This window comes from Luteibacter sp. NPDC104163, assembly GCF_055584245.1.
Genome location: NZ_JBVJMK010000001.1, coordinates 1 through 54,943, shown reverse-complemented (window position 1 = coordinate 54,943; position 54,943 = coordinate 1). Strand labels below are relative to the sequence as shown.

Annotated in this window: 52 protein-coding genes; 28 read left to right on the top strand and 24 right to left on the bottom strand. The window is 66.5% G+C overall.

What is annotated here, in order from left to right:
* Positions 1 to 202: 202 nt before the first annotated feature.
* Positions 203 to 3,655: a methylmalonyl-CoA mutase family protein gene (locus ACZ6YI_RS00260; protein WP_465776936.1), complete on the top strand. Its 3,453-nt coding sequence runs from the start codon at positions 203 to 205 to the stop codon at positions 3,653 to 3,655.
* A 267-nt stretch (positions 3,656 to 3,922) separates the two neighbouring features.
* On the opposite strand, the gene ACZ6YI_RS00255 is transcribed toward ACZ6YI_RS00260, so the two are convergent.
* On the bottom strand, positions 3,923 to 4,330 hold the full coding sequence (locus ACZ6YI_RS00255; RefSeq protein ID WP_465776935.1) for an ExbD/TolR family protein: 408 nt from the start codon (positions 4,328 to 4,330) through the stop codon (positions 3,923 to 3,925).
* A gap of 34 nt (positions 4,331 to 4,364) precedes the next feature.
* Here ACZ6YI_RS00255 and ACZ6YI_RS00250 point away from each other — a divergent pair, with 34 nt between their 5' ends.
* A complete protein-coding gene (locus ACZ6YI_RS00250; protein ID WP_465776934.1) occupies positions 4,365 to 5,663 on the top strand; it encodes a site-2 protease family protein in 1,299 nt (432 codons plus the stop codon).
* An 83-nt stretch (positions 5,664 to 5,746) separates the two neighbouring features.
* The gene (locus ACZ6YI_RS00245) at positions 5,747 to 6,568 is read left to right on the top strand and encodes a DUF3014 domain-containing protein (protein WP_465776933.1); all 822 of its coding nucleotides are present in this window, start codon (positions 5,747 to 5,749) and stop codon (positions 6,566 to 6,568) included.
* An 82-nt stretch (positions 6,569 to 6,650) separates the two neighbouring features.
* Here ACZ6YI_RS00245 and ACZ6YI_RS00240 read toward each other — a convergent pair whose 3' ends face one another.
* The gene (locus ACZ6YI_RS00240) at positions 6,651 to 7,568 is read right to left on the bottom strand and encodes a peptidylprolyl isomerase (protein WP_465776932.1); all 918 of its coding nucleotides are present in this window, start codon (positions 7,566 to 7,568) and stop codon (positions 6,651 to 6,653) included.
* Between the two features lie 150 nt (positions 7,569 to 7,718).
* Here ACZ6YI_RS00240 and ACZ6YI_RS00235 point away from each other — a divergent pair, with 150 nt between their 5' ends.
* Positions 7,719 to 8,915 carry an alpha/beta hydrolase gene (locus ACZ6YI_RS00235; RefSeq protein ID WP_465776931.1) on the top strand — a complete coding sequence of 399 codons (1,197 nt, stop codon included), beginning with the start codon at positions 7,719 to 7,721 and terminating at the stop codon, positions 8,913 to 8,915.
* A 1-nt stretch (position 8,916) separates the two neighbouring features.
* Here the strand turns inward: ACZ6YI_RS00235 and ACZ6YI_RS00230 are convergent, their stop codons facing one another.
* A complete protein-coding gene (locus ACZ6YI_RS00230; protein ID WP_465776930.1) occupies positions 8,917 to 10,338 on the bottom strand; it encodes an aldehyde dehydrogenase family protein in 1,422 nt (473 codons plus the stop codon).
* A 104-nt stretch (positions 10,339 to 10,442) separates the two neighbouring features.
* On the opposite strand from ACZ6YI_RS00230, the gene ACZ6YI_RS00225 reads away from it, so the two are divergent.
* From ACZ6YI_RS00225 to ACZ6YI_RS00215, 3 genes are all read left to right on the top strand, one after another.
* Positions 10,443 to 11,330: a LysR family transcriptional regulator gene (locus ACZ6YI_RS00225; protein WP_465776929.1), complete on the top strand. Its 888-nt coding sequence runs from the start codon at positions 10,443 to 10,445 to the stop codon at positions 11,328 to 11,330.
* 80 nt (positions 11,331 to 11,410) lie between these two features.
* Positions 11,411 to 13,639, top strand: a complete 2,229-nt coding sequence (locus ACZ6YI_RS00220; RefSeq protein WP_465776928.1) for a DUF5916 domain-containing protein — start codon at positions 11,411 to 11,413, stop codon at positions 13,637 to 13,639.
* Positions 13,640 to 13,709: 70 nt separating this feature from the next.
* On the top strand, positions 13,710 to 15,524 hold the full coding sequence (locus tag ACZ6YI_RS00215) for a glycoside hydrolase family 15 protein (RefSeq protein ID WP_465776927.1): 1,815 nt from the start codon (positions 13,710 to 13,712) through the stop codon (positions 15,522 to 15,524).
* Positions 15,525 to 15,601: 77 nt separating this feature from the next.
* Here ACZ6YI_RS00215 and ACZ6YI_RS00210 read toward each other — a convergent pair whose 3' ends face one another.
* The 3 genes from ACZ6YI_RS00210 to ACZ6YI_RS00200 form a co-directional block, all read right to left on the bottom strand.
* On the bottom strand, positions 15,602 to 16,792 hold the full coding sequence (locus tag ACZ6YI_RS00210) for a DUF1501 domain-containing protein (RefSeq protein WP_465776926.1): 1,191 nt from the start codon (positions 16,790 to 16,792) through the stop codon (positions 15,602 to 15,604).
* Between the two features lie 9 nt (positions 16,793 to 16,801).
* Entirely contained in the window at positions 16,802 to 18,325 is a 1,524-nt protein-coding gene (locus tag ACZ6YI_RS00205) for a DUF1800 domain-containing protein (RefSeq protein ID WP_465776925.1), read from the bottom strand.
* A gap of 150 nt (positions 18,326 to 18,475) precedes the next feature.
* Positions 18,476 to 18,775 (bottom strand): hypothetical protein, encoded by a 300-nt coding sequence (locus ACZ6YI_RS00200; RefSeq protein ID WP_440328472.1) that lies wholly within the window; start codon positions 18,773 to 18,775, stop codon positions 18,476 to 18,478.
* Between the two features lie 95 nt (positions 18,776 to 18,870).
* Between ACZ6YI_RS00200 and ACZ6YI_RS00195 the strand changes: the two genes are divergently transcribed.
* Entirely contained in the window at positions 18,871 to 19,467 is a 597-nt protein-coding gene (locus ACZ6YI_RS00195; protein WP_465776924.1) for a class I SAM-dependent DNA methyltransferase, read from the top strand.
* On the opposite strand, the gene ACZ6YI_RS00190 is transcribed toward ACZ6YI_RS00195, so the two are convergent.
* A complete protein-coding gene (locus ACZ6YI_RS00190) occupies positions 19,464 to 20,156 on the bottom strand; it encodes a lysostaphin resistance A-like protein (RefSeq protein ID WP_465776923.1) in 693 nt (230 codons plus the stop codon). The genes ACZ6YI_RS00195 and ACZ6YI_RS00190 overlap by 4 nt on opposite strands.
* Positions 20,157 to 20,359: 203 nt before the next feature.
* Here ACZ6YI_RS00190 and ACZ6YI_RS00185 point away from each other — a divergent pair, with 203 nt between their 5' ends.
* On the top strand, positions 20,360 to 21,931 hold the full coding sequence (locus ACZ6YI_RS00185; protein WP_465776922.1) for a hemolysin family protein: 1,572 nt from the start codon (positions 20,360 to 20,362) through the stop codon (positions 21,929 to 21,931).
* A gap of 89 nt (positions 21,932 to 22,020) precedes the next feature.
* Here ACZ6YI_RS00185 and ACZ6YI_RS00180 read toward each other — a convergent pair whose 3' ends face one another.
* Positions 22,021 to 22,452 (bottom strand): MAPEG family protein, encoded by a 432-nt coding sequence (locus tag ACZ6YI_RS00180; protein WP_440329976.1) that lies wholly within the window; start codon positions 22,450 to 22,452, stop codon positions 22,021 to 22,023.
* A gap of 107 nt (positions 22,453 to 22,559) precedes the next feature.
* On the opposite strand from ACZ6YI_RS00180, the gene ypfJ reads away from it, so the two are divergent.
* Positions 22,560 to 23,435, top strand: a complete 876-nt coding sequence (ypfJ, locus tag ACZ6YI_RS00175; RefSeq protein WP_465776921.1) for a KPN_02809 family neutral zinc metallopeptidase — start codon at positions 22,560 to 22,562, stop codon at positions 23,433 to 23,435.
* 3 nt (positions 23,436 to 23,438) lie between these two features.
* On the top strand, positions 23,439 to 23,783 hold the full coding sequence (locus ACZ6YI_RS00170; protein WP_465776920.1) for a YkgJ family cysteine cluster protein: 345 nt from the start codon (positions 23,439 to 23,441) through the stop codon (positions 23,781 to 23,783).
* 131 nt (positions 23,784 to 23,914) lie between these two features.
* Here ACZ6YI_RS00170 and ACZ6YI_RS00165 read toward each other — a convergent pair whose 3' ends face one another.
* The gene (locus tag ACZ6YI_RS00165) at positions 23,915 to 25,771 is read right to left on the bottom strand and encodes a DEAD/DEAH box helicase (RefSeq protein WP_440327458.1); all 1,857 of its coding nucleotides are present in this window, start codon (positions 25,769 to 25,771) and stop codon (positions 23,915 to 23,917) included.
* Positions 25,772 to 25,917: 146 nt separating this feature from the next.
* On the opposite strand from ACZ6YI_RS00165, the gene fghA reads away from it, so the two are divergent.
* Complete coding sequence (gene fghA / locus ACZ6YI_RS00160) at positions 25,918 to 26,766, top strand: S-formylglutathione hydrolase (protein WP_465776919.1); 849 nt, start codon at positions 25,918 to 25,920, stop codon at positions 26,764 to 26,766.
* A complete protein-coding gene (rimJ, locus tag ACZ6YI_RS00155; RefSeq protein ID WP_465776918.1) occupies positions 26,763 to 27,317 on the top strand; it encodes a ribosomal protein S5-alanine N-acetyltransferase in 555 nt (184 codons plus the stop codon). The genes fghA and rimJ overlap by 4 nt, the downstream gene beginning before the upstream one ends.
* Here rimJ and ACZ6YI_RS00150 read toward each other — a convergent pair.
* The 4 genes from ACZ6YI_RS00150 to ACZ6YI_RS00135 all read right to left on the bottom strand — a co-directional run bounded on the left by ACZ6YI_RS00150 (position 27,301) and on the right by ACZ6YI_RS00135 (position 30,614).
* A complete protein-coding gene (locus tag ACZ6YI_RS00150; RefSeq protein ID WP_465776917.1) occupies positions 27,301 to 27,741 on the bottom strand; it encodes a hypothetical protein in 441 nt (146 codons plus the stop codon). The two genes, rimJ and ACZ6YI_RS00150, sit on opposite strands and share 17 nt — an antisense overlap.
* 90 nt (positions 27,742 to 27,831) lie before the next feature.
* Positions 27,832 to 29,286: a DEAD/DEAH box helicase gene (locus tag ACZ6YI_RS00145; protein ID WP_465776916.1), complete on the bottom strand. Its 1,455-nt coding sequence runs from the start codon at positions 29,284 to 29,286 to the stop codon at positions 27,832 to 27,834.
* Between the two features lie 268 nt (positions 29,287 to 29,554).
* Positions 29,555 to 30,220: a class I SAM-dependent methyltransferase gene (locus ACZ6YI_RS00140; RefSeq protein ID WP_465776915.1), complete on the bottom strand. Its 666-nt coding sequence runs from the start codon at positions 30,218 to 30,220 to the stop codon at positions 29,555 to 29,557.
* A gap of 58 nt (positions 30,221 to 30,278) precedes the next feature.
* The gene (locus tag ACZ6YI_RS00135; RefSeq protein WP_465776914.1) at positions 30,279 to 30,614 is read right to left on the bottom strand and encodes an EF-hand domain-containing protein; all 336 of its coding nucleotides are present in this window, start codon (positions 30,612 to 30,614) and stop codon (positions 30,279 to 30,281) included.
* A 201-nt stretch (positions 30,615 to 30,815) separates the two neighbouring features.
* On the opposite strand from ACZ6YI_RS00135, the gene ACZ6YI_RS00130 reads away from it, so the two are divergent.
* The gene (locus tag ACZ6YI_RS00130; RefSeq protein WP_440326119.1) at positions 30,816 to 31,304 is read left to right on the top strand and encodes an FKBP-type peptidyl-prolyl cis-trans isomerase; all 489 of its coding nucleotides are present in this window, start codon (positions 30,816 to 30,818) and stop codon (positions 31,302 to 31,304) included.
* 98 nt (positions 31,305 to 31,402) lie between these two features.
* Here the strand turns inward: ACZ6YI_RS00130 and ACZ6YI_RS00125 are convergent, their stop codons facing one another.
* The 3 genes from ACZ6YI_RS00125 to ACZ6YI_RS00115 all read right to left on the bottom strand — a co-directional run bounded on the left by ACZ6YI_RS00125 (position 31,403) and on the right by ACZ6YI_RS00115 (position 33,338).
* Positions 31,403 to 32,077, bottom strand: coding sequence for a DUF4386 domain-containing protein (locus ACZ6YI_RS00125; RefSeq protein WP_465776913.1), 675 nt, complete (start codon positions 32,075 to 32,077; stop codon positions 31,403 to 31,405).
* A gap of 103 nt (positions 32,078 to 32,180) precedes the next feature.
* A complete protein-coding gene (locus ACZ6YI_RS00120) occupies positions 32,181 to 32,633 on the bottom strand; it encodes an organic hydroperoxide resistance protein (RefSeq protein ID WP_440326116.1) in 453 nt (150 codons plus the stop codon).
* 129 nt (positions 32,634 to 32,762) lie between these two features.
* Positions 32,763 to 33,338 (bottom strand): C40 family peptidase, encoded by a 576-nt coding sequence (locus tag ACZ6YI_RS00115; protein ID WP_465776912.1) that lies wholly within the window; start codon positions 33,336 to 33,338, stop codon positions 32,763 to 32,765.
* 133 nt (positions 33,339 to 33,471) lie between these two features.
* Here ACZ6YI_RS00115 and ACZ6YI_RS00110 point away from each other — a divergent pair, with 133 nt between their 5' ends.
* From ACZ6YI_RS00110 to hutG, 3 genes are all read left to right on the top strand, one after another.
* Entirely contained in the window at positions 33,472 to 34,731 is a 1,260-nt protein-coding gene (locus ACZ6YI_RS00110) for an NAD(P)/FAD-dependent oxidoreductase (protein ID WP_465776911.1), read from the top strand.
* An 82-nt stretch (positions 34,732 to 34,813) separates the two neighbouring features.
* A complete protein-coding gene (gorA, locus tag ACZ6YI_RS00105) occupies positions 34,814 to 36,175 on the top strand; it encodes a glutathione-disulfide reductase (protein WP_465776910.1) in 1,362 nt (453 codons plus the stop codon).
* A 16-nt stretch (positions 36,176 to 36,191) separates the two neighbouring features.
* Complete coding sequence (gene hutG / locus ACZ6YI_RS00100; protein WP_465776909.1) at positions 36,192 to 36,989, top strand: N-formylglutamate deformylase; 798 nt, start codon at positions 36,192 to 36,194, stop codon at positions 36,987 to 36,989.
* Between the two features lie 80 nt (positions 36,990 to 37,069).
* Here the strand turns inward: hutG and ACZ6YI_RS00095 are convergent, their stop codons facing one another.
* The 6 genes from ACZ6YI_RS00095 to asnS are packed head-to-tail and all read right to left on the bottom strand — an operon-like array spanning position 37,070 to position 42,328.
* A complete protein-coding gene (locus tag ACZ6YI_RS00095; RefSeq protein ID WP_465776908.1) occupies positions 37,070 to 37,513 on the bottom strand; it encodes a RidA family protein in 444 nt (147 codons plus the stop codon).
* Positions 37,488 to 38,939: an aldehyde dehydrogenase gene (locus tag ACZ6YI_RS00090; protein ID WP_465776907.1), complete on the bottom strand. Its 1,452-nt coding sequence runs from the start codon at positions 38,937 to 38,939 to the stop codon at positions 37,488 to 37,490. Before ACZ6YI_RS00090 ends, ACZ6YI_RS00095 begins: the two co-directional genes overlap by 26 nt.
* A gap of 11 nt (positions 38,940 to 38,950) precedes the next feature.
* A complete protein-coding gene (locus ACZ6YI_RS00085) occupies positions 38,951 to 39,739 on the bottom strand; it encodes an SDR family oxidoreductase (RefSeq protein WP_465776906.1) in 789 nt (262 codons plus the stop codon).
* A 28-nt stretch (positions 39,740 to 39,767) separates the two neighbouring features.
* Entirely contained in the window at positions 39,768 to 40,100 is a 333-nt protein-coding gene (locus ACZ6YI_RS00080; protein WP_440326101.1) for a hypothetical protein, read from the bottom strand.
* Positions 40,101 to 40,105: 5 nt separating this feature from the next.
* Entirely contained in the window at positions 40,106 to 40,909 is an 804-nt protein-coding gene (locus ACZ6YI_RS00075; protein ID WP_465776905.1) for a MalM family protein, read from the bottom strand.
* A 15-nt stretch (positions 40,910 to 40,924) separates the two neighbouring features.
* Positions 40,925 to 42,328 (bottom strand): asparagine--tRNA ligase, encoded by a 1,404-nt coding sequence (gene asnS, locus ACZ6YI_RS00070; RefSeq protein ID WP_465776904.1) that lies wholly within the window; start codon positions 42,326 to 42,328, stop codon positions 40,925 to 40,927.
* A gap of 124 nt (positions 42,329 to 42,452) precedes the next feature.
* Between asnS and ACZ6YI_RS00065 the strand changes: the two genes are divergently transcribed.
* The 7 genes from ACZ6YI_RS00065 (at position 42,453) to ACZ6YI_RS00035 (ending at position 48,590) form a co-directional block, all read left to right on the top strand.
* A complete protein-coding gene (locus ACZ6YI_RS00065) occupies positions 42,453 to 42,779 on the top strand; it encodes a HesB/IscA family protein (RefSeq protein ID WP_440326095.1) in 327 nt (108 codons plus the stop codon).
* A 121-nt stretch (positions 42,780 to 42,900) separates the two neighbouring features.
* The gene (gene rpsF / locus ACZ6YI_RS00060; protein ID WP_429243262.1) at positions 42,901 to 43,311 is read left to right on the top strand and encodes a 30S ribosomal protein S6; all 411 of its coding nucleotides are present in this window, start codon (positions 42,901 to 42,903) and stop codon (positions 43,309 to 43,311) included.
* Positions 43,312 to 43,326: 15 nt separating this feature from the next.
* Entirely contained in the window at positions 43,327 to 43,557 is a 231-nt protein-coding gene (gene rpsR, locus ACZ6YI_RS00055) for a 30S ribosomal protein S18 (RefSeq protein WP_045830959.1), read from the top strand.
* A 112-nt stretch (positions 43,558 to 43,669) separates the two neighbouring features.
* The gene (gene rplI, locus ACZ6YI_RS00050) at positions 43,670 to 44,116 is read left to right on the top strand and encodes a 50S ribosomal protein L9 (protein ID WP_440326093.1); all 447 of its coding nucleotides are present in this window, start codon (positions 43,670 to 43,672) and stop codon (positions 44,114 to 44,116) included.
* A gap of 212 nt (positions 44,117 to 44,328) precedes the next feature.
* On the top strand, positions 44,329 to 45,549 hold the full coding sequence (locus ACZ6YI_RS00045; protein WP_465776903.1) for an alginate export family protein: 1,221 nt from the start codon (positions 44,329 to 44,331) through the stop codon (positions 45,547 to 45,549).
* A gap of 127 nt (positions 45,550 to 45,676) precedes the next feature.
* Positions 45,677 to 47,107, top strand: coding sequence for a replicative DNA helicase (locus ACZ6YI_RS00040; RefSeq protein ID WP_247327988.1), 1,431 nt, complete (start codon positions 45,677 to 45,679; stop codon positions 47,105 to 47,107).
* A gap of 34 nt (positions 47,108 to 47,141) precedes the next feature.
* Positions 47,142 to 48,590 carry a flavin-containing monooxygenase gene (locus ACZ6YI_RS00035; protein WP_465776902.1) on the top strand — a complete coding sequence of 483 codons (1,449 nt, stop codon included), beginning with the start codon at positions 47,142 to 47,144 and terminating at the stop codon, positions 48,588 to 48,590.
* 54 nt (positions 48,591 to 48,644) lie between these two features.
* On the opposite strand, the gene ACZ6YI_RS00030 is transcribed toward ACZ6YI_RS00035, so the two are convergent.
* Positions 48,645 to 48,977, bottom strand: coding sequence for a low molecular weight protein tyrosine phosphatase family protein (locus ACZ6YI_RS00030; protein WP_465776901.1), 333 nt, complete (start codon positions 48,975 to 48,977; stop codon positions 48,645 to 48,647).
* A gap of 186 nt (positions 48,978 to 49,163) precedes the next feature.
* Here ACZ6YI_RS00030 and ACZ6YI_RS00025 point away from each other — a divergent pair, with 186 nt between their 5' ends.
* The 4 genes from ACZ6YI_RS00025 to radA all read left to right on the top strand — a co-directional run bounded on the left by ACZ6YI_RS00025 (position 49,164) and on the right by radA (position 53,807).
* A complete protein-coding gene (locus ACZ6YI_RS00025; protein ID WP_465776900.1) occupies positions 49,164 to 49,922 on the top strand; it encodes an SGNH/GDSL hydrolase family protein in 759 nt (252 codons plus the stop codon).
* Positions 49,923 to 50,102: 180 nt separating this feature from the next.
* On the top strand, positions 50,103 to 51,071 hold the full coding sequence (locus ACZ6YI_RS00020; RefSeq protein ID WP_465776899.1) for a CsgG/HfaB family protein: 969 nt from the start codon (positions 50,103 to 50,105) through the stop codon (positions 51,069 to 51,071).
* 186 nt (positions 51,072 to 51,257) lie between these two features.
* Entirely contained in the window at positions 51,258 to 52,346 is a 1,089-nt protein-coding gene (gene alr / locus ACZ6YI_RS00015; protein WP_465776898.1) for an alanine racemase, read from the top strand.
* Positions 52,347 to 52,415: 69 nt separating this feature from the next.
* Entirely contained in the window at positions 52,416 to 53,807 is a 1,392-nt protein-coding gene (gene radA, locus ACZ6YI_RS00010) for a DNA repair protein RadA (RefSeq protein WP_465776897.1), read from the top strand.
* 116 nt (positions 53,808 to 53,923) lie between these two features.
* On the opposite strand, the gene ACZ6YI_RS00005 is transcribed toward radA, so the two are convergent.
* A complete protein-coding gene (locus ACZ6YI_RS00005) occupies positions 53,924 to 54,736 on the bottom strand; it encodes a cytochrome C assembly family protein (protein WP_465776896.1) in 813 nt (270 codons plus the stop codon).
* Between the last annotated feature and the right edge of the window lie 207 nt (positions 54,737 to 54,943).

Below are 54,943 nucleotides of genomic sequence, written 5' to 3'. Positions count from 1 at the left end.
TTGGCTTCTTTTTTTATAAAAAACGCTTTGGGGGTGGGGGGGGGGGGGGGGTGGGTTCCCCCCCCCCCCCCCCCCCCCCCCCCCCCGCTCCCACAGGGGTGGGGTGGGTGGCGTTTACGCTGCACCGCGTCAGAGCCCCCGCCAGCCCCGGCGGTAGAATCGGCGGGTTCCCCACCCGCATTGGTTCTACCCCGGAGTTTCCATGAGCTCGCAGCCCAAGCACATCCCCGCCAGCAGCACCGACGCGGAGGCGACGCCGTTGCGCTTCGTCACGGCTGCGAGCCTGTTCGATGGCCATGATGCCGCGATCAACATCATGCGCCGCATCATCCAGAGCCAGGGCGCCGAGGTGATCCACCTGGGGCATAACCGCTCGGTGGAAGACGTCGTGCGCGCCGCGCTGCAGGAAGACGCCGATGCCATCGCGCTGTCGTCGTACCAGGGTGGCCACGTCGAATACTTCAAGTACATGGTCGACATGCTGCGCGAGCGCGGCGCGGGCCACGTGCGCGTGTTCGGTGGTGGTGGCGGCACGATCACGCCGGAAGAAATCCGCGAACTCCAGGCCTATGGCGTCGAGCGCATCTATCACCCCAACGATGGCATGAAACTCGGTCTCGTCGAGATGATCGAAGACGTGATGACCCGCACCCGCAGCGCACAGCAGGCGCGCGCGGAAGCGGTCCCGGAAGCCACCTCAATCGAAGACGAAATCTCGATCGGCGGCATGCTCTCGGCCATCGAGGAAGACAGCTTGCCGGCCGCCGAACTCGAGCGCCTGCGCAAGGAATGGAAGCTTGCCGGCGGCAAGACGCCGGTGCTCGGCCTCACCGGTACCGGCGGCGCAGGTAAGTCGTCGGTCGTGGATGAGCTGCTGCTGCGTTTCCTGCATGCGTTCCCGCAGATGCGCATCGCCGTGCTCGCCGTCGACCCGACCCGCCGCCGCAGCGGTGGCGCATTGCTGGGCGATCGCATCCGCATGAACTCGCTGCGCAGCCACCGCGTGTACATGCGCTCCATGGCCACGCGCCGCCAGCACGCCGCGACCTCGGTGGTGCTGCACGATTGCATCGATTTCCTGAAGGCCCAGGCGTACGACCTCGTCATCGTCGAGACCGCCGGTATCGGCCAGAGCGATTCGGAGATCGTCGATCTCGTCGATTTCCCGGTCTACGTGATGACCAGCGAGTACGGCGCCGCCAGCCAGCTCGAGAAGATCGACATGCTCGACTTCGCCGAGCTCGTGGTGCTGAACAAGTTCGACAAGCGCGGCGCCGAAGATGCGCTGCGCGACGTGCGCAAGCAGTGGAAGCGCAACCGCACCGCGTTCAACCTGGCCGACGACAAGGTGCCGGTCTATCCGACCATCGCCAGCCAGTTCAACGACCCGGGCGTCACCTGGATGTTCGACAACCTGTGCCGACTGCTGCGTGAGAAGCTCGCGCTGCCGGGCGAGGGCTGGACGCCGGACCTCGACACCAGCCTGCGCGAGCCGCGTGCCACCGTGCTGATCCCGGGCAGCCGCGTGCGCTATCTGGCTGAGATCGCGGAGCAGGGTCGTGGCGTCAATGCCTCGATCGCGAAGCAGGCCGAAGCGGCCGCCAAGGCCCAGCATTACTACGAATCGCTGAAGGACATCGGCGACGAGAAGCTGCCGCGCGCGTTCGATCTTTATGATCACGAGCAGCTCAGCGTGGAGGGCGATCGCTCGCTTGCCGTGCTTCGCCAGCGCTACAACACCGCCGTGAGCGAACTTTCGAGCGAGGCGATCAACCTGCTGCGCGAGTGGCCGGTGCGCTTCGCTTCCGTCACCGCGGAGTACAACGAGTACACCGTGCGCGACAAGGTGATCCGCGTCGAGAACTACCGCGAGTCGCTCAGCCACCAGAAGATCCCGAAGGTCTCGCCGCCAAAGACGAAGGACTGGGGCGAACAGCTCTCCTTCCTGATGCGTGAGAACCTGCCGGGCTACTACCCGTACACCGGTGGCGTGTTCCCATACCGTCGCGCTGGCGAGGACCCGACCCGCATGTTCGCGGGCGAGGGCACCCCGGAGCGCACCAATCGCCGCTTCCACTACCTGTCGCTGGGCGGCGCCGCCGCGCGCCTCTCCACCGCGTTCGATTCGGTCACGCTGTATGGCGAGGACCCGGCGCCGCGCCCGGATATCTACGGCAAGATCGGTAATTCCGGCGTATCCATCGCCACGCTCGACGACATGAAGAAGCTGTATTCCGGCTTCGACCTTTCCGCGCCGAGCACCTCGGTGTCGATGACGATCAATGGCCCGGCGCCGATCATCCTTGCGATGTTCATGAACACGGCGATCGACCAGAACATCGAGAAGTACCTGAACGAAGAGCCCTCGCGCTGGGAGGCGGTGAACGCCCGCATCGCGCAGCTCTACCCGGATGGCAACCGTCCGCGCTACCACGGCGAGCTGCCGGCCGGTAACGACGGCCTCGGCCTCGGTCTGCTTGGTGTGTCGGGCGAAGAAGTGGTCGATGATGCGACCTACGAGCGGATCAAGACCTACACGCTCGCCACCGTGCGCGGCACGGTGCAGGCCGACATCCTGAAGGAAGACCAGGCGCAGAACACCTGCATCTTCAGCACGGAGTTCGCCCTGCGCATGATGGGCGATATCCAGCAGTACTTCGTCGACCACAAGGTCCGCAATTTCTACTCGGTGTCGATCTCGGGTTACCACATCGCCGAAGCCGGCGCGAACCCGATCAGCCAGTTGGCCTTCACCCTGTCGAACGGCTTCACCATCGTCGAGTACTACCTCGCCCGTGGCATGAAGATCGACGACTTCGCGCCGAACCTGTCGTTCTTCTTCTCGAACGGCATGGACCCGGAGTACACGGTGATCGGCCGCGTTGCCCGCCGTATCTGGGCGCGCGCCATGCGCGAGCGTTACGGTGCCAGCGCGCGCAGCCAGATGCTGAAGTACCACATCCAGACCTCGGGCCGTTCGCTGCACGCGCAGGAAATCCAGTTCAACGACATCCGCACGACGCTGCAGGCGCTGTACGCGCTGTTCGACAACTGCAACAGCCTGCATACCAATGCCTACGACGAGGCGATCACCACGCCGACCGAGGAAAGCGTGCGTCGCGCGGTGGCGATCCAGCTGATCATCAATCGCGAGCTCGGCCTTAACTTCAACGAGAACCCGTGGCAGGGCAGCTTCATCGTCGATGAGCTGACCGACCTGGTCGAAGAAGCGGTGTACAAGGAGTTCGAGGCGATCAGCGAGCGCGGCGGCGTGCTCGGCGCCATGGACACCATGTACCAGCGCGGCAAGATCCAGGAAGAGTCGATGTACTACGAGCACAAGAAGCACGACGGCTCGCTTCCGCTCATCGGCGTCAATACCTTCCTGCCGAAGGACCACGGCGGCGAGATCGCCACCGAGATCGAGCTCATCCGCTCTACGCCGGAAGAGAAGGGCCAGCAGATCGACAACGTCCAGCGCTACGGCAACGCCCGCAACGGCCTTGCCCCCGACAGCCTGCGCACCCTGCAGAACACCGCTCGCGACCGCCGCAACGTCTTCGAACAGCTGATGGACGCCGTCAAGCACAACAGCCTCGGCCAGATCAGCCACGCGCTGTACGACGTGGGTGGCGAATACCGCCGCAACATGTAACCCCAAGGCCCGCCACCCGGCGGGCCTTTTTTTTGTCGTGGCCCTGTGACCCTGTGGGAGCGGGGGGGGGCGCGCGGGGGGGGGCCCCCCCCCCCCCCCCCCCCCCCCGCGCCCCCCCCCCCCCCCCCCGCGGGGCCCCAGTGACGCGCCCCCCCGCCCCCCCGATCACCGCCCCCCCCCCCGGGGGCCATTTTTTTGGGCGGGGCCCTGTCACCGGGGGGGCGCGCGCTGGCGCGCGATCGCGCGCAAGCGCGCTCCCACAGCCATTCAGTCTGACGCGAAGTCGATTCCCTTTACCCCGTGCGCCTTCACAAGGGCTAGCACGCGTGCCACGTCCTCGTACGAAGCTTCATCCCTTGCATGGAGTTCCACGTGCGGGATGCGCGAGGCGTCGTCCATGCCCTGGCTGGCGGCGATGTCGAGCTGCCTGGCGAGCGTGGCATCGCTGACCAGCGTACCGTTAAGGAAGACCATGCCACCGGGATCCACGGTGACCCGTAGAGGATCAGGTAGAAGGTCCGACGACGAATTCGCGGGCAGGTCTACCCGGTTCTTGTGCGCGACGACCGGCGCCGAAATCATGAAGATGATGAGCAGGACCAGCAGCACGTCGACGAGCGGGGTGACGTTGATGCCGGCGATCGGGGACGACTCGACCTTGGTAGAGAAAGCCATACTTCCTCCTGCGTCTGGATGTGGATGAGCCCTGATGCCAGGCGACAAGGGGGATGCCCGGCGACCCGACTATGCCGTGACCGAGGGGACTTCCCGCAAGGGCCCGGGCGGGTGCATGATCCCCGGATGGTCGCGCGATGCAGGCGCGCGCACTCAAGGGGACCATGGGATGGCTGGGAGTGATACGAACGTGCCCTCGGGCGCGAGCGCTGGGGTGGCGTGGCAGCCGCACCGCGTGGTGCTTTCCCTGGGCAAGGGGATCGTCAGGATCAACGCCTTTTGCCTTTCGGCCGTGGCCATGCTCATCCAGGTGGTCATCAGGCCCTGGTTCCCGACATGGTTCGCGACGCTCGGCGTTCTGGGGCTCGCCGTCATCGTTCACGAAGCAGGGCATTACATGGCCGCCAGGATGGGTGGCATGCGGGTTGTCCTGGTGCGGATCGGTCCGCTGCAGATCGCGCCGCGACGACGCGGTTGGAAAGTGCGGTGGAAGCGATCGCCCGGCGCCGCCGCGGGCTCGGTCACGGCCCTGCCGGATCCGGATCAGCCATGGCGCCCTGCGTTCGTGCGTTTCGCGGTGGGTGGCGTCGTCGCCAATCTGCTTCTCGCGGTGCCCTTACTAATCGGCGTTGTCGTGGCACCGTCGACCTACGGGCGCCTGTGGTTCGCCGCCTGCCTCTGCGGAGCGGCATTTCCACTGGTAAACATCGTCCCGTTCCATCGCGGCATGGATTCGGACGGGCTGCTGGCCTGGCGGTGGTGGCGACACCCGCCGACGACGACCCAGCTACTCGCCACGCGCGCGCTGTCGCGCATCATGTGGGGTACGCAGCTCGACGCGTTGGCGCCGGATGAAGCCGCGGCGCTGCGCCGGATGAGCCCGATGCACGCCGTTTGGTGCGATGTGATGGGCGACCTGCTGCGCGGCGACTGGCAGGCCGGTGCCGGCCGCCTCGACGCCTGGCGCGCGGCCATTCCCGACGACAAGCAAGTGCGTTCACTGTTCGCCGAATTCACGGCCCAGGTACGTCGCGAGATTGCCTTCGCAACGGCGATCCATGAGCGCGATGCATCGCTACTACCTGATAAGGCCTCGATGCGCGCCGCGCGTTGGACTACGCCGTCTTTGGCGTCGCGCTGCCGCGCCGTCGTCGCGTGGCTGGACGACGATTTCAACGCGGTGGCCGTGGCAACGATCGATGCCATGGCTCTCGCCGGTGACAGCGCGGACCTCTCGGCCCAGGAAAGCACGCGCCGCATCTGCGCCGCCCTGGCTGCCACGCCGCGAACCCGGACGGATGCGGGATTTGCTGGCCCGGCAGGGCACGGCTGATGAAGCGCACCTGACCCGCTCACCTTGAACCAACCGGCTGATTCGTAGTCCCATGGGGGCTGGATTCACCGGAGTGCCTTGTTTTGAGCAGTCAGTCGTCGGGTTCGAAGTGGTTGGCGGGCGTGTTGGTCGTCGCCATCGTGGGTTTGGGTGGCGTGTTCCTCTACCGCGAGAAACAGGCGCATGACGCCGCGCAGCCGCCCCAGCCGGTCGCGGCCGCGTCGTCGGCGTTGCCCTCGGCGTCCGTCCACGATGCGGCGCTCCCCCAGCATCCGATCAACCCCGCCAGTTCCTCCACGGCATCGTTACCGGCGCTCGACCAGAGCGATGACGAGATCATGGCCGGCCTGCTGGCGCTGACCAGCGATGGCGCGCTCAAGACCCTGCTGCGCCCGGACGCGATCGTGTCGCGCATGGTCTCGACCATCGATGCGCTGCCGAAGCAGACCATCGGCATGAACATCCTGCCCATGCGCACGCCGACCGGCCGTTTCCAGGTCCAGTCCGACGACGGCATATTCGTCGAGTCGAAGAAGAACCTGGAGCGCTACGACACCTACATGTACGTGGCCGACCATGTGAATCCCAAGGCCGCCGCGGCCTGGTACAAGCGCAACTATCCGCTGTTCCAGGCGGCCTACCGCGATCTCGGCACCAATGGCTACTTCAATGATCGGCTGATCGAGGTGATCGACCACCTGCTCGCCGCACCGGAGCCGAAGGGCTCGCTGCAGTTGCTCCCGGAGAAGGTCGGTTACGTGTACGCCAACCCCGCCTACGAGCAGCTCTCGGTGGGGCAGAAGTTCATGATCCGCGTGGGTGCGGACAACGAAGCGAAGCTCAAGGCGAAGCTGCGCGGGCTACGCGAGGCCATTGTTGCTGACGCGCCCCAGGGCGCTAAGTAACATCGTGTGGGAGCGCGCTTGCGCGCGATGGAGTGTGTCGCAACGCCCATCGCGCGCAAGCGCGCTCCCACGGTAGAAGGTCTTATTTCTTAGAAGGATCGCGCACCGGCACGCTGATATTGCACAGGTCGATCTTGCCCGCCGGGCGGGTGTAGAAATCATCCTTGCGGTTTCGCTTGGCATCGACCACCGCCGCGAAGGTCTTGCTATCGGTACGCAGCACCTGGATCGGGGTGCGCTCCGCTTCGGGCACATCGGCGGCGAGGCGGACGCTCTTGATCGTCACGCGCTGCTCGGGCTTGTCGTAGAAGCCCATCGGTTCGCCGCCGCGCGGGTAGGCCGAGAGGATCTCCATGCCCTTGATGACCTTGCCGGCGACGGCGAGGTTGCGGTCGAGGTTGCGCGGGGCCTGGCCGATGATCGCGTAGAGCGAGCTGCCGTTGCCGGTTTCGGCGCCGGTATCGCGGGCCACGCCCACGGTGCCGTAACAGTGGGCGATCCATGCTTCGCCGGCCTTCGGGTCACGGGCGACGGGGAAGCCGTCCGAGAAGCCGACTTCCGGCGCGTACACATCGCCATCGGCCAGCTTGGTGAACGGGTAAGCCTTGCCACCCTTGCGGGTGAATTCCGGCGTCAGGGTTTCCTTCGCCGTGCCGATGCTCTTGGCCTTGGCCTTGTCATCGCCATCCGCATCGCCCCACTGGGTGACGAAGTTGTCCTGCACGCGGATCACCTGCGTGCCATCGAAGTAATGCTCGCGGATCAGCGTGCGGATGTTCGCGGCGTGCGCCGGGGTCCAGTCCTGGGCAAGCTCGATGATGACCCGGCCCTGGGGCAGATCCATGTACACGAGGTTCTGCGGATCGGGCGTGCGCCATTCGGCGGGCGTGGACTTAGCCAGCAGCTCCTTCGGCGTGGGCGACTTCTTCGCCTCATCGGCAAGGGCGGGCAGGGCCACGGCGGCGGCAAGGGCGAGCGCGAGGCAGGTACGTGCGAGCATGGGATCCCCAAAGTTGGTCTGGCTCGCGAAAAGTAGCATGTGGGAGCGCGCTTGCGCGCGAGGGCGGAGCGGCGGTGACTTACAGCACATGTCCCGCCGGCCGGGCTGTTCAAGAGTGTCGACTTCTGGGTGATCGCGCTTGGGGATGGCATGAAGCCACTGCATCTGACCTGTGTTGTCCTGGCCATGGCGATCGCCGCGCCCCCTGCATTGGCGGCCTCGGCGTCATTCGAGTTCCTTCAGAAGCCCGGACCGTTACCCGTCGGATTGAAGGTCGTGGAGCAATCCGACGCATCCCGCACATTCCCGGCAAATGCTGTTGGCGATTCATCGGCGAACCCTGTCGCGCGCCCCATCCAGACCCTGGTGTGGTACCCAGCCCAAAGCCGCTCCGGGGTCGCCATGACAGTTGGGGACTACACGGCATTTGCCGATACGGAAACGCGCTTTCACGCCCCTGACCCGGCCCACAACAAATGGCGCAAGCAACTGCAGGCATCGGCGACGGTCGGTATGTGGGCGACGCGAGATGCTGTTCCTGCGAAGGGGCGGTATCCCGTCGTCATCTACGCCCCAAGCGACTCTTCCATCGCGTGGGAGAACGCCGACCTGTGCGAATACCTTGCAAGCCACGGCTACGTTGTCATCGCAAGCCCATCGATCGGCGCTGGAACGCGCGACATGACCGACGATGTGGACGGAATCAATGCGCAGGCACGCGACATCTCGTTCCTGATCACATTCGCAGCCTCGCTGCCCTATGCGGACAGCAGCGACCTGGCCGTGGCGAGCTGGAGCTGGGGAGGTATTTCCTCGCTTTTCGCGGCGGCTCGCGATCCGCGGATCAAGGCGTTGGCTGAAATGGACGGTAGCATGCGCTACTTCCCGGGCCTCACCGCGCAGGCTGGCGACGTCGATCCCGGGAAGATGCGCATTCCACTGCTGTTCCTGACCTCGGCCTTCCCGAACTGGCTTGAAGACGTTGAGCGGGACACGGACAACCCGCCAGCCACGCGTGTTGGTCCAAGCCCACTCAACTTGTGGACCCACGGCGACCTCTACACAGTGAACATGCTCGGTATGTCGCACGGGGAATTCAGCTCGATGTTCCAGCGACGCAAGACCCCTGAGCGCTTTGCCGAGGACCAGATCGCCGACTATGGCCGGGACGATGCGAACACCGGCCATGCCTGGTCCGCGCGGTATGTCCTCGCCTTCCTCGATGCGTACCTGAGGCACGACCGGGCTGCACAAGCATTCCTGAAAGCGACACCGGCCGAAAACGGCGTGCCCAGGCACTTCATGGCGGTGACGTTCCGTGCAGCCAGGGCGTCACCGCCGCCGTGAATCATGCGAGGCCGATGATGGCCTTGGGCTCGAGGTACGCTTCGAGGCCGATCACGCCGTTCTCGCGGCCGAGGCCGGATTGCTTGAACCCGCCGAAGGGTGCCTTCGGTTCGTGGGTGAGGGTGTTGATCATCACGCGGCCCGAGTCGATCCGGGCTGCCACGCGCGCGCCGCGGGCCAGGTCGCCGGTGGCGATGTAAGCGGAGAGCCCATAGCTCGTGTCGTTGGCGATGGCGATCGCTTCCTCTTCATCGTCGTACGCGATGATCGACAGCACCGGCCCGAAGATTTCGTCGCGCGCGATGGTCATGTCGTTGCGCACATCGGTGAACAGGGTAGGGCGTACCAGCCAGCCACGCGCGTAGCCTTCGGGGCGGCCTTCGCCACCAGCGAGGAGGCGCGCGCCTTCGGCCACACCTTTCGCGATGTACGACTGCACGCGATCCCATTGTTTCTGGCTCACCATCGGGCCGATCGTCGTGTCGGCATGCGCCGGGTCGCCCGACACGCAGGCGTCGACCGCGGTCGTGGCGAGCGCTTCAAACTCGGCCATCCGCGAGCGCGGCACGAGGATACGCGTGCCGGCGACGCAGGCCTGACCGCTGTTCATGAAGCCCGCCTGGATCGCCAGCGGCACGGCGGTGGCGAAGTCCGCATCGTCCAGGATGATCGTCGGCGACTTGCCGCCGAGTTCCAGCGTCGCTCGCTTGATGTCGCACGCGGCCGCGCGGAGGATGCCCTTGCCCACGGCGGTGGAACCGGTGAACGAGATCTTGCGCACGTCCGGGCTGTCGACGATGGCGGCGCCCACGACATCGCCGCGGCCGGTCACGATGTTGAACGCGCCCGCGGGTGCGCCGGCCTCATGCAGTGCCTCCATCACGACGCGCGTCTGCAGCGCGCTCATTTCGCTGGGCTTGATGACGGCCGTGCAGCCGGTGGCGAGCGCAGAGGCAAGCTTGCCGGTGATAAAGCTGGCATTCGCGTTCCATGGCGTGATCAGGCCGACGACGCCGACCGGCTGCATCACGACATGCGCGATGCCCATGGTCCGCTCGAACTCGAAGTGTTCCATCGCATGGATGGCATCGAGGAAGACCTGCGCGGCGTACTGGGCCATCCAGCGCGTCCGCGACACGGGGGCGCCGTATTCCTCGGTGATGGCAGCGAACAGTTCGTTCTCGCGCGCGGCGACGGCGGCGTGCATGCGGCGAAGCAGGGCGGCGCGCTCCGGCAGCGTCGTCCGCGACCACGCGGGCAGGGCGCGCTTCGCCGCGGCGATCGCACGGTGGGCATCGTCTGCGTCGGCCAGGCGCACCGTGCCGATGACGGCCTCGGTGGCCGGATTGAACAGCTCGAAGCGCTCCTCGCCGTGCGGTGTAACAAAGGCGCCATCGACATAGATCTGGTTGAGGTCATACATGGGGCAGGTCTCCAGTGCGGTTCAGTGACCACCCAAGGATGAGGACACCGCATTGACCTGATAAGATGGATAAATCCGAATGCGGTATGAAGCAGGAGCGGACAATGCGTAGCGGTCTGACCGAACTGGAAGCCGTACTGGCGGTGGCCCGGCATGGCAGCTTCCGCGCGGCGGCCGCCGAGCTGGAGATGTCGACCTCGGCCCTCAGCCAGTCGGTCGCGGCCCTGGAGGCCCGGATTGGCACCCGGTTGTTCCATCGGACCACGCGAAGTGTCCGCCTGACCGACGCGGGGAGCCGTTTCGTGGAAGAGGTGGCCCCAGCGGTATCCGGCATCCGCGATGCCATGGCCCGGGCGGGCGAGGATAGCGACGAGCTGGTGGGTTCCCTGCGCCTCAACACGTCGGCGGGCGCCGCCCGGCGACTGATGAAGCCGCTGCTGATCCCCTACATGCAGCGCTTTCCCCGGGTCCAGCTGGAACTGGTGACCGAGGCCCGGATGATCGACATCGTCCGCGACGGCTACGACGCCGGCTTCCGCACCACAGATATCGTGCCCGGCGACATGATCGCCGTGCCGCTAGGCGCGCCGATCAGGCACCTCGTCGTCGGCTCACCGGCGTATTTCGCCACCCACGGTCGCCCGGAGAGCCCGGGGGACCTCTCCGGCCACGTCTCGGTCCGCGCCCGCATGGCCTCCGGCCACATCTACCACTGGGAGTTCGAGCGACACGGCGAAGCCCTTACGGTCGACGTGCCGGGGACGGTCACCCTGGATGAGCCCCACCTGCTGCGCGAGGCGGCCCTGGCGGGTATCGGCCTGGTCTACCTCAGCGAGTACGACGTGGAAGCCGATATCGCCGCGGGTCGCCTGGAAAGCGTGCTGGGCGACTGGACGCCGCCGTTCGACCGCCTGGCCCTCTACTACCCGGGGCGCCGCCATGTCCCGGCCCCGTTGCGCGCCCTGATCGACCTCATCAGGGAATCAGCCTAGGCGCCTGTGCCAAGGGTCATGGCAAACCTTTGCAAGCCCGCAGGCATCCTTTCCGCAGGAATTTTCGCCACGGACCCTGCATGCGCCGCCGCCTCTCGCTGTTCCTCGCCCTGGCCCTCGCCACTTCCGCCGCCCACGCGGAGGTGGTGATCGATGGGCATATCGATCCGGCCGAGTGGCAGGGGGCGCAGCACATCACCGATTTTCGCCAGACCCAGCCGCGCACCGGCAAGCCCGGTTCCCAACCCACCGAGGCGTGGGTGCTGTCGACGCCGAAGGGCCTGGCCGTGGCGATTCGGGTCACCCAGTCGGCGGATATCCCGCGCTCGCGCCAGGCGGCGCGGCGCGATGAAGATGCACTCGTCGATCGCATCAACGTCATGGTCGATTTCGACGGCGACGGCCGCACCGGCTTCGACTTCGAGGTGAAATCGACCGGCGGCATCGCGGACGAGGTCATCACCAATGAATCCGACTTCAGCTACGACTGGGATGGCATCTGGGACCACGCGGTCTCCGAGGACGCCAACGGCTACAGCGTGGAAGTGCTGATCCCGTGGTACGTGGCGCAGATGCGCAAGCCCGAGGGCGATACGCGCACGATCGGCCTCTACATCGACCGCGTGATAGGCAGCACCGGCGAGCGGATGGCGTGGCCTGCGGTGAGCTTCGACCAGGGGCGTTTCCTGTCGGTCTTCAACAAGGTGCAGCTGCCGGCCTACAACCAGACCCTGTTCGCGGTAACGCCGTACGTAGTCGGCAAGGTCGAGCACGGCCACGGTGGCGCGTCGTTCCAGGAGGGCGCCGACATCCTCTGGAAGCCGAACGGCCAGACCCAGCTCACGGCGACGATCAATCCCGACTTCGGCCAGGTGGAAAGCGACGACCTCGTCGTGAACTTCTCGCCGGAAGAAACCTTCTTCACCGACAAGCGCCCGTTCTTCACCGAGAACCAGGGCATCTTCGATTTCAGCCTGCTCGATGATTACTCGCAGCTGGTCTACACGCGCCGCGTCGGTGGCGAAGCCGACGATGGCCACGGCCCCGCCGACATCTCCGCCGCGGTGAAGGTCAACGGCAGCGTGGGCCAGACCAGCTACGGCATCCTCACCGCGCAGGAGAAGGGCGACGCGGGCCGGAGCTTCGGTGCCATCCGCCTGCTGCGCAGCGTGGATACGCAGAGCTTCGGCATGCTCGCGACGCGGGTGAACCATCCCTACGAAGACCGCGACGCCAACGTCCTCGGCCTCGATCACCGCTGGCAGCCCAACGAAGCGTTCAACATCACCAGCAATATCGTCGGCAGCAAGATCGACCAGCCGCAGGCGAACAGCTCGGGCCTGGGCGCCACCAGCATCGCGTATTGGCAGATGAACGATACGTGGGCCCAGCAATGGCTGGGGATGTATTTCGGCCGCCGCCTCGACATCAACGACTTTGGTTACCTGCCGCGCAACAACATGGCGTACTTCCATTGGGAAGTGCGCCAGCGCGTGACCAGCATGCCGGCGGATTCCGCGTACAGCTCGCTGTTGTGGCGCTACCGGCTCTCGGGCATCGACAACACCCAGGGCGTGAACGTGCAGCGGCGCTACCGCGTCCAGCTGAACGCGAATCGCCGGGATGGCAGCATGGAACTGTGGCGCTTCGACGGCTTCACCGCGTCGTACGACGACCTGCTTACCCGCGGCGGCAACGCCGTGCACAACCCGCCCACTGCGAAGCTGCAGTACGAGCGCACCCGGCCGCGCATCGGCCGCTGGAGCTGGGAAGCTGAGGGGTACATCAGTGGCAATGAACTCACCGGCTACCATCGCCTCGGCTACTACTTCAAGTTCGTGCCGACGTACTTCATCACCGATGCCTTCAGCATCTTCGCCGGCGCAAGCTACGAGTGGGACCCAAACTGGCTGATCTGGCAGCACGACAACCTGGTGGGCTCGTTCGATGGCCGTACCGTGGGCATCGACAGCGGCGTGAACTGGAACTTCGGCAACCGCCAGGAGCTGCGCGTGAAGCTGCAGACCCTGGCCGTCGGTGCGAAGCTGCGCGGTGCCTACGAGATCGACCGCGCCGGCCGTGCCATCCCGAGCAACGAGCCAGTCGATGGCCTGGGCGTCGCCAACCTCGGGTTCCAGGTGCGTTACCGTTACGAGATCGCGCCGCTGTCCAACCTCTATATCGTCTACAACCGCGGCGGCTATGAGCAGGACACGAACGACGAAGTCGATTCGCAGTTCCGTCACGGCTTCTCGCTCAAGGATGTGAACGAGGGGCTGGTGAAAGTGGCGTATCGCCTCGAATTCTGAACCGCCTCCGCCAAATCTTCACGCGCGACGTGGCATTCCTTCACCCAGCCCGGTGAAGGAGATGCACGTCGTGCCTTTGGCCAATCCCGTTCCCGGTCGCCATATCAGCGATCACGGCATCGTCGGCGACCTGGATACCGCGGCGCTCGTGGCGACCGACGGCACCGTGGATTTCATGTGCTGGCCGCACCTGGATAGCCCCACGATCTTCGCGGCGTTACTCGATCCGGAGAAGGGCGGCGAGTTCAGCGTCGTGCCCGCGCTGGATGACGCGCGCCTGATGCAGCTCTACGTCCCCGAGACCAACGTGCTGATCACCCGTTGGTTGTCCGAAACGGGCAGCGTGGAGCTCACCGATTTCATGCCGCATCCCGAGGCGAACGTGCGCGTGCCGCGCGCACTGGTCCGTTGCGTGCGGGTCAATCGGGGCCGGGTCGACCTGCGTGTCTGCTGCCGTCCGCGCTTCCATTACGCGCGCGACGTGCCCGAGGTCGAAGAGTACGGCGGCACGGCCGTGTTCCATGCGGGCAAGCACTCCCTGCGCCTCGCTGCCACGGTCGCGTTGGAGATGGGGGACGGCGAGGCGGCGGCGCGTTTCACGCTGGGCCCTGGCGAGTGCGCCTGGTTCGTGCTCGGCCACGAGGAGCACGATCCGCTGACGGCGGAAGAGTGTGAGGCCGCGTACGCCGCCACGGCCGACGCCTGGCGACGCTGGACCCGCCGCTCCAACTATCGCGGCCGCTGGCGCGAGCGGGTCGACCGATCGGCGCTGGTCCTCAAGCTGCTCACCTCGCACAAGCACGGGTCGATCGCGGCGGCCGCCACGTTCGGCCTGCCCGAAGCGACCGGGGCGGAGCGTAACTGGGATTACCGCGCCACGTGGATGCGCGACGCGTCGTTCACCGTCTACGCCTTCATGCGCCTTGGCTTCATCGATGAAGCCGAGCACTTCCGCCAGTGGACAGAAGACCGGCTGGCGGAACTCGACAAGCACACCGCGCTGCGCATCATGTACTCGCTGGATGGCAGCGAGGCGCGCGAAGAGTCCACGCTGGACCACCTCGCCGGCTATGCCGGCTCGAAGCCCGTGCGCATCGGCAACGCGGCGCGTACGCAGACCCAGCTCGACATCTACGGCGAGCTGATGGATAGCCTGTACCTTGCGAACAAGTACGGCACGGCCTCCAGCCACGCGGGCTGGGCGCACGTGCGGCGCATGGTGGACCACGTGTCGCGCCACTGGCGCGATGCCGATGAAGGCATCTGGGAGATCCGCGACAAGCCGCGCCACTTCCTGCACTCGCGACTCATGTGCTGGGTGGCGCTGGACAGGGCCTTCCGGCTTGCGGCGAAGCGTTCGCTGCCCGGGCCTATCGTCGAGTGGGCCGCTGAGCGCGACCGCATCGCCGAGGATATCTGGACGAATTTCCGCCACCCGGACAAAGGCTATTTCGTGCAGACCGAGGGCGGCACTGACCTGGACGCCTCACTGCTGATGATGCCGCTGGTCCGCTTCGTTTCGGCGACGGATCCCGTCTGGCTGGCGACGCTCGATGCGATCCGCGACCAGCTCACCGACGACGGACTGGTCTTCCGCTATCGCAACGCCGATGGTCTCGAGGGAGGCGAGGGTGCGTTTACGACCTGCACGTTCTGGTATGTGGAATGCCTGGCGCGTGCCGGCCGTTTGCATGAGGCGCGGGAGATCATGGCCAGGGGCGTGCTCTATTCGAACCACCTGGGGTTGTTCTCCGAGGAACTGAGCCTGCGCGGCGATCAGCTCGGCAACTTCCCGCAGGCGCTGACCCACCTGGCGTTCATCAGCGCGGCGTATTACCTCGACCGTCAGTTGTCGGATCCGGGTGGGCAGACCTGGCAGCCTTGAGGGACGGCATCGCGCGCAAGCGCGCTCCCACAAGAGCGGTGGCGCATCGCCTGTGGGAGCGCGCTTGCGCGCGATGCTCACACAAGCTGCAGATCGCGTGGCTTCGCGCCCGGGAAAACGGTGCCCACATCACCATCCGACAACCCATACATCCGCTTCATCAGCCCACCCAGCACGTCCCGGTAATTGTTGAGCACCGGGTAATCCCGGTTCTGCAACAGGCTGCCCGCATCGATCGCCACCTGCTCTCCGGCGACGCGCCCGCCACGCACCTTCCCGCCCAGCACCCAGTACGTCGTGCCGTGGCCATGGTCCGTGCCCTTGTTCCCGTTCTCGCGGAAGGTGCGGCCGAATTCGGAAACGACGACCACCACGGTGTTGTTCCACTCCGCCTCACCCAGCCCATCGGCGAAGGCGCTGAGGCCTTGCGAAAGGTTGTTGAGGTTGTTGGCCAGCAGGCCATCCGCACCGCCCTGGTTGACGTGCGTATCCCAGCCGCCCACATCGACGAAGCCCAGGCGGAAGCGGTCCTTCATCAGGGTCGCCATGCGCTGCCCCTGCTGGGCAAACCCGCGCGCGTTCACCGCGCCGCGGCTGGCGGCGACCATTTCCGTCTGCAGGTCCTGCGCGACCTGCTGGCGCAGTTGCAGGCCATCGGTGGCGGCCGCCTGGAGCGGCGTGCCTTCGTACATGCTGGCCAGGATCTTCGACTGGCGGTCGTCGAACACCGCCTTGCCGTTACCCTTCAGCGAGATGTTCGGGACATCGCCCGTGCCGCGGAACGACAGGGGCAGGGCGTCGGTGAAAGCGATCGGTGGTACGCCACGCAGCACGCCACTCAGCCGGCCCATGAAACCCGACGCATACTGGCGCGCGTCGCCCGGCTCGCCCGCCTCGATGTTGTCCTGCGTTTCGAAGTGGCTGCGCGAAAGGTCGTCCGTGCCTGCGAACGGGATGAACGCGAGCTGCTTCTTGTCCCACAGCGGCCCCATGGTCTGCGCCACGGCCGGTGTGAGTGCCCAATGTGCGTCCAGCGCGCGAACCGACTTCGGGTCGCCAGGCGTGGGCCTGGCGAGCGCGATGTTGGGGCGTGACTCGTAATAGAAATCGCTCGCGTAAGGCACGAGCAGGTTGTTCGCATCGTAGCCGCCGCGCAGGAACACGAGCAGGAAGCGCGGCGACGTGGCTGGCGCGGCGAACACCTTGCCGCCCAGGGTCAGGGCGGGCACGGTCGCGGCGAGCGCAAGGAGGAACTGGCGGCGGTCCATGGCGGAACCTCAGCGGTAGTTGAATTCGGGTGAGGCGAGCAGGAAGGTGTTCCATTCCTGTTGCGACGTAGCCTGCGACAGCGCACCGCGCGTCTTCGGCCCGAGCGTGGGCTCGATCGTGGCGTAGTAGGTCGGCGTGGTGAGCTGCGGGAAGCCACCGACGCTGCGCGTACCGGCTTCATCGAGGTCGAAAAGATGGTTGGCGCCGCTGCCGATCGCGCGCGCGATCTCGAAGCGCTTTGCCACCTGGCCCGAACTCGACCACTCCGAGTCCGTCATGGGCCAGCCATCGGGCGTGATCCGGCCGAACGGCGCCTGGCCAAGCTGGTTGATCCAGTTCACCAGCGGGCGCGGGTTCTCCACCGGCTTGCCGTCGTAAGCGAGTCGCATGGTCGAGACGAGGAACTGGGTGGGATCCTTGTAGCGCTTGCCGAGCGACGCCGTGAACTCCTTCGACGTGAGCATGGTTTCCATCACCTCGGCGATATCGCCATCGCTGCGGCGGAAGGTCTTCGCCATGGCGGCGATGAGCGACGGCGGCGGGTTGTCCGAGACGAAGTACTTCGCCAGTTTGGTCGAAATGAACGTCGCACACGCCGGCTGGCTGACGATCAGGTCGACCGCCTTCTCCACCTCGTCGAACCCACCGCCCTTGATGGTCTTGCCGAGCAGCACCTGGTCGCCGAAATCGTGGCGGTTCGGGTTGAACTCGAAGGGGCCTTCCTGGACGTAGTAGGACCTGAGATCAGGACGCATCTTGCGCGGCTGGCCATCGAAGTTCACGCCGACGCCGGTGAGCACGCGGGCAAGGCTTTGCACGTCAGCCTGTGAGTAACCGCTGTTCACGCCCAGCGTGTGGAGCTCCATGAGTTCGCGCGCGTAGTTCTCGTTCACCTTGTCACGCGCGTTCTGCGCGTTGTCCAGGTATTCGAGCATGGCCGGGCTCTTCAACGTGGCCATGACGAGATCGCGGAACTTACCCAGCGCGTTCGGTCGTATCGTGTTCTGTGCGTAATCGGCCACCAGCCAGCGCACGCGTCCCTTGTTCTGGAAGACGCTGAAGTGGTTCAGCCAGAACCACACCAGCTGCTCGCGCAGTTGGTTTTCATCGTAGACTGCGCGCAGGAGTTCGGCCGCCTGGGCCTGTTGCGCGTACTGGTTACCCTGCTTCTGCAGGGCCTTGCGGGCCTCCTGCTTCGCATCGCCATCGGGCATGTCCTTGATGTCGCGGTACTGGTCACGTACCTGAGCCAGCAAGGTGCCTGTCGGCGTCTTCATGACATCGAAGCCGGCGATCTGCGCGGCGATCGGCTGGGGCAGGCCGTCGGCCCTGGGGTGGAGCTGCGCGTCCAGGAAGCGGCGCCGGCCGAGTTCGCGGTAGCTGGCCACGGTGGCGCTATCTACGCCGAACGTGACGCGATCGAGCCACGCGGCGTCTTCCTGCGAAAGCGGCTTGTCGGCGGCGCTGGCGGGCGGGGCCGCCACTGCCAGGCAGAGCAGCGTGGCCAGGGTGGCCGTGAAGATCGAACGCATCCGGTTCTCCGTTCGAGGCGGGATGACCTTCAAACGGGGTAGGACGGATCGGGTTTACCGCGGATGTTGGCTCGGGTTCACACTTTGGGCTTTCGTGTGCGGGTTATCGCGCGCAAGCGCGCTCCCACGGGGCGTGCGGGGCTTCCGGGTTCAGATCTCGTTTTCGTCGGGGTAGACGAACTCGATGGCGGCCTCGCGGGTGCCGGCGGTTTCCTCCGCCACTTCACGCACGCGCTCGCCGACCTTGTCGTTGGGTACTTCCACCTCGACCGTGTAGGTGCGTGAGCCCACGTCGTCGGAGAGCTCGCTGGAGCTCGAATCGTCGCGCACGCCCATCATCAGGTCGTCGATTTCCTCGACATATTCGATCCGGTCCAGGCCGTGGATCGCGGTGATGACATCGTCGAAAACGTCGCGGTCGCCGGTGATGCGAAGCTGGATGCGGGGCATGGGTATCTCCTGTGCGATGGAGCAAAGATGCGGCCGTGCGCGTGTGCTGGAAGTGTACGCCCGGTACGATGCGTGTTTTCGGCGGAACGCGCACGATGCCCAAGACCTACGACCAGGCCTATTTCGACAAGTGGTACCGCAGCGCGGACCACGCCGTGCGCTCGACCGCCGAGCTCACCCGCAAGGTCAGCATGGTGCTGGGCCAGGCCGAGTTCTATCTTGGACGCCCCGTCCGCAACGTGCTGGATATCGGGTGCGGCGAAGCCCCCTGGCGGGCCGTGCTGCGCCGCTTGCGGCCCGGCATCGAGTACCGCGGGCTGGAGGCCAGCGAATACGCGGTGGCCCGCTATGGCCGCTCGCGCAACATCGGCTATGCGCGGTTCGGCCAGCTCGCCGAACTGCGCTTCGAGACCCGCTTCGACCTGATCGTCTGCACCGATGTGCTGCACTACCTCAAGCCGGCCGAGATCCGCGCCGGCCTCACCGGCATCGGCGAGATGGCCGAAGGCCTGGTCTTCCTCGAGGTGTACACCCGGGAAGATGACCCGGACGGCGACCGCGAAGCTTTCTTCGGCCGCAGCGCAAGCTGGTACCGGGGGGAGTTCGACAAGGTCGGCCTGATCCCGGTGGGTTCGCAGTGCTACGCGAGCCCGCGGCTGGACCGCATGGTCGCTTCGCTCGAGCGGCTCTAGCTGAACCAGGCCATGGTGGCCAGGCTGTTGTTGGCCACGTGGCATGCATAAGCGGGCCAGATCGAACGGCTGCGGACGCGTAGCCACGCGCAGAACGCGCCGACCAGCACCAGGTTGGGCACCGCGTACCACAGGCCGCCGAGGTCGGGCAGGTGGGCGATGCCGAAGACGAGCGAGGACGCGGCGATCGCCCAGCCATCGCCGAAGCGCGTGCGCAGCAAGGCCAGCAGGGCGCCGCGGAACAGCACTTCCTCCACGAGGGGGCCGACCAGGATGGCCACGGGGAGCAAGGCTATGCGGAGGCCGACATGCGCGTTGTCGGCGAGCGTGGAGACGGCCTGGCTGACCTCGTGGTCGCCGGCGAGGAGCTGGGTGAGCAGGCCGCCCGCCAGCGGCGCCACGATGCCGAGGACGCTCCCGAAGAGGATCTGCCAGCCGTCCGGCTGGGTGAAGCCGATGCCCGCCGGACCGCCGTCGCGGAGCAGGGGCCCCCAGCGCCGGGTCACCAGGGCGAGGGTGATGGCCGCGGCGCCGGCCAGGGTGAGGATGACGACGATGACCAGCCGGTCCGCTTCGACCGGGACGGCGTTGGGGAAGGCTCGCGCCAGGGTCTGCGACAGGAGGCCGAGGCCGCCGCCCAGCCCGAACTGCAGGGCGAAATACGCCAGCAGGATGAGAATTGTCTCCACCCAGCCCGGCCCCGGCCGGCTTGGGGGGCTCTCGGGCAGCGTGTTGGCGGGGACGGGGGGAAATGCGGGATCGTTAGCCATGTGCCAACGTAGCCGAGCCCGTTCCGCCTGCGCAACGATGGCTTCCGGCACAGACCTTCACATTTGCCCTGTATAGTGACCGGCCACCATAGGAGGAAAGGTGGCGCCCCTGGCGCCGACCCATGTTTGCATTCGACTGGTTAGCCGACCCTTCGGCCTGGGCAGGTCTTCTCACGCTGATCGTGCTGGAGATCGTCCTCGGTATCGACAACCTCGTGTTCGTCGCCATCCTCGCCGACAAACTACCCGCCCGCCAGCGCGACCACGCGCGGCTCCTGGGCCTTGGCCTCGCGCTGGTCATGCGCCTGTGCCTGCTTGCGGCCATGTCCTGGCTGGTCACGCTCACGCAGCCCCTGTTCCAGTGGAACGGTTTCGGCCTGTCCTGGCGCGATGTCATCCTGCTGGTCGGCGGTGCCTTCCTCCTGTTCAAGGCGACCCTGGAGCTGCACGAGCGGCTGGAGGCCGGCGACGACCATGACGGCAAGGGCGCCCGCCGGGCGAGCTTCTGGCTGACCGTCGCCCAGATCGTCATCCTCGATGCCGTGTTCTCACTGGATTCGGTGATCACCGCCGTCGGCATGGTCGACCACCTCTCGATCATGATGATCGGCGTGGTCGTGGCCATGGCGCTGATGATCACCGCCAGCAAGCCGCTCACCGCGTTCGTGAACTCGCGGCCCACGGTGATCATCCTGTGCCTGTCCTTCCTGCTGATGATCGGCTTCAGCCTCATCGCCGAGGGCTTCGGCTTCCATATCCCCAAGGGGTACCTGTACGCCGCGATCGGCTTCTCGATCATGATCGAGGTGTTCAACCAGACCATGCGGCGCAACCGCCGCCGTTCGCTGCTGCTGGGTGGCCGGCTCATGCGCGACCGTACCGCCAAGGCGGTGCTGCGCCTGCTCGGCGGTAGCGCCGACGACGAGGGCGAGAGCAAGAAAACACCGGATACCGAGCAGGCGGAGGCCGCGGTGTTCGGCAGGGATGAGCTGGAGATGGTGCAGGGCGTGCTGGATCTCTCGCAGCGCCCGGTACGCTCGATCATGACCCCGCGCACCGAGATCGTCTGGGTCGATCCTTCCGATGCGCTGCCGAACCTGCTTACCGAGGCGCGCGAATCAGCGCATCACTGGATGCTGGTGGCACATGGCGATCTCGACCAGCTGGTGGGGGTGACCTCATCGCGCGACCTGCTCGCCAGCCTCACCGAGCACGGACGCCTGGTCACCGAAACGGCGGTGCGCAAGCCGATCACCGTGCTCGAATCGCTCAGCGTGCTGCGCTTGATCGACGAGTTCCGCCGTGCCCCGCTGCAGGTGGCGCTGGTCGTCGACGAATACGGCAGCATCCTCGGCCTGGTCACCCCGGCCGATGTGCTGGAGACAATTGCGGGTGAATTCCCCCACGAAAGCGGCGAGGGCGATCCGTCGGCGGTCAGCGAGCCGGACGGTGCGTGGCTGCTCGATGCCAGCCTGGACGTCCGCCGCGTCGAGCACCTGCTGGGTCACCGCCTGCCGGGCGCGGGCGAAGGCAACTTCGCCACGCTGGCCGGCTTCGTGCTGCAGCAGCTGGGCCGCCTGCCCGGCGTGGGCGATACCTTCGAAAGCGAACGCCTCGCGTTCGAAGTCACTGCGATGGAAGGCGCCCGCATCCAGCGCGTCCGCGTGCTGGCGCTACCCGCCACGGAAGACTGACATAACGCCTTGTGGGAGCGCGCTTGCGCGCGATGGGTGCTTGCCGCAAGTACATCGGGCGCAAGCGCGCTCCCACAAGGGTGCTGCGATCAACCCGCCTGCGACGCATCCTCGGCCGGCGCCGCGTTGTTTTCCATGATCGCCATGCCGATCCCGCCGGCGGCCATCAGCATCAGCGCGGCCCAGGCGATCATCGACACCATGTAACCCGGGCCACGGCGCGAGGCATCGCGCAGGTAGGACACGGCGTACCAGACGCGGCCGGCGAGCCAGATCAGGCCGGCGATGCCCGCCCAGAGCGGATCGACGTACTGCGCCGCCAGCCACAGCGCCGGGATGAACATCGTGGCGTTCTCCAGCGTGTTCATCTGCACCCGCCAGGCCCGCTCGAACGCCGGATCGCCCGAAATCGCCGGCGCCTTGATGCCGTAACGGCTCCGCGCCCGGCCCACGGACCAGACCGTGAAGAACATCAGGAGCAGGGTGAGCAGGGTGACGACGGCGGGGAGCTGACTATTCATGAAACGATCCGGGGGACGACGGTAACCGCCGAGTTTACCGGCAACCGTCCGTGCGATCATGCCGACCGTGTCTCGCGGGAGCACGCGAGCGGGGAGAGGAGAACGCCATGCTCTGGGATAAAGGCCGTAGAAGCGACAACGTGGAAGACGCCGGCACCGGCGGCGGGGGCCCTTCGTTCGGCGGTGGCCGCGGCCTCGGCATAGGAGGGATCATTCTCCTGGCCATCCTGGGGCTGGTGTTCTACAAGGACCCGACCGCACTGCTTAGCCAGGACGGCGGCGGCAGCCTGGCGCCGCCCCAGGCCGAGGCGCCCCGGCATGCCCAGCCGGCGGAATCCAGCGACCCGCAGGTCGACTTCGTCCGGGCCATCCTCGGCGAGACCGAGGACACCTGGGGCGAGATCTTCGAGGCGAATGGCCACCAGTACGTCCAGCCGAAGCTCGTGCTGTTCCGCAATGGCGTGCAGACGGCATGTGGCTCGGCATCCTCGGCGGTGGGGCCGTTCTACTGCCCTGGTGACCAGAAGGTGTACCTGGACCTGGGCTTCTTCCAGCAGATGCAGCAGCAGTTCCACGAATCCGGCGACTTCGCTCGCGCCTACGTGATCGCCCATGAAGTGGGCCACCACGTGCAGAACCTGGTCGGGGTCTTCGACAAGGTGAACGAGGCGCGCCGGCGTGGCGCGCGCATGGAGGGCGCGAATGGGCTTTCCGTGCGCCAGGAATTGCAGGCGGATTGCTTCGCGGGCGTATGGGCCAACCATTCGCAGCAGCGCCAGCACTGGCTGCAGGCGGGCGATATCGAGTCCGCGCTGAATGCGGCCACGGCCATCGGCGATGACCGGCTGCAGGAGCAGGGGCAGGGGCGGGTAGTGCCGGATTCGTTCACGCACGGGACGTCGGCGCAGCGGGTAAAATGGTTCAAGACCGGCTTCAGTTCCGGCGATATCGGCGCGTGTAACACCTTTTCAGGTTCGATCTGACGTATGACCCACCCTTGCTTGTGCTGCGGCGCTTGCTGCGCGACGTTCCGCGTCGCCTTCCACTGGATGGAAACGGACGCAGCCGGCGGCATCACGCCGGCTGCGCTGACGGAGCACCTCGATCCGCACCGTGTGAACATGCACGGGACGAATGCATATGACCCGCGCTGCAAGTCGCTGGTAGGGACGATCGGCGTGGCGGCGCATTGCGGCATCTATGAGGTGCGACCCTCGCCATGCCATGACCTGAAGCCTGCATGGGAAGACGGCGTGACGCCGAGTCCGCAGTGCGACAAGGCACGCCTCAAGCACGGCATGCAGCCGCTTACGCCGGCGGATTTCGCTTAGGGCTCGCCTTCGGCTTCGCGGGCGCGATGACGTAAGCCGGGCCCGCTCGTACAGAGCATCGCGCGCAAGCGCGCTCCCACAAACGAAGCTGCAAAAAAAAAAGCCCGGCGCAAGGCCGGGCTTTTTTTCGATCAGTAGTCGCGCTTGCGGCGCGGCGGCTTGCCGCCGCCGGGGCCGCCGGAGCGGGCACCCTGGGGGCGGAAGTTGCCGCGGGGACGCGGCGGGGCGCCGCTCTGCGGCTGCTCCGTGCCATCCCACTCGCTGATCTTCAGCTGCTGCTGCGCGACCCACACCTTCTTCAGGTGGTTGAAGGTCTCCGCCGGCATGCCGTCCGGCAGGTCGATCAGGCTGTAGTCGTCACGGATGCTCACGCGGCCGATGAACTTCGCCTCGACGCCACCTTCGTTCGCGATCGCACCCACGATGTTGCCCGGCTTCACGCCGTGCTCGTGGCCGACTTCGATGCGGTAGGTCTTCTTGCCCGCCTCGGTCGCGTGTGGACGCGGCTGGCGCATGCCCTCGCGCACCGGGCGACGATCGCCGAAGTCGCCGCCATCACGCGGGCCGCGGTCACGATCGAAATCACGCTGCGGACGGTCGTTGCGGTCGTACTCGCGCGGCGGACGCTCGGTGTACTCGCGCTTCGCCGGCGGCTCCAGAAGCAGCGGCTGGTCGCCCTGGGCGATCTTCGCCAGTGCGGCAGCGATCTCGATCGCGGGTACGTTCTGCTCCTGCTCGAACTTCTCCACCAGCTGCTGGAAGATGCCCAGGTCGCCGGCGGCGAGCGTATCGACGATGCGCTGGTTGAACTTGTTCACGCGCGTGTCGTTCACCGCCTCGATGGTCGGCAGCTGCATCTGCTCGATCGGCTGGCGCGTCGCGCGCTCGATCTGGCGGAGCAGGTTGCGCTCACGCGGGGTCACGAACAGGATGGCCTCGCCGTTGCGGCCCGCGCGGCCGGTGCGGCCGATGCGGTGCACGTACGACTCGGTGTCGTGCGGGATGTCGTAGTTGAGCACGTGGCTGATGCGCTCCACGTCGAGGCCGCGCGCGGCGACGTCGGTGGCGATCAGGATATCGAGCTTGCCGGTCTTCAGCTGGTCGATCACGCGCTCGCGCTGGGCCTGCGCCATGTCGCCGTTGATCGCGGCCGCGGCGAAACCACGCGCCTGCAGCTTGCTGGCGAGTTCTTCGGTGGCCGACTTGGTGCGGGCGAACACGATCATCGCGTCGAAGCTTTCCGCCTCGAGGATGCGGGTGAGCGCATCGAGCTTGTGCACGCCGCTGACCCACCAGTAACGCTGGCGGATGTTCGCCGCGGTGGTGGTCTTGTTCTTGATCGTGATCTCGACCGGATCTTTCAGGTAGGTCTGCGCGATGCGGCGGATCGGCGACGGCATGGTCGCGGAGAACAACGCCACCTGGCGGCCTTCCGGCGTCGCCTGGAGCAGCTTCTCGACATCGTCGATGAAGCCCATGCGCAGCATTTCGTCGGCTTCATCCAGCACCACGAACTTCAGCGCGGAAAGATCCAGCGTGCCCTTGTCGAGGTGGTCAATGATGCGGCCGGGGGTGCCGACGACGATCTGTGCGCCGCGCTTCAGGCCCTGCAGCTGCGGGCCGTAGCTCTGGCCACCGTAGATCGGCAGCACCTGGAAGCCCGGCATGTAGGTCGCGTACTTCTGGAAGGCTTCGGCCACCTGGATGGCCAGTTCGCGCGTCGGTGCGAGCACCAGCGCCTGCGGCTTGCCCGGCTTGACGTCGATGCGCGAAAGCACCGGCAGTGCGAACGCGGCGGTCTTGCCGGTGCCGGTCTGCGCCTGGCCGATCACGTCGCGGCCTTCGAGCAGCGGCGGGATGGTCGCGGCCTGGATGGGGGAGGGGGTCTCGTAGCCCACGTCGGTCAGGGCGCGGACGACGTTAGCGTCGAGCGCGAGCGCGCTGAAACCGGGCAGGGCCGGAGCGTTGTCGGTATCGGGGGATGTCATGGCAGCCTCGGGGAGGGGCGCGGCGGCGGATTCGGCGCCGGGCAGTAACGGTATTGTAGCAGCGATCAGGGGCTTACGTGCGGGGCCGTGGCTCTTTGTCACGTCGGCGTTACACTCACTGGTCAGCTTTCGTAAGGGAGAAAGGCATGGCGGCGATCGAGACGGTATCGGAGCAGCGTTGCTTCGGCGGCACCCAGGGGTTTTACACCCATGCCTCGGAGGCCTGCGGGGGCCCGATGAAATTTGCCGTATACCTGCCGCCGGCCGCGGAAAAGGGCCCGGTGCCGGTGCTCTGGTACCTCGCCGGCCTGACCTGCACGGCGGAAACCTTCACGACCAAGGCCGGTGCACAGCGGGTCGCGTCGGAACTCGGCGTGGCCCTGGTCATGCCGGATACCAGCCCGCGCGATACCGGGATCGCCGGGGCGACCGGTGACTGGGAGTTCGGTGAAGGCGCCGGTTTCTACCTCGATGCCACCGAGGCGCCGTGGAACGCGCGCTTTCGCATGTACAGCTACGTCGTGGACGAGTTGCCCCGCCTGCTCGCAGAACGCTTCTCATTCGACATGGGCCGCCAGGGCATCTTCGGTCATTCCATGGGTGGGCACGGCGCGCTGACCATCGCCCTGCGTAACCCGGGCCGTTACCGCTCGCTCTCGGCGTTCGCGCCCATCGTCGCGCCGGCGAGCGTGCCCTGGGGCCAGAAGGCGTTTCCGCGTTACCTCGGCGATGACAAAAAGGCCTGGCGCAAGCATGACGCCACCGCACTGATGGAAGAGGGCGCGCATTTCAACGGCACGATCCTCATCGACCAGGGCGAGGCCGATGGCTTCCTCGTGAACCAGCTGCAGCCGCAGCGTTTCGAAGCAGCGTGCGAGAAGGCGAAGCAGGCGCTCAAACTGCGCATGCAGCCTGGCTATGACCACAGTTACTACTTCATCCAGACCTTCGTCGAAGACCACCTTCGCCACCATGCGAAAGCGCTCCTCGCATGAGCGAACCCGTCCGCATGCGCACGCCGCGCCTGCTTGTCCGCCTGCTGGATGTCGAGGAGGCGGAACTGCTGCTGCGCTACCGGCTGGAGAACCGCGAACACCTCGCGCCGTGGGAGCCGTTGCGCAACGCATCGCATTACACGCTGGAGGGCTGCCGCCAGACGATCGAAGCAGGGCTGGAAGCGGCGCGTTCCGACCGCGGTTTCCCGTTCGTGATGCTATCGCCCGATGGCAGCGAGATGATCGGTAGCTTCACGTTCGCCAACGTCGTGCGCGGCGTGTTCCAGGCGTGCCACCTCGGCTACGGGCTTGCGCGTCGGCACGAAGGGCAGGGCCTTATGTTCGAGGCGCTGGATGCGGCGGTGCGCTACGCGTTCGGCCCGCTCGATTTCCACCGGGTGATGGCGAACTACATGCCGCGCAACGATCGTAGTGGCCGCCTGTTGGAGCGCCTGGGCTTCGAGAAAGAAGGCTATGCGAAGCGCTACCTGAAGATCGATGGCCTGTGGGAAGACCACGTGCTCACGGCGAAGATCAGAACGCAGGGGTGAGCGGCGACGGTTCGGCGGGTGTCGTCGGCTTCGCGTCCGCGGCGAACAGCGCCGACCAGGCCGCGCGTTCTTCCCAGGCCAGCCAGAGGTAGATCGCGAGCAGGATCACGTGGATGCCGAACAGCTCGCCTTCGGTGACGAAGTGATAGCCGAAGATGACGACGATGGGTGCGGCCAGCAGCAGAAGCGCGAGGGCCGCCATGCGGTGCGCGATGAGAGCGACGCCCGCGTAGGTGAAGAGCACCCCGAGCAGCGGCATGATGAAACCGCTGGCGCCGATGCCCGCGATGAACGCATGGCCTGCGTTGGTGTGCGGGGCGGGGGGCTGCCAGAACCCGAAGATGTGGTTCAGGCCGGAGAAGATGAAGAGCGCGCCGAAGAGGGTGCGAACGGTATGCGTGCTGTAGCGATACAAACGGGTCATGCGGGGTCTTGCCTGTTTCGGGAGGGCCTGCCAAGCCCCGCATGATCCCGATTGCCGCATGGGCGCACCATCGCCCATGCGGCTAGGCCATCAGGCCTTGTTGGTTGCCGGGCCGCGACGCTGGCGGCGGCGCTTGTGGTTACCGGTGTTCTCGCCGGTGCCCGCGGCCGAGTGGCCATGCGGACGGTGCGACGACGGGCGACCGCCATTGCCCGACCGGCTTTCGCCACCCGAACGGCTCTCGCCGCCCTGGCCGCCGCGGCCCTGGCCGTTGCCGCCCTGACGCTGGCCGTTGCCACCACCGTGGCGCTGGCCACCGCCCTGGCCGCCCTGGCCGCCACCCTGGCGACCGCCGGCCTGGCGCTGCTGCTGCTTCGGACGCGGCGCACCGGCATCCAGGCGTAGCGGCGAGCTGGGCTCGAAGCCTTCCACGTTGACGATCTCGAGGTCGGACTTCAGCAGGCGGCGGATGTCGCGCAGCAGGCCCGACTCATCGTGGCTCACCAGCGATACGGCCTGGCCCTCGGCGCCTGCACGGCCGGTGCGGCCGATGCGGTGCACGTAATCTTCGGCCACCATCGGCAGGTCGAAGTTGATCACCACCGGCAGCTGGTCGATATCGATGCCGCGAGCCGCGATATCGGTAGCGACGAGCACGGTCGTGCGGCCCGTCTTGAAGTCAGAGAGTGCACGCGTACGGGCGTTCTGGCTCTTGTTGCCGTGGATCGCGGCGGCACGCATGCCGGCGGATTCAAGGAAACGCACGAGCTTGTCCGCGCCGTGCTTGGTGCGGCTGAACACCAGCGTCTGCCGGCGGCTGTCCTGCGCCAGCACGTGCAGCAGCAGGTCGCGCTTCTGCGCGGCATCCACCGGGTGCACTCGGTGCGTCACGGTGTTGGCCACGGTGTTGGCCGGCGCGGTCGATACTTCGCGCGGATCACGCATGAACTGCTGCGCGAGTGCCTTGATCTCCGGCGCGAACGTGGCCGAGAACAACAGCGTCTGGCGCTTCTGCGGCACGGCGGCGAGGATGCGCTTCAACGCGGGCAGGAAGCCCATGTCGAGCATGCGGTCGGCCTCGTCGAGCACCAGCGTTTCCACCTTCGAGAGGTCCACCGAGCGCTGCATCATGTGGTCGATGAGGCGGCCCGGCGTGGCCACGACGATCTCGACGCCGCGACGCAGGGCGTGCAGCTGGTTACCCATGCCGACGCCACCGAAGATCACCGTGCTGCTGATGCGCAGGTACTTCGCGTATTCGGCGAGGTTGTCCTGCACCTGCGCGGCGAGTTCGCGGGTGGGGGTGAGGATCAGCACGCGGATGGGGCGGCGGCCTTCCCGGAAATCGGAGTTGGCGAGCTTGTGCAGCACTGGCAGCAGGAACGCGGCGGTCTTGCCGGTGCCGGTCTGCGCGGCGGCCATCAGGTCGTGGCCAGCGAGGACCTCGGGGATGGCGGCTGCCTGGATCGGGGTCGGGTTCTTGTAGCCGGCTTCCGCGAGCGCACGCAGCAACGCGGGCGCAAGGCCCAGCGAATCAAAGGACATTGGGGATGACTCCTGTGTGCCCGAGCGTTCCCTGGAACCGCGCCGCAGGCGATGAATTCGGCGGCCGCGCGTGCCAAGGAGGGCAACGGGCTGGCCGGTGTCGCGCGCGCTGTTCGGGGGTGGGGGAGCGGCGGGGACCTGGTTCCAGGACCCGCGCCTCAGCTCCGCAAGGGAGTCGATAGCGGCGGCACGACCCATCGAGTCTACCACGTTTTGCGCCGCAGCATGCGGCGCCGCCCACCTGGCGCGCCGCCCTCGGGGCTCCCGTTCAGGCCGCCCGGCGCGAGGCCGTCATCAGCCAGCTGTTGTAGGGGGTCCGACCGAAAAGGGGGCGGAAGCGCACCTTGATGCCGCGGGGTTCCAGGACGCTACGGATGTCGTCCTCGGTCGGGAAGTACTGGGCACCCCCGGGGATCCAGCCGACGGCCTTGATGAACTTCTCTTCCAGCACCGTGGCCCGGTAGCGCCAGGAGCCATCGCGGATGACGCTGCGCAGGATCAGGACGCCATCGTCCGCCAGGTGGTCGACGGCATGGGCCAGCAGGGCGCCCTGGCGCTCGGCAGGCAGGTAGTGCAGCACGTCCAGCAGCGCGACGTGGCCATGCAACGACTGCGGCGAGGTGGCGTCGGCCTGGCGCAGGGTCAGCGCGCCGCCCAGGCCGCCACGCTCGGCGGCTTCCTGTCCCATCGCGATCTTGCGCGGGTCGCTGTCCAGGCCCAGGTAGCCCTCCAGCGCACCGCATGCATGCAGGTAGTGCCCCAGCAAACCCAGGCCGCAGCCTATGTCGAGCACGGGCAGGGGCGTGCCCGCGACGGCCCGGGCGCACGCGGCGTACACCGGGTCGGTGGCGAGCTTGCCGTGGATATAGAAGCGGTCGCCGCGCGTGCTGAAGCGTGAAGCGATGCGGTGCCGTGCCTGGCGGTTCAGGATCATGGTGTGCTCTTGGCCATCCGTGGAAGGGGCCGGGCGCACGAGCGACCGGCCCGTCCGTTTATTGCTGCTGCTGGGCAGCGCTGCCCTTGTTGACGTAGGCATTGTATTCGGCAGCATCGATGCGACCGTTATGGTCCTTGTCGGCTTCGCCAAAGTGCGCGCGCATTTCCTTCAGCGCCGGGTTGTCCTTCGGCAGGTCGCTGCGGGTAAGGCCCTTCCCGGACTTGTCGAGGTCGGCGTAGGCCGGTGCGCCCTCGGGCGCCGCCGGTGCCGATCCCGGCATGGACGACTGCTGGGGTTGCGGCGGTGCCGGCGTCGGCATCTGTGCCAGGGCGGCGCCACTGGCCAGCGTGCCGGCGAGAGCGAGCGAAACGATCAGCTGCGGATACTTCATGGAGTCCTCCGTCGTTGTGATGGCGTGGCCAGTGTAGCGGCGAAGCGTCGTCGGGCTGTGAGCCCCCCGTTGGCATTTTGAGCCCTGCGGACCCCGGTGCCGCCTTGCCCGGGGGGCGGGCTCTGGCCGCGACGACGGGGCGGCGTGACGCCGGGGCCCGCGCCCGGTAAAATGCCCCGTTTTCATCCGGTAGAAACCATCATGCAGGCTGGCAAGGGCAAGGTCATCTCGTTCCATTACACCCTCAGCGTCGACGGCCAGAAGGTCGAGACCTCGACCGACGGCGGCGAGCCGTTGTGGATCCTGCTCGGCCACGGCCAGCTGATCCCGGGCATGGAAGCGGGCCTGGAAGGCAAGTCGGCCGGTGACAAGTTCGACCTGGAAATCACCCCGGACCAGGGCTACGGCGAGCGCCGCGAAGGCGCCACCCAGCGCGTGCCGAAGAAGTACTTCCCGAACCAGGGCAAGGGCCTCAAGGCCGGCGACACCACCGTCCTTTCGCTGAAGGAAGGCGGCCAGCAGGCCGTGGTCGTGCAGAAGGTCGGCTCCAGCGTGGTCGATATCGACACCAACCATCCGATGGCCGGCAAGACCCTGAACTTCAACATCGACGTCCAGTCGGTGCGCGATGCCTCGGAAGAAGAAATCGCCCACGGCCACGCCCACCCGAACGGTGACGGCGCGCACTGATCCCCCAGTGTGGCGAACGAAAAAGGCGGCCTTCGGGCCGCCTTTTTTATGCGATGTCGTGCGTGCTCAGCGCATCTTCGTGTCTTCAAGCACCGCCATTACGCCATCTCCCTGCTGCGAAAGCTGGGCCGTGCGCCGAAGGCCAGCAGCCACAATGCGAACACGATCTCGCCGAACTGGATGGGCGCGCAGATCGAGGACAGCGTCGGCGCGGCCGGGGGCCACGCAAAGCCGGTGATGCATTGGGCGACGTAGGCGATGCCATTGATGAGCAGCCAGGCCCCAAGCAGGCGCGGCAGGAAGCGCGAGTGCCAGACAAGCGCGCTGAGAGGCAACAGCCACAGGCCCCAGAACAGTTCGGCGGCGACGATCATGCGATCGTGCAGGCGCAGGAAAACCTCGGCCAGCGCGAAGCGCTGCGCCTCGCTGAAGGCATCGAGGAAGGGTGCGCCCTTCGCAAGGAGGATGGCGGCTGCGTCGTTGCCAACATTCACCACGTAAAGCGTGGCGGGGATGATGCCGCCCAGGATGACCAGCGCGTTCGACCAGTCCTGTTGCACGCCGAGCAGGAGCCGGCGCAGCGCGAAGGTGAGGAAAAGCATCGCGACGCCGGTAAGCAGGTCGGTGACGATGCCTGCGCGAAACAGGGCGAGGTGATCGAGGACGTCCTGCGCCGATCCGTCGGGAACGACGATGAGCCGCACGGGGGCGGCGAGGATTACGACGAGGAACCAGAGCCCGGCGATACGGGCGAGCTTGCCTTGCGGTGTCATGCCCCATCCCTGTGAAGCGGTGTGGCAGCACTCTGCGCCACCCCGGCACGTATTCCCTGTGCCGGAAGACGGGGGCCATTGGCCCCCGTCCGATGGCCGACGCTTAAGCGAGAGCCTTGCCGTTGACGCTGACGTCCACGTCGACGTTGCCACGGGTCGCATGCGAGTAGGGGCAGACGTCTTCGTGCGCGGTCTTCACGATTTCCTGGGCGGTCGCGTCATCGACGCCCGGCAGGCTGACGGCCAGCTTCACGTTGATCGCGAAGCCCGAGCCCTGGCGCGGGCCGATGCCCACTTCGCTCTTCACCGAAGCGCCATCGACGTTGACCTTCTTCTGGCCGGCGACGAAGCGCACGGCGCCCTCGAAGCATGCGGCGTAGCCCGCGGCGAACAGCTGTTCCGGGTTGCTGCCACCACCGGCGCCACCCATTTCCTTCGGCAGGCGCAGCTGCAGGTCGATCAGGCCATCGCTGCTCTTGACGTGACCCTCGCGGCCGCCGGCGACTTCGGCGTGGGCGGTGTAGAGGACCTTTTCGATCTTGGAGACGTTGCTCATGAGGGCTTTCCTTTCTGGTGACAGGGGAGGAAGCACCGGGTCAGTCCCGGGCCGTGAAGCTAGTAGAGCACGCAATTAAATCGCGCGCAATCTAATTAATGCGAGGCGACTATCCATGTTGCCATTCGTTCAGTTTAGAACGCGTCGACCATAGACGAAGTTTTCCTTCCAATAGGTGCCATCGAGCTCATCGAGGCGCACGGTGCCGCCCGAGTTGGGTGCGTGGACGAAGCGGCCCTTGCCGACGTAGACGCCGACATGGCTGACATGGCCACGGCCGAAGAACACCAGGTCGCCGCTCGCCAGGTCGGATTCGCTGATCTTCGGCTTGTCGAGGTCGGCCATTTCGGTGGACGTGCGCGGCAGGCGAAGTCCCGTCGAGGTCAGGTAGATGTAATTGACCAGGCCACTGCAATCGAAGCCGCCGGCCGGCGTGTTGCCGCCCCAGCGGTACGGGGTGCCCACCAGGCCGATCGCGCGGAACAGGACGTCGTTGGCGGCGTCCGGCGGCGGGGCCGCTGCCGGCTTCGTCGACCAGTTCAGGTTTTTCGCGAGTGGTACGGCAGATGCCGGGTTATTGCGCTGGGACGACGAGGAGCGCTTGTGCGGGGTGCTTCCGCACGCGGCGAGCAACGCCAGGGCGGCCGCCATCGCCACGAAGCCAAGGGCGCGCAGCGGGCGAAGGGTGGGCTTGGCTGGGTGCATCGGGCGTTTCCCCTGTAAGGATCGGCACGGGGAGGTTATCAAATCAATAGGTTGCGTGGAATACCTCGCAACTCGCGCGAATTTATCTCCTGGACAGGGCGCCGCAGGCCGGTTCGGCCGTTAGACTCACGGCATGGAAAGATCGCGAAGTGATGTGCTGATCATGGGCGGCGGGGTGATCGGCCTTGCCTGCGCGCTCTACCTGCTGAAAGCAGGGGCCAGCGTGCGGATCCTCGAGCAGCACACCCCGGGCAGCGGCAGTTCGCACGGCAACTGCGGCACCGTGACGCCCAGCCACGCCGGCCCGCTGACCATGCCAGGCATGGTCGGGACCGCGCTGCGCTCCATGCTGCGGAAGGACGCGCCGATCTATGTCGACCCGCTGCCGGATCCGGAGCGGGCGCGCTGGCTGCTCGGTTTCGCACGGCGCTGCACCTGGCGCGATTTTCAGCGAGCGGGCGAGGCGCGGGGTGCGATCCTTGCGCGCTCGCGCACCCTGATCGGCGAGCTGGTCGGTATCGATGAGCTCGATTGCGAGTTCGAAGATGTCGGCGAGCTTTACGTGTATCGCGACGAGCGCGCGCTGCAGCACGATCGCGCCCACGTCGAGCTGTTGCGCCGTCTCGGCATGGATGTCCGCGTGCTCATGGGCGATGACGTGCTGGCGCTGGAGCCGGCCCTGCGCGATGGCGTCGTCGGCGGCCTGCTGCATCCCGGTGATGCGCGCCTGCGGCCTGACCTGTTCGTCGCGGAGTTGACCCGCCGCGTGCGCGAGCTGGGCGGTGCGATCGAAACCGGTGCGCGCATCGACTCGTTTGTCACCGAAGGCGACCGCATCACCCACGTGCGCACGACGGGCGGCGTCTTCAGCGGCGACCGCGTCGTGATGGCGCTCGGTGCGTGGTCGCCGCTACTCGGTCGCCTGCTCGACATCCGCCTGCCCATGCAACCCGGCAAAGGCTATTCACTGACCTGGGACCAGCCGCCCGTCAACGCGCCCACGCATTCGCTGGTGCTGCGCGAAGCGGCTGTCTGCGTGACGCCGTGGACATCGGGCTACCGGCTTGGCAGCACGATGGAGTTTTCCGGCTTCAACGAAGGCCTCAACGAGGTGCGCCTGGACGCCTTGCGCCGGCGCGCAGCGGATTACCTGTACGAACCCGAGGGGCAGGGCGAGGTCACGCCTTGGTGGGGCTGGCGCCCGATGAGCGTCGACGAGGTGCCGGTGATCGGGCCGAGTTCGCGCTGGTCGAACCTCGTGTACGCCACGGCGCACGGCATGCTCGGCATCAGCATGTCGGCGGCGACGGGCGAGCTCGTCGCCAACCTGCTTGCGGGCCCGGCACCGGTGCTCGATGCGACGCCGTACTCGCCGGCGCGCTTCGGTTTATAACGCGCGCGCTTTTTCACACGCGGGCACCGGCCGGCTTTGCTACGGTGTCGTTTCCCTCATTCCCGACCCCGTGGAGCCATGCATGTCCGACGAAGCCTTCGACCTTATCGTGATCGGCGGTGGCTCGGGCGGCCTGTCTTCCGCGATCCGCGCGGCGAAGCACGGCGCGAAGGTTGCGCTCGTCGAGCCAAGGGAACTGGGTGGCGTTTGCGTCAACGTGGGCTGCGTGCCGAAGAAAGCCATGTGGTACGCGGCGCAGATGGCGGAAGCGCAATACATCGCCGCGGACTACGGCTTCACCGACAAGCCCGGCATGCTCGACTGGCCAGGTTTCATCGATCGCCGCAACGCGTATATCGACCGCATCCACGCCAGCTACCAGCAACAACTGGATAAGTGGAAGATCACCCTGGTGCACGAGATGGCCCGTTTCATCGAGCCGCACCGGATCGCCGCGGGCGATCGCGTGCTCACGGCGCCCCACGTCATCATCGCTACCGGCTCCGCGGCGAACACGCTGGACAAGCCGGGCTTCGAACACAGCGTTACCTCGGATGGGTTCTTCGACCTGCGTGCCTGCCCGCAGCGCACGGCCATCATCGGCGGCGGCTACATCGCCGTGGAACTGGCGGGGGTGCTGCGTGCGCTGGGCAGCGAGGTGGACCTGTACGTGCGTGGGCGCCTGATGAGCAGCTTCGATGAAGAGATGGCGTACCAGCTCGGTGAAGAGATGGCCAAGCACGGCATCAACATCAACTACTCGTGCCAGATCGATGCCGCGCACAAGGTCGATGGCCGGTTGCTGCTGGATTGCGACAAGGGCACCCGGCCGGGGCCGTACGACCTCCTGGTCCAGGCCGTGGGGCGGCATGGCAATACGGAGTCGCTCGGTCTCGATGCGATCGGCCTCGGCACCAACGACGAAGGGCAGATCGAGGTCGACGATTTCCAGGAGACCGGCATCCCTGGCGTGTATGCCGTGGGCGATGTCACCCAGCGGCTGGCCCTGACGCCCGTCGCCGTCAATGCCGGGCGGCAGCTGGCCGACCGCCTGTTCGGCGGCGCGAAGGATGCGAAGCTCGATTACCAGAACGTCCCGAGCGTCGTGTTCTCACACCCGCCGCTTGGCACCGTCGGCATGAACGAGCAGCAGGCGCGGGCGAAGTTCGGCTCCGACGTACACCTGTACAAGCAAACCTTCGTGCCCATGCAGCTGGCGCTGGCGCACCGCCCCATGTATGTGCGGTTCAAGCTGATCTGCGTGGGCCATGACTCGCGCATCGTCGGCATGCAGATGCTGGGGCCGGGCGTGGACGAGATCCTCCAGGGCTTCGCCGTGGCGATCAAGATGGGCGCCACCAAGGCCGACCTCGACGCGACCATGGCGATCCACCCGACCTCGGCCGAGGAAATGGTGACCATGGGTGATCGGGTCCCCGGCTGAGCGGTACACTGGCGCCATGACCCCGTATTCCCTGCACCGCGGCAACGCGCCGCTCCTGATCAGCCTGCCGCACAACGGCAGCGTCATCCCCGATGAGATCGCCGCGCGCATGAAGCGGCCGGCGCGCCACTCGCCCGATACGGACTGGCACGTGGGCGAGCTGTACGATTTTGCGAAGGGCCTGGGCGCCAGCGTCATCCGCCCGGTGGTTTCTCGCTATGTCGTCGACCTCAACCGCCCCTCCGACGGCCATGCGCTGTACCCGGGCAAGAAGGAGACAGGCCTGGTCCCCACCATCATGTTCGACGGCCACGACATCTACCGCGGTGGCGCCGAGCCCGATGGCAAGGAGATCGCCGACCGGGTGAAGCACTGGTGGAAGCCGTACCACAAGGCGCTGGCCGATGAGCTGGCCCGCCTGAAGGGCCAGTTCGGCCATGTGGTGCTGTGGGATGGCCACTCGATCCGCAGCCACGTGCCCATGCTGTTCGATGGCCGCCTGCCCGATTTCAACCTGGGCACCGCCGATGGCATCAGCTGCGCGAGCGGGCTGCAGGCGAAGGTCGCCGCCATCCTCGAGGCGCAGGGCGATTACTCGTATGTCGTGAACGGACGCTTCAAGGGCGGTTACATCACCCGTAACTACGGCCGCCCGGAAGACGGCGTGAGCGCCATCCAGCTCGAACTGTCGCAGATCACCTATATGGACGAAGACAGTTTCGAATACCTGCCGAAGAAGGCCGCGCGCGTGCAGGTACTGATCGGCGAGATGCTCAAGGCCTGCCTCGACGGCACGCAGCAGCTCACGGCCTGACCCACTGCCGTTGTGGGAGCGTGCTTGCACGCGATGGGTGCTGGCGCCACCTCCCATCGCGTGCAAGCACGCTCCCACACCTAAGCCTGGGAAGGCAGCGCCGCCACGCACTTCAGCTCAATGGCGATAGGCGTCGGCAATGACGTGATGCCCACCGTCGTGCGGCACGCATCGACGCCGGCGAAGGCTTCCGCGTAGAGCTTGTTGTATGTCGCGAAATCGCGCGCCATGTGGGTCAGGAACACCGTGACGTCCACCAGGTCCTCCCAGCGTGCGCCACTGGCTTCCAGCACGGCGCGGACGTTGGCGAACACCTGGCGGCACTGCGCCTCGATGTCGTAAGACACGAGGATGCCGTTCGCATCCATGACGTTGCCGGGCACGATGTTCGTCCCTGGCGTGCGTGGCCCCACGCCCGACAGGAACAAGAGGTTGCCCACGCGACGCGCGTGCGGATACGCGCCGACGGGCGCTGGCGCGCCGTCGGTGCGGACGATGTCAGAGCCCGTGGTCGATGCAGACATTCCGTGCCTCCGTGAAGAATCGCATGGCCTCGAAGCCGCCTTCGCGGCCCACCCCTGATTGCTTGCCGCCGCCGAACGGCGTGCGCAGGTCGCGCAGCATCCAGCAGTTGACCCAGACGATACCGAATTCCAGCTTCGCCGCCATGCGGTGGGCGCGCGAGATGTCACGCGTCCACAGCGAGGCTGCCAGCCCGTAAGGCGTGCCGTTGGCGATCGCCAGCGCTTCGTCCTCGGTATCGAACGGGATGAGCGTGACTACCGGCCCGAAGATTTCTTCCTGGTTGGTGGCCGCATCGAAGGCGAGCCCTTCGATGACCGTCGGCGCCACGAACCAGCCGTCCGCGCAGCGGCCGTCGAGCCGCACCTGCTCGCCACCCAACAGCACCTCGCCACCCTCGGCGCGTGCTCGCTCGATGCAGGCGATGACCTTGTCGAAGTGCGCCTTCGAAACCAGCGCGCCCAGGTCGCTTCCGGCATCCTCCGGATCGCCCACGCGCAGTGCACGGACGCGCTCGAGATACGCCGCGCGGAAGCGCTCGTAGATCCCGCGCTGTACGAGCAGACGCGAGCCGCACAGGCAGATCTCACCCTGGTTCGCGAAGCCCGAGCGGACGATGGTGGCCATCGTCTTGTCATTGAAATCGAAGTCATCGAAGACGATGGCAGGATTCTTGCCACCGAGTTCGAGCGAAACCTTCTTGAGCCGTGGTGCGGCGGCGGAGGCAATGGCGACGCCGGTGCGCGTGCTGCCGGTGAACGAAATGGCTTTCACCGCGTCGTGGACCACGATGGCTTCGCCTACCGCCGGCCCCGTGCCATGCACGATGTTGAAGATACCGTCGGGGAAGCCCGCCTCCTGTACCAGCGTGCCGAGCAGCCACGCCGTGTGCGGGGTGACTTCGGACGGCTTGGCGACGACCGCATTGCCCGCCGCGAGCGCCGGCGCGACCTTCCATGTGAACAGGTAGAGCGGCAGGTTCCACGGACTGATGCAGCCGACGACGCCGAGGGGCAGGCGCAGGGTGTAGTTGATCGCGCCGTGTTCCATCGCATGCGATTCGCCGGCGAACTGCGTGGCGGCTGCCGCGAAGAAGCGCAGGTTGGCGATCGCGCGTGGGATATCGAGCTGGCGGGCCAGGGCCAGCGGCTTGCCGCTGTCGCGCGACTCCGCCGCGGCGAACTCGTCCAGCCGTGCTTCGATCAGGTCGGCCAGGCGGTACAGGCAGCGCGCGCGTGCATCGGATGGCAGGGTCGACCAGCGGAGCAGGGCGGCCGACGCCGCGGCGACGGCGTCGGCGACGTCCTCGGCCGTCGAGTCGGGACCGCGGGCGTACGCCTGCCCGACAGCCGGCTCGACCACTTCGAGGTAGCGGCCGCCGCGTGGTACGCGGGGCTCGCCGTTGATCAGGTTGCTGAAGGTCAGCATGGGCGGCGGGCTCAGTTCAGGCTGCGCGTGCGGCCGCCATCCACGGCCAGGCTGACGCCGTTGATGTAGCCCGCGGCAGGGCTGGCGAGGAACGCGATCACCGCACCGACTTCGGCGGGATCACCGAAGCGCGCGGCAGGCACGCTGGCGAGCAGGCCGCGCTCCACCTCATCGCGGCCGCGGCCGGCCTTCACGCTGGACTCCACCAGGGCATCCAGGCGCGGCGTCCGGGTGTAGCCGGGCAGCACGTTGTTCACGGTGACGCCGTCGTGGGCCACCTCGGCCGATAGCGTCTTCGCCCAGCCGGCCATGGCCGCGCGCACGGTGTTGGAGACGCCCAGGTTCGGGATCGGCTCCTTTACCGAGGTGGAAATGACGTTGATGATGCGGCCGTAGTGCGCCTCGCGCATGCCGGGCAGGCAGGCCTGCAACAGCACCTGGGCGCTGATCACGTGCTGGCGGTAAGCCGTGAGGAAGGCCTCGGTATCCGCCGCGTGCACGGCGCCGGGCGGCGGGCCGCCGCTGTTGTTCAGCAGGATATGGACCGCGTGGTCCTTCACGACACTGGCGACGGCCGCCGCGAGCGCGTCGGTGTCGAGCATGTCGACGGCGAGGTAGCTGTGCTTCTGCCCGGCCTGGGCGGCGGGCAACTCGGCGGCCAGCGCCTTGAGCGCATCGGCGGAGCGGGAGAGCAGGGTGAGGCTGGCCCCGAGTTCGGCCAGTTCGAACGCCGTGGCCCTTCCTATCCCTTGCGAGGCGCCGCAGACCAGTGCGTGACGTCCGGTGAGGCGAAGATCCATGCGGCGCTCCTTGGTGGGTGGCGGGCGGTCAGCCCTGTTTCATCGCCCACCACTGTATCGCCATCGCGGCGAACCAGCACGGCCAGGCCAGCCACGGCGTCCGCCGCCACCAGGCCTGCCAGCGGTTAAGGTCGTCGTCGTTGAACAGGGCCGGGGCATCCGAGCGCAGGACCCGGCGCATGCGCAGCCAGTTGGCCATGCCGTTCGGCCGGCCGGTATCGGCCTCGGTGATCGTCCGCCAATGGTCGGGGTAGCGCTTGCGCAGCAGGCGGGTGAACCGCCACTGCGCGATGAAGTGCAGGAGGAAGAAGACGATCGCACCGAACAGGAGCAGGAGGTAGGCGTAAACCGCGGTGACCATGGCGCTTAGCTACCCTTTTCCTTCTTCTGCGCATCCTTGCCGAGCAGGTCGGTGCTGACCACGTCCTTGAGCGTATTGATCACGCCATTGCCGGGCGCGGCCTGGCCGCAGACGGCATTCTTCAGCGCGCTCTTGTAGCTGTCGTTCTCGATACCGACGTACACCACGCCATCCGGACCGTGCTGGATCTTGAAGTTGCCGGTCGAGTTCATCTTGATCGGCGCCTCGGCCGAGAACGTCGTGGGCGACTGCTCCCAGTAGGTCTGGCTCTTCTGCTGCTTGGCCGAGGAGTACACCACGAGGTAGCGCGCGCGGTCGTCTTCCACCTTGAACTTGCCGAAGGCGCCGGTCGTCTCGCTGGTCCAGCCGATGTACTCGCACAGCTGGATGTCTTCCGCGTGCAGCGGCTGGAAGGCATCGTCCAGGATCACCACCGTCGGCGCGAACAGGTAGCTCGAGCTCAGCCAGCGACCATTGAGCTCGGACTTGAGCGCGATGGTGTAGGGCATCTGCGCGCCCTGCGGCAGGCGGAACGCAAGGAAGTAGCTGCGATCGCCGTTGAGGCTGGCGACCGGCGTGTCCTTGGTCAGCGCGAAGCGCTTGGGCTGCCAGGGCAGCATGTCCTGGTAGGACAGGTCGGCGAAGCTGCCACAACACGGGTCGGCGCTATCGAGCGCCTTGCGCGCGAGGTCCACCGTGATCGACGGGTTCTCCGGCGGGCGGAAGTTGGGCGGCACGATGGTCTTGCAGCCGCCCAGCACGGTGAGGGCGGCGGCAAGCGGGAGCAGGCGATTGAGTAAACGGGGCATGATCGATTCGTTGGTTTAAAACTCGGCGCTCCCTGCCGCACGGGGATACGGGATGGCATCACGGATGTTGCCCAGGCCGCAGACGTAGACCAGCAGGCGCTCGAAGCCCAGGCCGAAGCCGGCGTGGGGCACGGTGCCGTAGCGGCGCAGGTCGCGGTACCAGTTGTAGGTGTCCTTATCGAGCTTGAACTGGTCCATGCGGCGATCGAGGTAGTCCAGGCGCTCTTCGCGCTGGGCACCGCCGATGATCTCGCCGATGCCGGGAGCCAGCACGTCCATCGCGGCCACGGTCTTGCCGTCGTCGTTCAGGCGCATGTAGAAGGCCTTGATCTCTTCCGGGTAGTTCATGACGACCACGGGACGGCCCACATGTTCCTCGGCGAGGAAGCGCTCGTGCTCGGTCTGCAGGTCGACACCCCAGGCCACCGGGTGCTCGAACTTCTTGCCGGACTTCTGCAGGATCGTGATCGCATCGGTGTAATCGATGCGCTCGAAGGGCTTCGCGATGAAATCCTCGAGGCGCTTCACGGCGCCCGGCATCACGCGTTCGTCGAAGAACGCCATGTCGTCGGCGCGCTCATCGAGCACGGCCTTGAAGATGCCCTTCAGGAACACCTCGGCCAGGTCGGCGATGTCGCTGAGCGTGGCGAAGGCCACTTCCGGCTCGACCATCCAGAACTCGGCCAGGTGGCGCGTGGTGTTGGAGTTTTCGGCGCGGAAGGTGGGGCCGAAGGTGTACACCTTGCTCATCGCCATGGCGTAGCCCTCGACGTTGAGCTGGCCCGACACGGTGAGGAAGGCTTCGCGGCCGAAGAAATCCTTCTTCCAGTCGATGCCGCCCTTGTCGTCGCGGGGCAGGTTGGCGAGGTCGAGCGTGGACAGGCGGAACATATCGCCCGCGCCTTCGGCATCGGACGTGGTGATGATCGGGGTGTTGATCCAGAAGAAGCCCTGCTCCGTGAGGATGCGGTGGATCGCCATCATCATGGTGTGGCGCACGCGGGTGACGGCGCCGAACAGGTTGGTGCGCGGGCGCAGGTGCGCCACTTCGCGCAGGAACTCCATGGAGTGCTGCTTGGGCTGGATCGGGTAGGTGAGCGGGTTCTCGACGAAGCCGGTGACCTCGATCTTCGTGGCCTGGATCTCGAAGGCCTGGCCCTTGCCCTGCGAGGGCACGAGCTTGCCGGTGGCGATGACGCCCGCGCCGGCCGAGAGATTCTTCACGTCAGTCTCGTAATTGGCGAGATCGGCCGTGGCCACCACCTGGATGGGGGCGAAGCAGGAGCCATCGCTCACGTTAACGAAGGAAAGGCCGCCCTTGGATTCGCGCAGGGTGCGTACCCAGCCGCGAACCGTGACTTCATGTTCCGCCGCGGCCGTGCCGCCGGCGAGGGCCTGCTTGACGCTTACCACCGTCATATCGATTGAAACTCCAGAAAGGGCGCCGCATATCGGGCGGATAGGAACATGACCCTGTATAATAAAGTAACGGTCGCGTGAACGGCACCGTCCCCTGGGTATACCACGGCAAGAAAGCGTTTTGATGAGCATCCAGATCACTCCCGCCGCGTCCGATCGCATGCGCGCCTTCCTCGCGAAGGCGCCCGAGGCCGCGGGCGTCCGTTTTGCCGTGAAGCGCATGGGCTGCTCGGGTTTCGGCTACGTGGTCGACCTGGCAGGGGCCATCGCCCCGGAGGACCAGGTGCTGGATATCGACGGCATCCGGGTCGTGGTCGATCCCAAGAGCCTCCCGCTGGTCGATGGCACCCTCATCGATTTCCAGCGCCAGGGGCTGAACGCCTCCTTCGTCTTCCACAACCCCAATGCCACCGGGGAATGTGGGTGCGGCGAGTCGTTTACGGTCTCTTGACCTAACTCCCTCATTCTCCTTAAAATGCGCGGCTACCTCTCCGTCCGGAGGGGTTTCTTGCCTCACCGGTTCGCCCGGGAGGCTGCCATCCCCGCAAGGGGTGCATCCACAAGGAGCCACCATGCGTCATTATGAAGTTGTGTTCCTGGTCCACCCGGACCAGAGCGAACAGGTGCCCGCCATGATCGAGCGTTACAAGACGCTGATCGAAGGCGACAACGGCAAGATCCACCGTCTCGAAGACTGGGGCCGCCGCCAGCTGGCTTACCCGATCGAGAACCTCGCCAAGGCTCACTACGTGATGCTGAACATCGAGGTTTCCCAGAACGCGCTGAACGAGCTCGAGACGGGTTTCCGTTTCAACGACGCCGTCCTGCGCCACCTGGTCATCCGCCGTGACGAAGCCGACACCGAACAGTCGTTCATCCTGAAGAGCAAGGAAAAGGATGAGCAGAAGGGTTCGCGTGGCCGCCGTGACGACGACAGCGACGACCGTGGCGTCAACGACAACGATCGCGACAGCGACGATTAATCGGGGAATACAGACATGTCCAAGTTTTTCCGCCGCCGTAAGTTCTGCCGTTTCACCGCCGAGGGCGTGAAAGAGATCGATTACAAGGATCTCAACACCCTGCGCCAGTACATCACTGAGAACGGCAAGATCGTCCCGAGCCGCATCACCGGCACGAAGGCCCGCTACCAGCGCCAGCTGGCGACCGCTATCAAGCGCGCCCGCTTCCTGTCGCTGCTGCCGTACACCGACAACCACGACGTCTGATCGTCCTGGCGCCTTGCTCCCTTAAAGGGCAGGGCGCCTGGTTCAGGCGAACATTTCGGACAACCGTCCTGGCTGCATGGGCCACACCCGTGCTAACGAAAAGGAAAATCCCATGGAACTCATCCTCCTCGAGAAGGTGAAGAACCTCGGTAACCTCGGCGACAAGGTCAACGTCAAGCCGGGTTACGGTCGTAACTTCCTCCTCCCGACCGGCAAGGCCGCTCGCGCGACCGCCGCCAACCTCGAAGCGTTCGAAGCACGTCGTGCCGAGTACGAAGCCAAGGCCAAGGACCAGCTGTCCGGCGCCGAGGGTCGTGCCGCCAAGCTCGACGGCGCCGAAGTCACCATCGAAGTCAACGCTTCGCCGGAAGGCAAGCTGTTCGGCTCGGTCACCCCGCGTGACGTGGCAGAGGCCCTGACCGCCAAGGGTCTGCCGGTCGACAAGAGCGAAGTGATCCAGGCCGAAGGCCCGTTCCGCAACACCGGCGAGTACGACGTCATCGTCGTCCTGCACGCCGACGTGCAGCAGACGGTCAAGGTCAAGGTCGTCGGCGCGTAAGCACCGCACCACCGCAAGATCCGGAGACGGGCGCCCATGTGGCGCCCGTTTTCGTTCGTGGCTCCTACATTTCTCATGTGAGAGTCGGCCTGCTCTATCTCAGATGTTCCGATACAACGAGGTAAAACAACGCACTGCAAGCCACGCGTTGGCGCCGCCGAGCTCGCCTGCCTACATTCGCTGGTCAAGCAAGCGGCAGGATCAGGTAGTCGATGAAGCAGTGGTGGTGGCGGTCATGCATGGGCGTGGCCGGGAGTTCGATGGCGGGGATGTCGGCGTACGCCGCGGAAGTGCCCCAGGAAAGTGCGCCGTACATCGAGGCGCGCTACCGATACAGCAACCTGCACTCCGATGGTAAGCCTCGACGCGGCCATGCCAACACGGCGCGCCTGCAACTCGGCTACCACTGGGTCATCGGCGATGGGTGGAGTGCCTACGGCGAAGGCATCCGGACCTGGTCCCTGTTCGGCCGGCAGTACGACGACGGCTCGGCGCGGATCACCCCTTACCCCACCGAGGCCGATCCTTCGTCCACCGGCATCACCAACGCCTGGGTCAACTACGCGGGCGACGATCTCGCCGTGCGTGCCGGCCGCCAGTACGTGCTGCTCGATAACGGGCGGTTCTTCAGCAGCAACGGGTGGCGGCAGAACCTGCAGTCATTCGACGGGGCGCGCATCAGCTGGCGGCCCGTGGATGGCGCGGTGCTCAGCTACTACTGGCTGGGCCGTGTGAACCGCACGGTGGGTGCCGATTTCCATGATCGCGACCAGCGCCGATGGAAACTCGACGCGCACATGTTGCATGTCGAGCAGGCCTTGCCCGTCGGCAAACTCACCGGATACGGCTACTTCGTGCGTAACGACACGGCGTCGGCCAACTCCGTGAAGACCCTCGGGCTGCGTTATACCGGCAGCGAGACCCTCGGACAGCGCGGGCCTGTGCTCGCCTGGACCGCCGAGTGGGCGCGCCAGTACGACTACGCCAACAACCCGGCTGACTTCAGCCTTGGCTATCACCTGGTCGACGCCACTATCGGCTACGCGCCGCTATCGGTGCGCTTTGGCGAGGAGAAGCTCGGTGGCAACGGGCGCAACGCGGTGAACGTCGCTTATGGCGCGGCACGGGCCTTCAATGGCTGGGTCGTGGCCTTCCGCATCCCCAACAGTGGGCTGAGCGAACGTTTCGTGGGTTTGCAGGGTGCGGTGGACGTGGGAAGGCCGGCGACGTGGCAGGTGACGTACCGCCACTTCCGGCCTGTGCAGGGCCGGGCGATGCTCGGCGATGAAGTGGATATCGGCCTGCTGGTGGATCTTGGGCGCGGTTTCTCGGTGGACCTGCAGTACGGCGACTACCGCGCGCATCGCCATGGCGTGGATGAACGGAAGTTCTGGCTGATTGGCGAGTACCGCTACGGAAAACCGCCGAAATAGCCCGCATCGTGGCTTTCCCACAACTTATCCACAGACTTATCCTCTCAACGCGTGCGACCCCGGCGCGTATCATGGCGGCACGGCAACCCGGGCCCGGGTCAGTGCCGGCTGCATGACGAGGTAATCCATGTCCTTCAATCCCGAGCGCGGCAACCGCGGCGAACGTGGTGAGCGCGGTGAGCGCCGCCGCCGCGAGCCCTCCGCCATCGATGCCCTTCGCGTCCCGCCCAATTCGATCGAGGCGGAGCAGGCGGTGCTGGGCGGCCTGATGCTCTCGCCGGATTCGCTGGACAAGGTGGCCGACAAGCTCACCGACGAGGATTTCTACCGCAAGGATCACCGGATGATCTGGCGGGCCATCAATGAGCTGGCCGGCAAGGGCATGCCCTGCGACGCCATCACGCTCGGCGAGTGGTTCCAGTCCAACGACATGGACGAGATGATGGGCGGCCCTGCCTATCTGCTCGAGCTCGCGAACTCGACGCCCAGCGCCGCGAACATCGCGGCCTATGGCGATATCGTTCGCGAGAAGTCCGTGCTGCGCAAACTGATCGATGCCGGTACCGCGATCACCGAGGATGGCTTCCGCCCCGAGGGCAAGAGCGTCCAGGAAGTGATGGAGCTGGCCGAGCAGCGCGTGTTCCGTATCGCGGAATCCGGCGCGCGCGGCAAGAAAGACATCGTCTCCATGCGCGAAGCCGTGAGCGACGCGTTCCGCCAGCTGACCGAGCGCTACGAGAACCGTGGCCAGCTCACCGGCCTGTCGACGGGCTTCACCGACCTGGATGAACTGACCGCGGGCCTGCAGCCATCCGACCTGATCATCGTCGCGGCGCGTCCCTCGATGGGTAAGACCGCGTTCGCGCTGAACCTGGCCGAAGCCGCCGCCATGCGCTCGAAGAAGGCGGTAGCGGTGTTCTCGATGGAAATGTCGGCCTCGCAGCTGGCGTTCCGTCTTATCTCCTCGCTTGGCCGCATCCACGCGCAGCACCTGCGCAACGGCGACCTGGCCGAGGAGGACTGGCCGCGGGTCACCTCGGCGATCACCATGCTTTCCGACGCCAAGATCTTCATCGACGACACGCCCGCGATGTCGCCGGTGGAAATGCGTTCGCGCTCGCGCCGCCTCCAGCGCGAGCACGGCCTGGGCCTGATCGTCATCGACTACCTGCAGCTCATGCAGATCCCTGGCCATAGCGAAAACCGCGCGACGGAAATCTCGGAGATCTCGCGCGGCCTGAAGGCACTGGCCAAGGAACTCAACGTTCCGGTCATCGCGCTCTCCCAGCTCAACCGCTCGCTGGAACAGCGCGCCGACAAGCGCCCCATGATGTCCGACCTTCGCGAATCCGGCGCTATCGAGCAGGATGCGGACGTCATCATGTTCATTTACCGCGACGACTACTACAACAAGGAATCGCCCGATAAGGGCCTGGCCGAGATCATCATCGGCAAGCAGCGTAACGGCCCGACCGACACCGTGAAGCTGGCCTTCCTTGGCCACTACACCAAATTCGAGAACTGGGCTCCGGATTCCTACGTAGGCACGTTCGACTGATCGGCGTACCCTCGTCCCATCGACGGGGGTACGCATGGCCAGCGACCACTACGACGTCCTGATCATCGGTGCCGGGCTCTCCGGAGTCGGCATGGCCTGCCGGCTGGCCATGGCCTGCCCGGGCAAGCGCGTGGGCATCTTGGAGCGGCGCCGCTCCATGGGGGGCACCTGGGACCTGTTCCGCTACCCCGGCGTGCGTTCCGATTCCGACATGTTCACCTTCGGCTTCGGCTTCCGGCCGTGGAACGAGCTGAAGGTCCTGGCGGACGGGCCGGCGATCCTCAAGTACATCCACGATACGGCTCGCGCCTGGTCCATCGAGCGGCTCGTCCGTTTCGGCATGCGCACCACGCATGCGTCGTGGTCCTCGGAGTCGTCGCAGTGGACCGTGACGGCCCGGGACGAAGACGACATCGAGCATCGGTTCACCACGGACTTCCTCGTGGGCTGCACGGGCTACTACGCCTACGAACAAGGCTACGTGCCTGATTACCCCGGCCGGGAACGGTTCCAGGGGCAGTTCGTGCACCCACAGCACTGGCCGGCGGATATGTCGTGGGAGGGGAAGCGCGTAGTGGTGATCGGTAGTGGCGCCACCGCGATCACGCTGGTACCGGCGCTTGCGCGCGAGGCGGCCCACGTCACGATGCTGCAGCGCTCGCCCGGCTATGTGCTTTCCGTTCCCTCGCGCGATGCCATTTCCTCGCTACTGCTGCACGTGTTGCCTGAGCGCACCGTGTACCGCTGGGCGCGTGGCCGCAACATCGCATTGCAGCGGTTGCTATATCGCGCGGCGATGCGCTGGCCGAGGCGCATGCGTTCCCTGTTGCTGGCTGGCGTACGGCACCGGCTGGATGGCGCCGCTTCGCTCGCCGACTTTTCACCGTCGTACGATCCGTGGACGCAGCGACTGTGCGTCGTTCCGGACAACGACCTGTTCGATGCGTTGCGCGCGGGGAAGGCCTCGGTGTGGACCGACACGGTGGCCTCGTTCACGCCGACCGGCCTCAAGCTCGCATCGGGCGCGACCCTCGATGCCGATATCGTCGTCAGCGCCACGGGGTTCAAATTGCAGGTGCTTGGCGGCATGACGCTCGATGTCGATGGCGAGGCGCGCGATCCCGGCAAGCTTCTGACCTACAAAGGCGTGCTCCTCGATGGCATCCCAAATGCCGCGGTGCTGTTCGGGTACATAAACGCCTCGTGGACGCTGAAGGTCGATCTTGCCGCGCAGTACGTCTGCCGCCTGTTGGCCTGGATGGAGGCGCGCGGCGTTAGGGCGGTCGCCCCGAAGTCGCCACCGGGCGAGGCCACCGAGGCCTGCATCATGGATGCCCTCCGCGCCGGCTACGTCATGCGCGGCGAATCGCAACTGCCCAGGCAGGGCAGGGGGCGCCCCTGGCAAGTCACCCATCGCTACGAGATCGACCGCCAGGTCCTCCTCGAAGAACCGATCGACGACCCGGTTCTCGAAGCCCGATAACGCCTTTGGGGCCCCTGTGGGAGCGCGCTTGCGCGCGATTTCTCACGCCAACGGCTAGCTGCCCGGACGCAGATGCGGCCCCACCCGCCGCTCCAGCAGCATCACCAACTCCGGTTGCATGTAGTCAAAGTCATCCGGAATGTCGACGCAGAGCAATCGCGCCTTCCCGAGTCCCTTTCGGAACCCATTCCGCAACTTCGCCAGATGCGCCTTTTCCATGACGACAATCAGCTCCGCCCACTGCACCTGCTCCATGGTCAGGAGGCAATCCGCATCATGGTTCACGCCCGCGGAGTCGGTCTCCACGCCTGGCCATGATGCGAAAACCTGCTCAGCCGTGGGGCTGCGCAGGCGGTTCTTGCCACAGAGAAAGAGGACACGGGTCATGGGCCTATCCTAGCCGGTATGTGACCGCCTCCCGTTGCACTGGTCCACCGATTCATCGACTATCGGCGGTGGCCAAGAAGGCCGGGGGAGGGAATCCATGCGCTGTTTCGTGCACCACGATAGGGATGCTGTGGCCGTGTGCCGCAGTTGCTTGAGTCGCTAACGCACTCTTTTGAGGGATACAGCATGCTCCGTACCGTGCTCGTCGCTTTTCTTGCAGGTTCCACCCTGGCTGCCGCCGCCGCAGACCGCCAGGTACTCCCGGAACACCCCACGGCAGACCAGAAGACCGATATCGAAAACCGCCTCAACGACTGGCCGCAGCTGGGCCGCTATGCGAAGGAGAACGCTACCGTCCCGGCGCTGAAGCCGGGCGAGAAGCGCGTCGTCTTCATGGGTGACTCCATCACCGACGGGTGGGGACGGCAGGTCGGCGAATTCTTCCCGGGGAAGGGCTACATCAACCGCGGTATCAGTGGCCAGACCACGCCGCAGATGCTGGTGCGTTTTCGCGCCGACGTCATCGCACTCAAGCCTTCGGTGGTCGTCATCCTTGCCGGCACCAATGACATCGCTGGCAACACAGGACCTGAGTCGTTGCAGACGATTGAAAACAATCTCACTTCGATGGCTGAACTTGCCCGCGCGAACGGCATCCATGTCGTCATCGCGAATCTGCTGCCGATCAGTAATTACAACGATCCCACGTCCAGCCAGCGCAGGCCGCCGGCGGACATCAAGGCGCTCAACACGTGGATTCGTGACTACACCGCGCGCGAACACCTTGGCTTCATCGACTATTTCAGCGCGACGGTCGACAAGACCGGCCAGTTGCGTGCGGATCTCAGTGGCGATGGCCTGCATCCGAACGCGGCGGGTTACGTGATCATGGCGCCGCTCGCGCAGAAGGCGATCGACGAGGCACTCGCTGACAAGCGGTCCTGATTTGTAGGCGATTGCCCACAACTGCGAGTGGGTAATTCGCACGCGATTTTAGGAGTTCTCCTAATCGAGTCCTTGCGCGACGACCGATAGCATTCAACGGTCTCGCGACAGCCTGTCCGTCCACGCGCCCGAAGCCCGGGCAGGTTTTTCTTTCCGGGCGCGCAAGGACAGGGACCCCTCATGGAACTCTTCAACAAGCAGGCCGCCATTCTCGTGGCGGCTATCGGCAGCACGTTCGCGCTTTCCGCGTGCAATGCCAGCAACCCGCTGGTCACGAAGTCACAGCGTGAGCACGAGGCCAAGGTGCAGGCGATTCCTCACTGCACGAAGAAACTTGGCAGCATTTCGGTGATTGAGCCCGAAGCCGCCGTCCACTGGTGGACCGAGCAGCAGCTGCCGTCGCCCACCAGGCTCATCAAGGTTTTCGTACAGAAATCCGGCTGCTTCACGCTGGTCGATCGCGGCATGGGCATGGGTGCGGCCATGCGCGAGCGCGAACTCGCGGCGGGCGGTGACCTGCGTGGCGGCTCGAACCTTGGCAAGGGGCAGATCAAGGCAGCCGATTACGTGATGGTGCCCGACCTGATCTCGAGCAACCGCGACGCGGGCGGTGCAGGTATCGGCGCGATTGTCGGTGGCCTCATCGGGGGTACGGCGGGTCGTCTCGCCAGCAACGTCGTGATCAACTCGAAGACGGCCGACGTGGTGCTCACGGTGACCGACGTCCGCTCGTCGGAGCAGGTGGCCATGACCGAGGGCCACGGCGAGAAGAACGATCTCGGGTTCGGCGCCGCCGGCGGCCTGTGGGGCTCGGAGATGAGTGGCAAGGCGTCGGTCGGCGCTTACGCAAGCACCACCCAGGGTCAGGTGATTACCGCCGCTTACCTCGATGCCTACACCAAGCTGGTCACCGAACTCGGCGGCCTGCCCGGCAACGCATCCGCGGCCAACACCCGCCAGTCCGGCACGGTCAACAAGCCCAGCACGCTGCGCGCCAGCGCCGATGCCAAATCGAAGGTCGTGCGCAAACTCGACCCCGGCATGGCCGTGTACCCCACGGGCGACAAGATGGGCGTGAACTGGGAAGTGGAAGACGAGCACGGCAACCGCGGCTGGCTGTCGTCGGAAAACTTCGACCTGGCCCGCTAACGCCGTTGTGGGAGCGCGCTTGCGCACGATGGGCCTGGCCGCGAGCACCCATCGCGTGCAAGCACGCTCCCGCAGCGCGCTCCCACATGCCCCTGGCCCGGCCGCGCCATGCCCTCGCCACACGGTTGCCCGTTGGATCCCGCTAGACTGGGTGGCCTTCTTCCCCAGCATGGCCGCTTTCGATCCATGAGCCGTACCACCGTCGCCACCATCCATCTCGGTGCCTTGCGCCATAACCTGGCCCGCGTTCGCGCGATGGCCACCGGCGCTCGGGTCATGGCGGTGGTGAAGGCCGATGCCTACGGCCACGGCCTGGAGCGGGTGGCACGGGCGCTGGATGGCGAGGCCGAGGCATTCGCCGTGGCCGCCATCGCCGATGGCCTGCGCCTGCGCGCGGCGGGGCACAAGCAGCGCATCGTCGTGCTTTCCGGGCCGGATACGCCTGCGGATATCGCGGAAATGCAGCGCCTGAGGCTGGAGGCACTGATCCACCACGACGCGCAGTTGCCGTGGCTGGCGAAGGCCGATCCGGCGCGTGGCGCCCTGACGGTATGGATCAAGGTCGACACGGGCATGCACCGGCTCGGGTTCGCGCCAGTGCGCGCCCGCGAGGTCCATGCCTTGCTCCGGGCCATGCCGGCGATCGGGCCGGAGATTGGGCTCATGACGCATTTCGCTTCCTCCGAGGAATTCGAGGGGCACGACACGGCCGCGCAGATCCAGCGCTTTCGTGAGGCTACCGAAGGGCTGGATGGTCCCCGCGCGCTGTCGAATTCGGCCGCCGTGCTCGGCTGGCCCGATGCCCGTGGCGACTGGGTCCGCACCGGCGGTCTCCTGTACGGCTTGTCCGTCGTGGAGGGGCGCAGCGGGGCCGATTTCGGCTTCCGCCCCGCGATGACACTGGCGACGCGCCTGGTCGCGATCAACCAGCTCACCAAGGGTGAGCGCGTCGGCTACAACGGCACCTACACCTGCCCGGAGGACATGGCTGTCGGCGTGGCCGCCATCGGTTACGGCGATGGCTACCCGCGCAGCGCGGCCCAGGGCACGCCCGTGCTGGTGAATGGCCAGCTCGCACCGCTGGTCGGCCGGGTATCGATGGACCTGATCACGCTCGACCTGCGCGGCGTGCCTGACGCGCGCGTGGGCGATCGCGTCACCCTGTGGGGCGCGGGCCTGCCGGTGGAAACGGTGGCCGCCGCCGCGGGGACGATCTCGTACGACCTCACCTGCGGCATGACCCGTCGCGTACTCTTCGTGGAAGACGAGGGCTGACGCCCGGTATCGCACCGTGCGACGCGGGTGCGTTATATAGCCCGCCTGCTTTTGAGGAAGACCGATCACATGGCCAAGGCCAAGACCGCCTACGTCTGCACCCAGTGCGGCGCGGAACACAGCAAGTGGCAAGGCCAGTGCGCCGAGTGCGGCGAGTGGAACGTGCTCTCCGAGTTCGTGGTGCAGCCGGCCAAGCCGAATGCCGTGGCGACGCCGGGCGCACGCCGCGGTGGTTACGCGGGCGGCGCCTCGGGTGCTCCGCAGATCACGCCGCTTACCGAGGTGCTGCTCACCGCCGAAGCGCGGACCAACACCGGTATCGGTGAACTGGACCGCGTGCTGGGCGGCGGCCTCGTCGATGGCTCGGTCGTGCTGATCGGTGGCGACCCCGGCATCGGCAAATCCACCTTGCTTCTGCAGATGCTGGGAACCCTGGGCGTGACGCTGCCCAGCCTGTACGTCATCGGCGAAGAATCGCTGGCCCAGGTCGCCGGGCGTGCCCAGCGCCTCGACCTCCCGCTCGCGCCGCTGCACGCGCTTGCCGAGACCTGCATCGAGCGCATCCTCGAGCAGGCCGCCGCGGCGCGCCCGCGCGTGCTGGTCATCGACTCCATCCAGACCATCTGGACCGAGATGCTCACCGCTGCGCCGGGCTCGGTCAGCCAGGTGCGCGAATCCGCGGCCAAGCTCACCCGCTTCGCCAAGGAAACCGGCACGTCGGTGTTCCTGGTGGGCCACGTGACGAAGGAGGGCGGCATCGCCGGTCCCCGCGTGCTCGAGCACATGGTCGATGCGGTGCTGTATTTCGAGGGCGAATCGGGTAGCCGTTTCCGCGTCCTGCGCGCTTTCAAGAACCGCTTTGGCGCGGTGAACGAGCTCGGCGTCTTCGCCATGTCGGAGAAGGGCCTGCGCGAAGTGCCGAATCCCTCCGCCATCTTCCTCTCCGCACACGCGGGCCCGACGCCCGGTAGCGCGGTAATGGTGACGCGCGAAGGCACGCGCCCGCTGCTCGTGGAAGTGCAGGCGCTTGTCGACCAGTCGTCGCTGGGCAACCCGCGCCGCGTGGTGCTCGGCCTGGAGCAGAACCGGCTTGCCATGCTGCTGGCCGTCCTGCACCGCCATGGCGGCGTGGCCGCCTATGACCAGGACGTGTTCGTCAACGTGGTCGGTGGCATCCGCGTGCAGGAAACCGCCTCGGACGTGCCGGTGTTGATGGCGGTGCTATCGAGCCTGCGCGACCGGCCGCTGCCGGAAAAGACCATCGCTTTTGGCGAAGTCGGCCTGTCTGGCGAAATCCGCCCGGTGCCAAACGGCGAGGAGCGCCTGAAAGAAGCCGCCACCCACGGTTTCCGCCGCGCCGTCGTCCCCGCCGCCAACGCGCCCAAGCGCGGCCGCGTGGGCGATATGGAAGTCATCGGCGTGGAGCGCCTCTCCCAGGCCATCGACGCCTCGCGGGAGTGAATCGCGCGCAAGCGCGCTCCCACAAATAACCGGTGTGGGAGCGCGCTTGCGCACGAACTAGCCATGTGGGAGCGCGCTTGCGCGCGATAAGCCAACGAAGCGGAGACGCCGAGCCCTCAGGCCGTGCGATGCAGGATCAACTCCAGCACCAGCTTCGTGCCGAAGAACGCCAGCAGCAGGATCGCCATGCCGGTGAGCGTAAGGTTCACCGCGCGGATGCCGCGCCAGCCGTAACGCCAGCGTCCCCACAGCAGGACGCCGAAGACCACCCACGCCACGATCGATAGCACCGTCTTGTGCACGAGGTGCTGGCTGAACAGGTCGCCTACGAACAGGGCGCCGGTGACGAGGGTAAGCGTCAGCAGGACGAAGCCGACCGCGATCAGGCGGAACAGCAGCACCTCGGTCAGCGTGAGCGGGGGCAGGGCGCGGACCCAGTGGCCGAACCGGCTGCGCCGCAGGGCGCGTTCCTGGATGGCCAGGAGGATCGCCAGCGCGGCGGCCAGCGACAGGAAGCCGAAGGCGAACACAGCGATCGTCACGTGCATCTCGATCTGCCAGGTCATCGCCATGGGGGCGGTGCGCGGCGCGAGGAAGGCATCGATGGCGAGGAAGGCGGCCGACAACGGGAAGATCAGGATGCCCAGGCCGGCGACCGGGCGGGAAAAATTCACCACGAGCGTGAGCGCCGACGCGATCCACGCCACCAGCGACAGCGCGGCGAAGAAGTGCAGGTCCAGCGTGCCGCGGTGCGCCCCGAGCAGGGCGCCGGCATGGGCCAGTGCGGCCACCAGCGCAAGCGCCATGCCCCAGCGGGCCAGCGGCTGGCCGCCCGTCACCAGCGGCCGGGCGAGGACGCCGGCGGCGGACAGGTAGAAAAGGATGGCGGCCAGCGAGAGGGTGACGATCATGGAGGCGGAGTGTGGCATAGGGGATCGGGGAGCGGAATGCGACACAGTGGCATTTGCCGCCGCGAGCCTCTCGCCCCCCGCCCTTTGTGGGAGCGGGGGGGGGGGCGGGGGGGGGTGGGGGGGGGCCCCGCCCCCCCCACCGCGCGCCCCCAGGGGCCGGACGGCGGAGGCACTCTGTACACCCCCCCCCGGCCCGGCCCCGCCCGGGCACACCCGCGGGCACGG

Bases quoted from the DNA above. Each gene is read 5' to 3' on its own strand.
- ACZ6YI_RS00260 (WP_465776936.1), top strand. From the start codon at position 203: ATGAGCTCGCAGCCCAAGCACATCCCCGCCAGCAGCACCGACGCGGAG.
- ACZ6YI_RS00255 (WP_465776935.1), bottom strand. From the start codon at position 4,330: ATGGCTTTCTCTACCAAGGTCGAGTCGTCCCCGATCGCCGGCATCAAC.
- ACZ6YI_RS00250 (WP_465776934.1), top strand. From the start codon at position 4,365: ATGCCAGGCGACAAGGGGGATGCCCGGCGACCCGACTATGCCGTGACC.
- ACZ6YI_RS00240 (WP_465776932.1), bottom strand. From the start codon at position 7,568: ATGCTCGCACGTACCTGCCTCGCGCTCGCCCTTGCCGCCGCCGTGGCC.
- ACZ6YI_RS00235 (WP_465776931.1), top strand. From the start codon at position 7,719: ATGAAGCCACTGCATCTGACCTGTGTTGTCCTGGCCATGGCGATCGCC.
- ACZ6YI_RS00230 (WP_465776930.1), bottom strand. From the start codon at position 10,338: ATGTATGACCTCAACCAGATCTATGTCGATGGCGCCTTTGTTACACCG.
- ACZ6YI_RS00225 (WP_465776929.1), top strand. From the start codon at position 10,443: ATGCGTAGCGGTCTGACCGAACTGGAAGCCGTACTGGCGGTGGCCCGG.
- ACZ6YI_RS00220 (WP_465776928.1), top strand. From the start codon at position 11,411: ATGCGCCGCCGCCTCTCGCTGTTCCTCGCCCTGGCCCTCGCCACTTCC.
- ACZ6YI_RS00210 (WP_465776926.1), bottom strand. From the start codon at position 16,792: ATGGACCGCCGCCAGTTCCTCCTTGCGCTCGCCGCGACCGTGCCCGCC.
- ACZ6YI_RS00205 (WP_465776925.1), bottom strand. From the start codon at position 18,325: ATGCGTTCGATCTTCACGGCCACCCTGGCCACGCTGCTCTGCCTGGCA.
- ACZ6YI_RS00200 (WP_440328472.1), bottom strand. From the start codon at position 18,775: ATGCCCCGCATCCAGCTTCGCATCACCGGCGACCGCGACGTTTTCGAC.
- ACZ6YI_RS00195 (WP_465776924.1), top strand. From the start codon at position 18,871: ATGCCCAAGACCTACGACCAGGCCTATTTCGACAAGTGGTACCGCAGC.
- ACZ6YI_RS00185 (WP_465776922.1), top strand. From the start codon at position 20,360: ATGTTTGCATTCGACTGGTTAGCCGACCCTTCGGCCTGGGCAGGTCTT.
- ACZ6YI_RS00180 (WP_440329976.1), bottom strand. From the start codon at position 22,452: ATGAATAGTCAGCTCCCCGCCGTCGTCACCCTGCTCACCCTGCTCCTG.
- ypfJ (WP_465776921.1), top strand. From the start codon at position 22,560: ATGCTCTGGGATAAAGGCCGTAGAAGCGACAACGTGGAAGACGCCGGC.
- ACZ6YI_RS00170 (WP_465776920.1), top strand. From the start codon at position 23,439: ATGACCCACCCTTGCTTGTGCTGCGGCGCTTGCTGCGCGACGTTCCGC.
- ACZ6YI_RS00165 (WP_440327458.1), bottom strand. From the start codon at position 25,771: ATGACATCCCCCGATACCGACAACGCTCCGGCCCTGCCCGGTTTCAGC.
- fghA (WP_465776919.1), top strand. From the start codon at position 25,918: ATGGCGGCGATCGAGACGGTATCGGAGCAGCGTTGCTTCGGCGGCACC.
- rimJ (WP_465776918.1), top strand. From the start codon at position 26,763: ATGAGCGAACCCGTCCGCATGCGCACGCCGCGCCTGCTTGTCCGCCTG.
- ACZ6YI_RS00150 (WP_465776917.1), bottom strand. From the start codon at position 27,741: ATGACCCGTTTGTATCGCTACAGCACGCATACCGTTCGCACCCTCTTC.
- ACZ6YI_RS00145 (WP_465776916.1), bottom strand. From the start codon at position 29,286: ATGTCCTTTGATTCGCTGGGCCTTGCGCCCGCGTTGCTGCGTGCGCTC.
- ACZ6YI_RS00140 (WP_465776915.1), bottom strand. From the start codon at position 30,220: ATGATCCTGAACCGCCAGGCACGGCACCGCATCGCTTCACGCTTCAGC.
- ACZ6YI_RS00135 (WP_465776914.1), bottom strand. From the start codon at position 30,614: ATGAAGTATCCGCAGCTGATCGTTTCGCTCGCTCTCGCCGGCACGCTG.
- ACZ6YI_RS00130 (WP_440326119.1), top strand. From the start codon at position 30,816: ATGCAGGCTGGCAAGGGCAAGGTCATCTCGTTCCATTACACCCTCAGC.
- ACZ6YI_RS00125 (WP_465776913.1), bottom strand. From the start codon at position 32,077: ATGACACCGCAAGGCAAGCTCGCCCGTATCGCCGGGCTCTGGTTCCTC.
- ACZ6YI_RS00120 (WP_440326116.1), bottom strand. From the start codon at position 32,633: ATGAGCAACGTCTCCAAGATCGAAAAGGTCCTCTACACCGCCCACGCC.
- ACZ6YI_RS00115 (WP_465776912.1), bottom strand. From the start codon at position 33,338: ATGCACCCAGCCAAGCCCACCCTTCGCCCGCTGCGCGCCCTTGGCTTC.
- ACZ6YI_RS00110 (WP_465776911.1), top strand. From the start codon at position 33,472: ATGGAAAGATCGCGAAGTGATGTGCTGATCATGGGCGGCGGGGTGATC.
- gorA (WP_465776910.1), top strand. From the start codon at position 34,814: ATGTCCGACGAAGCCTTCGACCTTATCGTGATCGGCGGTGGCTCGGGC.
- hutG (WP_465776909.1), top strand. From the start codon at position 36,192: ATGACCCCGTATTCCCTGCACCGCGGCAACGCGCCGCTCCTGATCAGC.
- ACZ6YI_RS00095 (WP_465776908.1), bottom strand. From the start codon at position 37,513: ATGTCTGCATCGACCACGGGCTCTGACATCGTCCGCACCGACGGCGCG.
- ACZ6YI_RS00090 (WP_465776907.1), bottom strand. From the start codon at position 38,939: ATGCTGACCTTCAGCAACCTGATCAACGGCGAGCCCCGCGTACCACGC.
- ACZ6YI_RS00085 (WP_465776906.1), bottom strand. From the start codon at position 39,739: ATGGATCTTCGCCTCACCGGACGTCACGCACTGGTCTGCGGCGCCTCG.
- ACZ6YI_RS00080 (WP_440326101.1), bottom strand. From the start codon at position 40,100: ATGGTCACCGCGGTTTACGCCTACCTCCTGCTCCTGTTCGGTGCGATC.
- ACZ6YI_RS00075 (WP_465776905.1), bottom strand. From the start codon at position 40,909: ATGCCCCGTTTACTCAATCGCCTGCTCCCGCTTGCCGCCGCCCTCACC.
- asnS (WP_465776904.1), bottom strand. From the start codon at position 42,328: ATGACGGTGGTAAGCGTCAAGCAGGCCCTCGCCGGCGGCACGGCCGCG.
- ACZ6YI_RS00065 (WP_440326095.1), top strand. From the start codon at position 42,453: ATGAGCATCCAGATCACTCCCGCCGCGTCCGATCGCATGCGCGCCTTC.
- rpsF (WP_429243262.1), top strand. From the start codon at position 42,901: ATGCGTCATTATGAAGTTGTGTTCCTGGTCCACCCGGACCAGAGCGAA.
- rpsR (WP_045830959.1), top strand. From the start codon at position 43,327: ATGTCCAAGTTTTTCCGCCGCCGTAAGTTCTGCCGTTTCACCGCCGAG.
- rplI (WP_440326093.1), top strand. From the start codon at position 43,670: ATGGAACTCATCCTCCTCGAGAAGGTGAAGAACCTCGGTAACCTCGGC.
- ACZ6YI_RS00045 (WP_465776903.1), top strand. From the start codon at position 44,329: ATGAAGCAGTGGTGGTGGCGGTCATGCATGGGCGTGGCCGGGAGTTCG.
- ACZ6YI_RS00040 (WP_247327988.1), top strand. From the start codon at position 45,677: ATGTCCTTCAATCCCGAGCGCGGCAACCGCGGCGAACGTGGTGAGCGC.
- ACZ6YI_RS00035 (WP_465776902.1), top strand. From the start codon at position 47,142: ATGGCCAGCGACCACTACGACGTCCTGATCATCGGTGCCGGGCTCTCC.
- ACZ6YI_RS00030 (WP_465776901.1), bottom strand. From the start codon at position 48,977: ATGACCCGTGTCCTCTTTCTCTGTGGCAAGAACCGCCTGCGCAGCCCC.
- ACZ6YI_RS00025 (WP_465776900.1), top strand. From the start codon at position 49,164: ATGCTCCGTACCGTGCTCGTCGCTTTTCTTGCAGGTTCCACCCTGGCT.
- ACZ6YI_RS00020 (WP_465776899.1), top strand. From the start codon at position 50,103: ATGGAACTCTTCAACAAGCAGGCCGCCATTCTCGTGGCGGCTATCGGC.
- alr (WP_465776898.1), top strand. From the start codon at position 51,258: ATGAGCCGTACCACCGTCGCCACCATCCATCTCGGTGCCTTGCGCCAT.
- radA (WP_465776897.1), top strand. From the start codon at position 52,416: ATGGCCAAGGCCAAGACCGCCTACGTCTGCACCCAGTGCGGCGCGGAA.
- ACZ6YI_RS00005 (WP_465776896.1), bottom strand. From the start codon at position 54,736: ATGCCACACTCCGCCTCCATGATCGTCACCCTCTCGCTGGCCGCCATC.